Here is a 57671-nt window from a genome sequence, read left to right on the forward strand (position 1 = left end):
AAAACGTTGCACTTGATTTGACAATTCAAGCGCGAAAAAGTGTTTTTTCGTAATAACTTGCGCTCTCTGTGAAAACGCTTCTTGTGGCTTCATGGTGCTTGGTAGACAAAATTTTTAAAAAAAAATAAGATAACAACATATTTATTTTGTCCTTGCTAATTCAGAATAAGGACGTTTTATGGATGTGGCTCGATGAAAGGAATAATTCTTGCTGGCGGAAGTGGAACCCGCTTGTATCCTATTACACGGTCTGTTTCAAAGCAGATTCTGCCCCTTTATGATAAGCCGATGGTTTATTATCCCCTCTCATGTCTCATGCTTGCCGGAATCCGCGAGATTCTTATTATCTCGACTCCCCGCGATATTTCCTTGTTCGAGGAACTTTTCGGCGACGGAGCGTGGCTCGGAATGAAGTTCGAGTACGCGGTGCAGGACAAGCCGAGGGGGCTTGCGGACGCGTTCATCGTCGGCGCTGACTTCATCGGAGACGACGACGTGGCTCTCGTGCTCGGCGACAACATCTTCTACGGGCAGAGCTTCACGCAGACGCTTAAAAATGCAAAAAGACGTATCGAGGAAAAGAAAAGCGATGCCGTCATCTTCGGCTACATGGTGAAAGACCCGACCGCATACGGCGTGGTCGAGTTCGACATGAACGGCAAAGTCCTCGGAATCGAGGAGAAGCCGAAGGAGCCGAAATCGAACTACGCGGTTCCGGGCCTCTATTTCTACAACAACGAAGTCGTGAAAATCGCGAAGGAAGTGAAGCCGTCCGCCCGCGGGGAAATCGAAATCACGGCCGTGAACAACGCTTACCTTAAAAAAGGGAGCCTCTCGGTCGAACTGCTCGGACGCGGAATGGCATGGCTCGACACGGGAACCTACGACGGTCTTCTTGAGGCGAGCAACTTTATCGCAACGATTCAGAAGAGGCAGGGGTTGTACGTCTCCTGCATCGAGGAAATAGCGTTCAAGAACGGATGGCTCTCAAAGGAGCGGCTCCTTGAGCTTGCCTCGGGGTACAAGACCGACTACGGAACCTATTTGAAATACATTGCGGAGAGGGGCTGAAAAATGGCTTTTGAATTCAAGAAATGCGTGTCATCCGACGGAAAGACTTTTGAGGGACTTTACGAGATACAGCCGAAAGTTTTCGGGGATGCGCGCGGATATTTTTTTGAGGTATACAGCGAGAAGGATTTTTTCGAGGCGGGATTGAAGATGAAGTTCGTCCAGGACAACCAATCTTCTTCGTCGAAAGGCGTCCTTCGCGGCCTGCATTTCCAGACGAGGCATCCGCAGGGAAAACTCGTCCGCGCGGTTTCCGGCAGAGTCTTTGACGTGGCGGTCGATTTGAGAAACGGTTCAGATACATTCGGGAAATACTACGGCGTGATTTTGGACGGCGAAAAGCAGAACCAGTTCTACATCCCTGAAGGGTTCGCCCACGGATTCTACGTTCTTTCAGAGTCGGCGGTGTTCGCCTACAAGTGCACGGATTTTTACGACCCGAAAGGCGAAGGCGGACTCATGTGGAACGACCCGACAATCGGAATCGACTGGAAGGGCGTCGCCCCTGAGATAGAGCCTCTTTTGAGCGAAAAGGACGGAAAACACCCTGCGTTCGACCTGGACGGAAAATATTTTGATTTGAATGGAAAATGGATTGGAGCGCAATGATGTCTAGAAAACTGAAAAACATACTCGTTACCGGCGGAGCGGGGTTCATCGGCTCCAATTTCATCAACTATCTCTTCGGGCTGAGCGCGACCGGCTCGAAGGAATTCATGGACTCTGGCTTCGAGGGCAGAATCGTCAACGTCGACTGTCTCACCTACGCCGGAAACCTTGAGAACCTTGCCATGGTCGAGGAGAAATTCGGAAAAGGCGTGCTAGAGGGGGAGCGGAGATATTTCTTCGAAAAAGTGGACATCTGCGACCGTGCGGAAATCGAGCGGATTTTCAGGCAGTACGACATCGACACCGTAATCCACTTCGCGGCCGAGAGCCATGTCGACCGCTCTATTCTGGGGCCGGAGGCTTTCATCAGGACGAACGTCATGGGAACCTTCACGCTCCTTGACGTCGCCCGCAATTACTGGGGCTGCTCGCTCGGCAATCAGCGCGACGACGTCCTCTTCCACCACATCTCGACCGACGAGGTTTACGGCTCCCTGGGCGAGACAGGCTACTTCACGGAGACGACACCCTACGACCCGCGCTCGCCTTACTCATCAAGCAAGGCAAGCTCAGACCACATCGTGATGGCGTACTACCACACTTATGGTCTTCCAATTACTCTCTCAAACTGCACGAACAACTACGGGCCTTATCAGTTCCCGGAAAAACTTTTGCCTCTCATGATTTCTAACATCCGTGACGGAAAGAATCTTCCTGTTTACGGCGAGGGAAAGAACATCCGCGACTGGATTTACGTGGAGGACCACAACCGCGCAGTCTGGCAGATTGTGAACTCAGGCAGAGCCGGCGAGAAGTACAACATCGGCGGCGAGAACGAATGGCAGAACATAAAACTTCTCCACAAGGTAATCGAGCTTGCTTCGCCGAAAGTCGGGAGAACTGCGGATGAAGTTGAGAAGACAATCGTCCACGTAAAGGACCGTCCCGGCCACGATGCGCGCTACGCAATCGACTGCTCAAAAATAAAAAAGGAACTCGGCTGGGAGCGCAGGATGACCTTCGAGCAGGGCTTACAGCTCACTGTCAATTGGTATTTGGAGCACCAGGAATGGGTGGACCACATCCTCTCCGGCGAATACAAGAACTGGATCAGCGCGAATTACGGTGACAGAAAATAATGGTTTGGATTATCGGAAACAAGGGAATGCTCGGCACGCAGGTCTGCCGCACCCTTTCAGAGAACAAAATTGACTTTCTTGGCACCGACAGCGACGTGTCTATCCTCGATTATACGGCACTTGAAGGATTTGCCGCTGGCAAGAAAATCTCTTTCATCGTGAACTGCGCGGCCTACACAGCAGTGGACAAGGCCGAAAGCGAAACTGAAAAGGCGCGCGCCCTGAATGCGGACGGTCCTCGGAACATCGCGCGTCTTGCAAAGAAACTCGGCGTTCCGTTCATTCATATCTCGACTGACTATGTTTTTGACGGCACGGCATCTTCCCCGATCAGCGAGGACGCCCCGATTAAGCCGATTGGCGTTTACGGCGAGACAAAGGCCGAGGGCGAGAAGGCAATCTCCGAGGAAACGGACGACTTCTACATCCTCCGCACTGCATGGCTCTACGGTTGGAGCGGAAAGAACTTCGTCTATACGATGATTCGGGCGATGAACAGTCACGATTCTGTAAAAGTCGTGAACGACCAGAAGGGCACCCCGACTAACTGCGTCACGCTCGCAAATGTGATTCTGAGAATCATCGGAAAGAGGGCAGAGGGCGAGAGCGTTCAGAACGGAATCTACCATGTGACCGACTTGGGCGAAATCACCTGGTTCGACTTTGCCAAGGAGATTTTCGCTCAAGGCGTGGAACGCGGGCTTGTCACGAACAGGGGCTGCGCCGTGAATCCATGCGCGACGGAAGAATACCCAACACCGGCAAAACGGCCGGCGTATTCCGTGCTGGACAAGACGAAGGTTCAGCGGACGCTGGGGATTACTCTTCCTGACTGGAAGGATTCGCTCGCTGAGTTTTTGCGTTCTGAATCCTTCGACAATGAGCGCATACGGTAACATTGCTTTGTTTCGAGGCAATGCTTCGCCAAAAAATCTGTGATGAAAGCAGTGCGAGAATTTTCTGTCAGGAAAATTCCGTAATTAATATGCGGGTTTTGCGTTGCAAAACTTGTTGAATAAAGACGTAGCAGCGTCTTTGTTCAGGTTCTTTGACATTTCTATCTATAAGTTTGAGTAAAGTAAAAGCGACAAGCTTTGAATTTTATATACTCTAGAGTATAATACTTTGGAGTATATAATTTTGGAGGCGGCTATGTTTTTAGGTCGTAAAGAAGAACTTTCAATAATGGAAGATTTATATAAATCAGCCAGGTTCGAATTCCTCGTGTTGTACGGGCGTAGGAGAATCGGAAAGACTTCGTTGTTGCAAGAATTTTCCCGCAGCCACAAAACATTGATGTATTCGGCTCAGGAAAAAAACGACGCGCTGAATCTTCTTGATTTTTCAAAATCAGTGCAGAACTATTTTGACGGAAGTTTCTTCGGTGAATTCCCTGATTGGGAAGTTGCGTTCGACTACATAACGAAAAAGACATCGGAAAACGAAAAACTTGTGCTGATTGTGGACGAGTTCCCGTTCATCGCACAGGAAAATCCTTCAATAAAAAGCATAATACAGCACACAATCGACAGAAACTGGAAAAACAAAAACATATTCCTGATTCTCTGCGGTTCTAGCGTAAGCTTTATGGAAGACGAAGTGCTTGCCCACAAAAGCCCGCTTTTCGGGCGTTCGACGGCGCACATTGAGCTGAAATCTTTTGATTATCTTGAAAGCGCGGGATTTTTTCCAAAATATTCTGATGCTGACAAGCTGATTTCCTACAGCATTTTGGGCGGCATTCCTTGCTACCTGGAAGCATTTGACCCGGAAAAATCCGTAAAGGAAAATGTCGCGACTCGTATTTTAAAGGAAGGAAGTTTTCTGAAAGACGAGCCGAGTTTTCTGTTGCGGCAAGAACTCCGGGAGACCGCCGTTTACAACAGCATTCTGGAAGCAATTGCAGGCGGAGCGACAAGGATAAATGACATTGCGTCAAAAATCCATGAAGAAAGCCAAAAATGCTCTAAATATTTAAAGACGCTGCAAACAATCCGACTCGTAAAAAAATCGGTTCCGTGCGGAGACGAGGAAAACTCTCGGAAAACAATTTACAGAATCTCGGACAACTATTTTCTGTTCTGGTATCACTTTCTTTTTGAACGAAAAAGCTATTACGAGATTCTTGGCGCAAAAAACGCCGCCGAGGAAATTTTCATGCCGGAAAACCTGAACCAGCATTTGGGTCGTATTTTTGAAGGAATATGCCTTGAATACATGCTCAGGCTCGCAAAGAAAATGAGGCTTCCGTTTATTCCTGAAAATTACGGAAAATGGTGGGGCAACAATCCCGAACGAAAAATGCAGGATGATATTGATGTTCTCATGATGGACAGAAGACACGAGCAAATCATAATCGGCGAATGCAAATTCAAGAACGAGGAATTCGACAAGGCCGATTTTGAGACGATGCTTTCAAGAAAATCAATTTTTCCGCATGCGGCCATCACCTTTTTCTATGCGTTCAGCAAGAGCGGCTTTACAAAATGGGTGCAGGAAAATGCGGACGCAAACAATGTGAAGCTCGTGACAATCGGCGATATGTTTTTGAAATAAATATAAGCAACCGACAGAACAAAACGACATGCAAAAACTCCTTGAACTTATGGACAGAGATGTCAGAAAAAATGCACTGCATTTTTTCTAGGTTTGAGGAGTTTTTTTTTATCTTGATTTATGCAGTGCAGGAGAGCTGAATGAAAGTGTTGCTTATAATTCCGTCATACAATGAAGAAAAGAACGTAAGGCATGTGTATGAATCCATATGTTCTTTCAATATGACATCAGGACAAAAATATTCGTATGTGTTCATAAATGATGGCTCGAAAGATAATACGGAGTGTGAACTGAAAATCTATGCGGCAAATCATATAACGCTTGTGCAAAATCTTGGCATTGGAGGGGCTGTGCAGACTGGATATAAATACGCATATGAGAATGGATATGATATTGCAATTCAGATGGATGGCGACGGCCAGCACGATATAAATTGCGTGAAAAATATCATTGAACCGATTGTGAACAATCAGGCGGATTTGGTAATAGGCTCTAGATTTGTTGAAAAAGCGTCGAGTGAATTTCAGTCATCGTTTTTGCGCAGGCTTGGCATAAAAATGATTTCATTGGCGATAAAGTTGAAGACGGGAAAGCGAATTTACGATACAACGTCTGGATTTCGCGCGGTCAATAGAAAATTGATAGAGGAATTTGCAACCGACTATCCTACGGAATATCCAGAACCGATTTCGTCAACTTTTGCATTGCTGAGCGGATATAAGATATGCGAAGTTCCTGTCGCTATGCATGAACGAGTGTCAGGCGTGTCCTCAATTCGAGCGTGGAAAAATGTGTATTACATGATCAATGTAGTTCTTTCGATATTACTTTTGCGTGGAAAAAAGAGGATGCCACATGATTAGTATCAATCTTAGAATATTGCTCATAATAGTTTCTGTAATCATTTCGGTTATTTCGCTTAAATTGATTCGAAAAGGAAGTTTGTCGGTAAAATATGCGCTTTTTTGGCTTTCAGCCGCGCTCATATTGTTGCTGGTTGGGCTGATTCCAAATCAAATAGGTCTGCTTACGAAATTTGTGGGTTTTGAAGCGACATCCAACTTTGTTACAGGTGTTTTGCTACTCATTCTGCTTGCTATTTGTCTCATGCTCACGTTGGTTGTTTCCAAACTGCGAAAATCGATAACCCTGCTGGTGCAGGAACTTTCGATGCTCAAGAAGGTTGTGGATGATGAAAAAAAATGAAGAACGCATCGCCAACGGATTTGTATGGAACATCTTGGGCTTGACATTCAACAACTTCAATTCTCTTTTTTTTCTGGTGATTGTAAAGCGAATAAACGGCATTGAAGTTGCTGGCGTTTTTGCCTACGGCTATGCTGTCGCATGTTTTTTGTATGTTTTCTCACTGTTCTATAATCGTGCCTTTCAGATTTCAAACGAGCACATTTCGGACAAGGCTTATGTTTTTTCCAGACTTGTTTTTTGCGGATTGTCTTTTGTGCTGAGTTGTTTTGTTGCCCTGTTTTCATCACAAACGCTTTTTAAATTTTTGACCATAGTCGGTTTGTGCCTTTTTAGAAATCTTGAAGCGGCCAGCGATGTTTTTCAAGGAATTGCCCATAAGAACAACCGCCTTGACTACGCCGGAAAGTCTTTATTCGTGAAGTCGTTTTTGGGGCTTGTCATTTTTTGGCTGGTGGACTATCTGACAAAACGTGCAGAACTTGCAGTCTGCGCACTTGCCACTTTAAATTTCTTCGGTCTTATCTTTGATTGGTTGTATGTAAAAACGCATTTTGTTTTAAATCAGGGGAGTAAGAAAGATATAGCACTTATACTAAAATCTGCAACTCCCATTTTGATTTTTTCCGCCCTCGGCATGCTTCTTTTGAATATGCAAAAATATCTCATTGGATTGTTTCATGAGGATAGTTTTGGAACCATTTTCAATATACTTGTGATGCCTGCAACTATAATGAGTCTTTGTAGTCAGTATCTCATAAATCCTTTCATGAATATCATGGCAAAGGCTTTGAATGAATGTAATCATCGGGCGTTTTTTAAGATTGTCATGAATCTTTCTATCGCCCTCATTTTGATTGGTCTTTTTGTCTGCTTTGCTGCAAAGATTTTTGGAATAAGGCTCATGGAAATTGTTTATGACATGAGCCTTGTTGGTTATGCATATCTTATTTTGCTGGTGATTTTTTCTTCAAGTTTCTATGCGCTTGTGCAGTTGTTCTCTTCTGCGCTTACTGTAATGGGAAAGAATTTCATGCAGCCGTTTTTGTATGCGGTTTCTGCGGTTGCAGGCGGAGCGTTGTCCGTGCTTTTCATGAAAAGAGACGTTGTTGCTGGGGCTTTATACGGATATGCAATAAGCATGCTTGTGCTTTTTGTGCTGTATATGTTCGTTTTTTTTGTTCAGGTTCGTAGAATTCAGGGGGAAAAAAGTGAAATCAAAACTTTCCACAACTTGTGACTTCTTGTTCAGATACAGATTCGTCATCGCTTTTTTCATTTTTGTGCTGTGCGTTCTTTTTGAAATTTCAGGCTCATCAATCGGAATGTGGTGCTCTTATTTTGGAGAAGAAGACAAGGATATTCTGTTTGGCGTTTCTCGTCCTATCAGAAGTGACGAATGGGCTGTTTTTACGCCAATGGGAATGAGCCAATATTACAATTACTCTGGAAGCTTCCCTTATTTCAGCGATACTGTCAGAGCTTGTCCGACAGATGTCTTTCTCGAATATGGCCAAGCTGTAAAAAATCCACTCGTTGTTTTTCGACCGTTCTATTGGGGCTATTTGTTTCTGCCTGTCGCAAAAGGAATGTCTTTTTTTTGGTGCGGCAGATTGCTTGCGCTCTTGCTGGTATCTTTTGAATTTGGACTTTTGATTACCAATAAAAGAAAACTTCTTTCGCTTACAATGGCGATAATGATAGCATTCGCGCCACCTGTTCAATGGTGGTTCGCAAACACCGGCCTGGTTGAAATGCTCATCTACATGCAGCTTTCCGTTTTGATGCTGCAAAAATACATGACAGACTCAAGATTTGCTTTCAGGTTGCTGTATCTTTTTGTCATTGTCATTTGTGCTGGCGGATATGTCCTTACATTTTATCCGTCATGGATGATTCCGTTCGCGTACATTTTGCTTGCTTTGGCCTTGTGGGTGTTCATCGAGAATCTAAAAAATTGCAAAATGCGCATTTCTGATTGGCTGAGCATCGGCGTCTCTGTGCTGATTTTCGCAGTTTCAATGATTTATTTTTACCACATGTCCAAGGAAACAATTCGTTCTCTTATGGCTACGGTGTATCCGGGAAGCCGTTTTGAGACTGGCGGGGGAATGCTTAATTTGTTGTTCCTGTATATTACTAATATATGGCATGCAGTCCTTGGAGATGGTGCATTGGTAAATGTATGCGAAAGCAGCTATTTCATTGATTTTTTCCCTGTGTGTTGGATTCTGCCTGTTTTGGCATTGCTTAGAAGTCAAAAAAAGGACATGTTGCTTCAATTTTTGCTCTTCGTCAGCGCCATTCTCGGCATATACTGCGTATTTGGCTTCCCAAAGACACTTTCAAAAATTTCTTTGTTGAGCAATTGTCAGGCCACCCGGGTTTTGGTTGCTTTAGGGTTTTGCAATGTCCTTCTTTTGATACGGACCCTTTCTCAGCCTTGCTCTGTTTGCTCTTCTTCTGTTTTGAAGTCTGTCGCTGGTTCCTTTGTGACAGTTTTCATTGCCGTTCAAGCATGCAAGACATTGAATACAGGCTTTCTTTATAAAAACAAAGTAATATTATTTGGAACAATACTTACATTTTTTGTTTTGTATTTCTGCCTTTTGTCATTCAAGTCAAAAAGGCGTTTTGTATGGATTTCTGGAACGATTGCCGTGACTTTGTTCTCAAGTCTCCTTGCAAATCCCGTTCGCCATGGAATTAAATCAGTTGAGAATATTTCTGTCCTCAAGACATGGAGGGAGACACATCTCCAGAAGCCTGATGCAAAATGGCTGATTGAGAATTGCGACTATCCTATTACTAATTCAGGCTTGTTGATTGGTATTCCAGCAATCAATTCAACAAATGTTTATCCAAACCTTGACAGATGGCACTTGATTGACCCTGAAAGAAAATATGAAACCGTATACAACAGGTATGCCCATATATCAATGAAACTAGAAGAGGTTCCTGCCGCGTCTTTTGACTTGTTGAATCCAGATTGGTTTTCATGCACATTGTCTATTTCTGACGCAAAAAAACTTGGCGTTTCATTTGTCATGAGCAACAGAAAATTGTTCTCTTACATTTATAGCGGTGATATGACTTTGCTTGCAGAAGCGAACGGTTTCTATTTTTACAAGATAAATGAAGTCGCAGTTCCAATGGAAATTTTGGGCGATGAACTTCCATCTTTCGAGCCAACAGAAACTTCCTTCCCTTATTTCATAGACTCAGAGAACATATCATCACGCGCGATTTCACTCGCTGGCTGGGCATACCACGAAAACGATGATTGCGATGTTTACATTGGCATCGAAGATAAAACATTCAAGGCACAGAAGGTTCATCGACCTGACGTAAAGGAAGCGTTCTGTTTAGAAAATGATACTCAAGGTTTTTCTGCGACGATACCGCTTGAATCTGATTTGCAGAGCTACACTTTGTATCTCGTGAACAACAGCAAGAAGGAAATCTACAGGAAGACGATTTCAATTTCCAAATCAGACGACTTGGATGAACTTTTTTCAAATGCGGTGGATGTTGAATAACGGTATTTCAATCTATGCTGACAGTTTTTTTTGATAAAAGACTTATGAAATTTCTCATCGTCGGTGTGGCAAACACCCTTGTCGGGGCGGGGCTTATGTTCCTGCTTTACAATGTGTTCGGCTGCTCATACTGGATTTCTTCTGCCTGCAATTACATTGCGGGAGGAATCCTGAGTTTTTTCCTAAACAAATTTTTTACATTCAAGAACAAACAGAAAAGCGCAAGACAAATTTTTTTCTTTATCGCGCTGCTTGTCGTCTGCTACCTTGTGGCTTATGTCGGGGCAAAACAGGCGGTGTTCTGCATTTTTGGAAATCTTGGCGAAAAGACAAAAGGAAACATAGCGATGTGTGCGGGAATTTTTATTTATACAGCACTCAATTATCTGGGACAAAGATTTTTAGTGTTCAAGGAGGATAAGAATGACTAGTCGGAATTATTTAGGGGGGGGGAAATGTATAGTATATCTTATAATCCCATGCTACAACGAAGAAGCAGTCCTTCCAGAAACAAGCGGTATATTTCTCGAAAAAATACTGACACTGGTAAAAAATGGAAAAATCAGCGACGAAAGCAGAATTCTGTTCGTGAACGACGGCTCAAAAGACAAGACATGGGAAATAATCAAGAATCTCTCTTCTTCTGACAGGCATTTCATCGGAATCTCACAGAGCAGAAACCGCGGTCATCAGAACGCAGTCCTTGCAGGTCTCATGGAGGCGAAGGACAAATGCGATGTCGCGATTTCGGTGGATTGCGACGGTCAGGACGACATAAATGCCGTTGACGAGATGATTGAGAAATATACTGCTGGGGCAGAAATCGTATACGGAGTGCGGAGTGCAAGGAAAACGGACACATTCTTCAAACGAACAACAGCCGAAGGCTTCTACAAGGTTCTCCGTTGGATGGGGGCTGAGACTGTTTACAATCACGCAGATTACAGGCTTGTTTCGAGCCGAGTCCTAAAAGAATTCGCAAACTTCAAGGAAGTGAATCTGTTTCTTCGCGGGCTTTTCCCTCTCGTCGGATTCAAAAGCGCCATTGTTTATTATGAACGACACGAACGCATCGCTGGAGAAAGCCATTATCCGCTCAACAAGATGCTCGGTCTTGCATGGAATGGAATCACTTCTTTGAGCGTAAAGCCTTTGCACCTGATTATCGGACTCGGCTTATTAGTTTCCGCACTGAGTTTTGTCGCGGTTATCTGGTCCGTCGTCATGCAGCTGCTCGGAAAAACCGTTGCAGGATGGGCAAGCACGACGAGCATAATCGCCTTTTTGGGTGGAGTCCAGCTTCTTTCAATCGGCGTGATTGGAGAATATGTGGGAAAGATTTACATGGAAGTAAAACATCGCCCGCGGTATATCATAAGTGAGAGAGCGGGAGATTTTTAATAAATGAGGAAGTTTACGATGATAACAGAAAATGCAGGCAAAATAAGGGAATGTATTTGCAGTGTACTATTGGTATTCGTTTGTTTTATTTTTTATTTCGTATGGTCTCTGCATTTGCCTATGAATTTGTCACCTGATGAATATCTTCGTTATCAAATACCCGTTTGGATATTTGAGCATGGCAGACTTCCTGTTGGAAATGAACCTGAACTTATAAACAATGTTTGGGGCTTTTCTTATGGATTTGTGCCTTATACGCCATCCTTAGTTAGTATATTTTTTATGTTTCTAGTATCGTTTTTTACAAATTCTTCAGAAGCGTTTTTTCACGCAGCTCGTATGCCAAATGTCTTATTTGGAGCAGGAACTGTTCTTTTGTGCTTGTTGATTGGTAAAGAGTTTTTCAGGCGAAAAGAAACAAAATATCTTTTTGCAGCTTTGGTTGGTTTTTTACCGCAGTTTGCCTTTTTAAGCAGTTATTTGAATAATGACAATTTTTCTGTTTTTTGCAGTGCAATTATACTTCTTGCATGGATAAGAGGTATAAAATACACATGGTCCATTAAAAACTGCGTTTTGCTTTCCATAGGAATTGGACTCACAGCTATCTCGTATTACAATGCGTTTGGTTGGATTTTATGTAGTATTTTTCTTGTTTTCTTTTCGATTTTTTGTAATAAAACTCTTGAAAAAAAGACAGTTATCTTTTTAAGAATTTTTTTTATTGTTTTTTGTATCTCATTCGCAATTGCAGGTTGGTTTTTTGTAAGAAATTTTATAATTCATGAAGGCGACATATTTGGTTTGAGAAGTTGCGATTTGTGTGGTGAACAGAATGCCCGATTTGATTTGAAACCTTCAAACAGATCAACTCCTAAAAATCAAGGGCTGGCTTTTGATTCTATTCTCTTTAGTACTGCATGGCATAAGCTCACTATACGTTCTTTTTTTTGCGTGCTTGGCTATATGAATATATTTGCTGATGACTATGTTTATGCAATTTACTATATGTTTGTTATTATGGGTATCATTGGTTTTGTTTTGAATGCAAGAATATATCTTCCCATCCTGTCAAAAGGATTGTTACCCATGCTAATAGCTTGCATAGTCATACCATATGCGTTGTCGATGTACCGTTCCTATTCAACTGACTATCAGCCACAAGGTCGTTATGTCATGCCAGCTTTATTGCCACTGCAATTATTCGTCGCATCAGGATATGAAACATTGTCTGAAAAGACTAAAAAAATCATACCACTTTCGGCTGCAGCTTGTGTTCTCGTTTCATATTTGATTCTTTTTTCCATAGTATTCTTTACTGTAATTTACCCAATCTGCTGGGGAATTTACGGTGTATCAAAAGTAACTACATTACCGTCCAATCCTGTCATAGCTCGTGATTTTTCTTATTGTATTGACGCAGAAGATTTTTCTCAGCCAAATGAGACAAAAATATCTGGCTGGGCCTTTTTTGAGAATGACAATTGCGATGCATATATATATGCCAATGAAAAATATTATACGACAAGAAAAGTTTTGCGGTCCGATGTTAAAGATGCGTTTAGGTTAAAATCCTCTAGAAAGGGATTTGAAGCTATTATTCCAGAAAAATTTCTATATTACAAATTAATTCTTGTGAATAAATCTAGAAAGGAAAACTATTGCAAAATTATTCATGAAGAGCTTGCTTCAAGTGACAATCTGCTGAATCTTCTTCATTATAAGTTTGCAAACGATAATTCCTTCCCGTTTTTCATTGACTCAGAGGATTTGTCAGACGACACGCTCTCTCTTAGTGGCTGGGCTTACAACGAAAACGACGATTGCGATGTGTACATTGGCATCAAAGATAAAACATTCAAGACTGAGATGGTTCATCGACCTGACGTAAAGGAAGCTTTCGGTCTCGAATCTGATACTCAAGGTTTTTCTGCGGCGATACCTTTTGAATCAGATTTACAGAGCTACACTTTGTATCTCGTGAACAACAGCAAGAAGGAAATCTACAAGAAGACGATTTCAATTTCCAAATCAGACGACTTGGATGAACTCTTTTCAAATGCGGCGGATGTTGAATGACGGATTCCGGCATAAAAAATAAATAGGAGTTTTGTTTTATGACAGAAAATGAATTGCAGTCACAGATTCAGGAGCTGAAATCGCAGCTTGAGACAAGAGACTCTCAACTGAATGCTTTGATTTCAGAGATAAATTCTCTTCACAATTCCCGGAGCTGGAAAATCTCAAAGCCTGTGCGTGTTGCGGGAAAGATTGCGAGAAAAATACTTCCTCGGAAAGTGAAGACCGTGATTCGGATATTCAGGCAGAGCGGAATGAAGGGTGTGTGCGCAAAAATCTCCCAAAAACTCCGACACGACGTCGCGATGCAGAAGAATATAAGCGATGAAATGCGCGCGTCTTGGAATCGTCGTCACGATTTTGTCCTTGAGCCGCTCGCTTTTGGAGTGGGTGCTGATGTTTACAAGAGGCAAAAGAAATACAAATTTTCCAGGAAAATCAAATTCAGCATCCTTGTGCCCCTCTACAATACTCCAAAGGATTTTTTGCAGGAGATGATAGGTTCGTGCTTGTTCCAGACTTATGAAAACTGGGAGCTTTGCCTTGCCGACGGAAGCGATGCGGAACATGGCTATGTCCAGGCACTTTGCGAAGAAATTGCACAAAAAGACAGCCGCATAAAATACAAAAAGCTTGAAAAAAATGGAGGAATCTCGGAGAACACGAACGAGTGCGTCAAGATGGCGACGGGCGACTACATCAGTCTGTTCGACCACGATGATTTGCTGCATCCTTCGGCACTGTTCGAGACGATGAGGGCAATCTGCGAAAAGGACGCGGAGTTCGTGTATACGGACGAGGCGGTCTTTAAAAGCCCTGATTTGCATAAAATAACCTTCATGAACTTCAAGCCTGACTTTGCGCCCGATTATCTAAACGGTAATAATTACATCACCCACTTTTGCAGTTTCGCAAAAGGATTACAGGAATCAATAGGGCTGTTCAATTCTGAATGTGATGGCGCGCAGGATTATGATTTTATTCTACGCTTATCGGAAAATACAAAACGAATATCTCATGTACCAAAGTGTTTGTATTATTGGCGTGCGTCACCAACTTCAACAGCAAGCGGAGCGCAAGCAAAATCATATACGACAGACGCCGGAAAAACCGCACTTGAACAGCATATTGCCCGGTGTGGTATTGATGCAACGGTGGCATACGGAAAACTTCCCAATACTTATAAAATCAATTACGCCATAAAAGGTTCACCGCTTGTTTCCATCTTGATTCCGAGCTATGAGCACTGGCAGACGCTCAAAAAGTGCGTTGACTCAATCAAAAAACTTTCCACCTATAAGAATTATGAAATCATCGTCATCGAGAACAACAGCAAAGAACAGGTGACTTTTGATTACTACGACTCATTGAAAGCTGATGAGAAAATAAAAATTATCACATGGGAAGGCAAATTTAATTATTCCGCCATAAATAATTTCGGCTTCAAGCATGCGAAAGGCGACTATATCCTTTTGCTTAACAACGACACCGAGGTAATTTCCCCAAACTGGATTGAAGAAATGCTGATGTTCGCGCAGCGCGCTGATGTTGGCGCAGTGGGGGCGATGCTCTATTATCCTGATGATAAGATACAGCATGCTGGTGTTATTGTTGGACTTGGTGGTTATGCTGCTCATTCACATCGTATGTGGAGTCGTGGTTCCTTCGGTTATGTAGGGAGGCTTTCAATAGTTCAGAATTATTCTGCTGTTACGGCGGCTTGTGTAATGATTCCTCGAACGGTATATGAAAAAGTAAACGGTTTGGACGAAACATTTGAGGTCGCATACAATGATGTAGATTTGTGCCTACGAATACGCAAAGCAGGCTATCTTATTGTATGGACCCCTTATGCAGAATTGTATCATTATGAATCAAAAAGCAGAGGTTATGAGGATACTCCTGAAAAGTTGAAACGTTTTGCGGAAGAAAAAAAGAAATTGAGTTTGCGGTGGCAACAGACTCTATCTTCTGACCCTTACTACAATCCAAACCTCACATTAGACCACGAGGATTTCTCGGTTGTTGGGAAAGTTTTTCCTGAAGAATGAACGCTAAGTAGTAAAAGCTATTGCTGGAGAGCAAAATGAAAAATAATCAGACTGCAAATCTTTCTCTCGACCTCACCTACTATCCCGGAAAGGACCTCTACACCGACGGTGCCATCGAGGACGAAATCCTCGCGTTCGTGCGGGACAATCCGCCGTCGGCTTATGAGGACTATATCGCAAAAAGAAAAAACTGGGCGGTTCTTTATCATCTCTCGTACATTAGGCAGAACATTCTCGCCGGAGTCGGAATTTCGAATGACGACACAGTTCTTGAAATAGGCTCCGGCATGGGGGCGATTACGGGAAAACTCTGCGAAAAGGCAATGAGCGTCACCTGCGTGGAACTTTCAAAAAAACGGAGCGAGATAAACGCGTTCAGAAACCGGGATATGGACAACTTGAAAATCTATGTAGGCAACTTCGAAACCGTCGAGCCTCATCTTGGCGAATTCGATGTGGTGACTCTCATCGGCGTATTCGAGTACGGGCGCAGCTACATTCACTCAGAAGAGCCTTACAAGGACTTCCTCAAGATTGCCCTTCGCCACCTCAAGCCAGGAGGCCGCCTCTACATAGCAATCGAAAACCGCTTGGGGCTCAAATACTTCGCTGGCTGCAAGGAAGACCATGTGGGAAAAAATTTCGAGGGCATTGAAGGCTACACGACCACTAACGGAGCAGTCACTTTCAGCCGAGGGGAGTTTGAGCATCTTTTTTCAGACTGCGGTATAAGCAGTTACCGCTTCATGTATCCGTACCCGGATTACAAATTTCCAATGCAGATTTTTTCGGACGAACGACTGCCAAAAACTGGCGAGCTCACGATGAATCTTATGAACATGGACCAAAGCCGCTACATGCTCTTTGATGAGGCAAAGGCCTACGACAGCATGGCAGGAACGGATTACTTCAAGACATTTTCGAACTCGTTTTTGATTGAAGTGACAAAGGAATAGACAGAAATGGAAAACAAAGCAATAGCACAAAATAAAAATTTAAACATAGAAATTATTCGCTCCTTGTCATTACTGATGATTTTACTGTTTCATTTTGGTGGGCTTGTCCATGGAAATGATAGAACGCACCATGAACTCTTCAATTTTATCTTGAATTTAGGTGGAGAAGTTGGAGTCACATTGTTTTTTATCATATCAGGTTATGGTATTTTCCATTCACTCAATCATACCTTTGAAAAAGGCGGTTTTTCCTACAGAAACTTTATTTTAAGAAGATTGCAGAGACTTGCACCTAGTTATTATCTTGGGCTTATTTTTATGCTATGCATTGGTGATGGTGCTTGGTATCTTGGAAAAGAACATATTCTAAACATAATCATGCATTTTCTCTTTTTGCATGGCTTTGTTCCATCATATTCTGGTGCAATTATAGGAAGTGCTTGGTATTTAAGCACTCAGTTTATTTTATATTTAATCGCACCTCTTTGTTTTCTATTTTATTGGAAACATGAGGCAAAACATGGCGTTAATGTATTTGTTTCACTGTTTGTATCTATAATTTTGACCGTGGCGTCGAAATTTTTTATGTTTCACTATGTTGTTTCCTTGCTTGGATTTAACAACAGTTATAATTTTTGGGCAGGCAGAACAATTTTTATATGCGTATTGGATAATTTTGTAATGGGAATGACTATCGCTTTCATAGAAAAAAACTGCAAGCCACTTGTACGAAACAATTGCATCAGAATGGTCCTTGCCATACTTTCTGCGTGTATGATTTATGTAGTATCCGTCTATCTTGGCAGAAAAGGAATTCATACAGATAATCTATATGGGTATACATTTCATTCTGTACTCGCATTTTCATGCAGTTTATTTATTTATTTTGCAAGCTCAATACGTTTATCGGATAAGACCAAGCAACACAATTTATTTATAAAAGTTCTACTTTGGCTTTCAAAGTATAGCTATGCTATTTTTTTGCTGCATCTAGAAATCGCTCGAAATATTATGACAAAATCCCCAATCTTTATTATGCTGAAGGACAAACATAAAATTCTTGCCTATCTTCTACTGTATTTGATAACAATATCTTTTGGTTATATCCTTCATAATATATCCGAAAAAATGAATCTTTTCCAGATAACAACGGCACAGAATAATAAGAACAAGGAGAATATAAAATGAGAAACGGAATCGATATTATCATACCGATTTATAATGCTTACGAGGACCTTTGTAAATGCCTTGAAAGCATAGAACTGCATACGGATTTGACATTGGACAGACTCATACTCATAAATGACAAAAGCCCTGACGAGAGAATATTGCCGCTTCTCAAAGAAAAAGAACGAGAAAATGTAATCGTAATTGACAATGAGAACAATCTAGGATTTTCCGGCAATGTAAATAAAGGAATGTGTTTTTCAGACGATAGGGACGTGATTCTTTTGAATTCCGACACGATTGTGACAAAAAATTGGGTCGACAGAATATATGAATGTGCATATTCAAAAAAAGAAATTGGCACCGTGACACCTCTTTCAAATGCCGCCACACTTTGTTCTATTCCAGTGATGTGCAAGGACAACAAACTTCCAGAAGGTTTGACCGCAGATGATATGGCGGAAATCGTGGAACAGTGTTCAATAAAAGCATATCCTCGCATAAGTGTCGCAGTCGGTTTTTGCATGTTTATAAAGCGAGAGGTCATAAAAGTTACTGGGCTTTTTGATGCAAAAACATTTGAGAAAGGCTACGGAGAGGAGAATGATTTTTGCAACAGGGCTGAACAGCTTGGCTACATTCATGTCATGTGTGACAGTGCTTTTGTATATCACAAAGGAACCGCATCTTTCAAAAATGAAGAAAAGGCAAAGCTTTGTGCTGACCATGAAAAACTGCTGAACAGCTGGTATCCGATGCAGATGAGGTTTAACCATCTGTATTGCGTGAATAACCCAGAGCAGTACATCCGTGACAATATCGAACCGTTTATAGACTTGCATAATGGCAAGAAAAATGTACTCTATCTTGTTCATCTTGATTTCAGAAGCGATTCATACGGAAATGTCGGAGGCACACAATTTCATGTGCGTGATCTTACGGAAAATCTAAAGACGGATTTCAATGTTTTTGTTGTTTCCAGGGACAGGGAGTATATTAGGCTTTCAATATATATTGGGGAGAAAATTCATTCCTATAAATTTTATGTAGGAAGTCCATCACTGTTTTTTATTCCTCGTAATGAACAGCTTTACAAACTTTTTTCTTCAATTCTTGATGAGTTCAAAATATCCCTTGTTCATGTTCACCATGTAGACACTCTTTCACTTGATATCTACTATGCGGCTCATGAAAGGAATCTTCCTCTTGTACATACTGTTCATGACTTTTATCCGATTTCACCTGGCTACAAATTGTTGGATGATGAGGGCAACTGGCTTGCAGATGAAAAACCCGACTCTGAAAAGTGGCTTTTGGGTGCAAAAAAACAGTCTGGCTATAGACCTATCGGAAACATAATCAAAGTTTGGCGGAATAATTTTGAAGAGGCACTCTCATTGTGCGATAAAATTTTCTTGCCGTCTGAGTTTGCAAAAGAAACTTTATGCGCTTATTTTCCAACGTTGGCTCAAAAAAGTGAGGTTATTTATCATGGAAAAACGATAAGCAAAAATGAACCCATTCGAATTCATGAAAATGAAATAAGTTTTACTGATAAGATTCATTTTTCGATTGACTCCGTTGAGATGAAATCTTCAATAGCTGTTGTGAACGGTTGGATTTTTCTTGAGGGGGCAGATTCTAGAGAAACAGAAATATTTATAGAGACAGTATCTGATTCCGGGGCAAAACTTTTTACATCTGTTCCGGCTGTTTCTAGGGTAGATGTTGCACAAGCTTTTCAGAATGAGGCTTATGCTAGCTGTGGTTTTTGCGCTAAAGTTTTTTTGCCAAAAACTGCTTGCTTGAATTCTACGCATCGAATAGCAATTCGATATAACGGCAAGGTTTATTCAGAAACTTCATGTTGCGTAAATTTGACATGGAATAGACTAAAAAAAACAAGGAAGAGGATTTCGTTCATTGGCGGTATGGTGCCAGAAAAAGGAAGCCAGCTTATTTATGATATTATAAAAAGTGGAAAGGGAGATAACTATGACTGGTATTTGATCGGGGCTTGTGGAGATGAGACTCTCTCTAGGCTTGTGGCTCCAAATTTCCATAAGGTCGGATATTATACTGAATCGGAATTGCCATCAATATTCAAGAGTGCCCAAATTGACATTGTATGCATACTGTCAATTTGGGGTGAAACTTTTTGCTATACACTTTCGGAAGCCGTGATGTGCGGGCTTCCTGTACTTGGAATCGACATTGGCGCAGTTGGTGAGCGGATTAAGCAAAATGGATACGGCTGGGTTGTTCCATATCCCGCTTCTTCAAAAGACATAGTTGAAAAATTGGATGAAATTTTCTCCGATAACTCTTCATATAATTTCGTAGCAGAAAAAGCGAACAAATGGCATGAAAAATCATCATTCGAAATGTCTCAGGAATATGCTTTCTTGTACAACTCTTTGACAAAAGCTTTCGCTCCCAAATATCAGGCATACGACAGCAGGCTCATTCTTTCGGGGCTTGTTAAGAACAGCATTTTTGCTTATAGCGAAAATGTTCCGTCATGGTTTGATTTTGATAAGTATGTTGATGTCATTAGACTAAAAGATGAACATAAAAAGATGCTGCCAGAAACTGAAGTTCAAAGCGAAAATTCTTTCGAGGAGCAGAAGTCAATTTGTACAGAAACTAATCAAATTTCGGTAATCGATAGTTATCCTAAACATTTGTCAAGGTGTGTGGGGCTTCAAAAACTTAAAAATGCAGTTTCTCTCTACCGTGCAGGTGGCATAAAGGCTGTTATCGTAAAAATTTTGCATAAAAAATAGCGGGGTATCTGAATATGGCTGTAAAAAAAAATCTTGTGCAAAGTGAGAAACAGGCTCTTTCTGAATGCAATCCGCTCTTGTTTAACGGAAATTGTCAGAAATTGAGAATTTTTTGCAAAACAATCTTGATGGATATATTCAGATTGTTCGTGAAAATTTAGTTCAAGATTCTAAATTTGATGAATCATACTTGGACTAAAAGAATTCCAACGATACCATCAAACAGGAGACATGACATTATGCAAAACATTCTTTTTTCCATAGATTCGCCGCTTCCAACTTCAACGCCGACAAATCCGTATATTGAATTCCGCGGTTGGGCTTTCTCAAAAACTTCGGAAATAAAGCAAATACGAATTACTTATAATGAAAGGAGCGTTGAAGCAAATCTTTTTATGCCCCGCCATGATGTCGCAGTCGCTTTTCCCGACTTTGCTGGCAAGGCTGAAAATTCAGGCTTTTTCAAGCTGATTCCACTTTCAAAAGAAGAATTGCTTGCAGGTGTCGTTTTTACTATTGAGATTACGGCAGTTGATGAGGAAGTTTGTACGCAGCAGATTGCGATTTCGCCTGTTACCGAGCAACAATATGAAAACATGAAAGCTGATGATTCCGTCTGCACATGCAGTTTTTGCGGAGAGACTTCTCACTTTGGGAATTCTGGATTTGACTACCCAATTTTTCATAAATACAAAATAATTGGTGCTGGAATCAGACCAAAAACAGCCTGCCAGTTTTGCGGTTCAAATGACAGAATTCGATATTTGGATTATGTACTTTCCAATTATACGAACATTTACCGTTCTAAAAATAGAATTCTCCACATTGCTCCGGAGAAATTGATTGAGAAAAAAATTCGTTCCAACAAGAAGTGTGATTATATAACAGGAGACATACAGGAAGGAGTTGCAGATTGCAAAGTTGATGTTACCAGAATGCAGTTTTCTGAGAAACACTTTGATTTTATCATGCTCAACCATGTTTTTGAGCATATCCCGGATGAGGCCGCCGCTGTTTCAGAAATAAAACGCTGTCTGAAAAAAAACGGAAAGTTAATTTTCTCTGTGCCAATTTGCCTTGAACGAAACACTTTTGAAGATTCCTCATATACGACAGCAGAAGAGCGTATAAAGTTTTACGGGCAAGCAGACCATGTTCGGCTTTATGGAGCAAATGATATTGTAGTACGTTTTGAACGCTATGGATTAAAAGTAACGGAATACATAGCTGAAAAAGTCCTGTCGGCAGAACAAATCGCAAAAATGCGGGTAACAGCTCAAGATAGAATTTTCATTGCGAAAAAAAATCACAAATCTGTGTTTTGGCACAGTCAACAGAATGTCTGGAATGAAGTTCGTGAATTGAAAATCGAACTTGAAAAAACAAAAAATATGTGCAAAAACTTAACTGATAGTATCAACGAGGCTAATTGGGCGCATATTTTCCATGATACGATTAGCACAAGTCCGTGGTTGCAAGACAAATCATTTTCACCGGGAAGAATGGCACTAGGCTATAACGGATTATATTCTCTCTATCGAATTCTTAATGAATTTAAGCCAAAAAGAATTCTTGAAATCGGATTGGGACAATCAACTCATATGATAAGTCAGTTTGTAAAATATGCGAACGCAGAGCATATAGTCGTTGAGGCGAATAAGGATTGGATATATTTTTATAAGAACGCACATTCTCTTCCTGAAGGCACACAAATCATGCATTTAGACTATGAAATTTTGCCTTACAAAGACGAGAATGTTCGCGTATTCAAGAACTTTAAGGAATCGCTGACTGGCAAAAAATTTGACTTTATTCTGGTGGATGCTCCCTTCGGTGCGGATATGATTGAGTATTCTAGAATCGATATTCTCCAATTGATTCCAGATTCATTGGCAAAAGATTTTGTAATTTTCATTGATGATACACAAAGATACGGGGAATCGCATACATCTGATTCCATTGTCGCAAAATTAGCAGAAAATGGAATCGCAGCTTGCAAGGGTAGATATTCTGGAGTCGCATCAAACGATGTGATTTGCTCAGAAAATTTAAGATTTTTGACTACATTATAATTTTGGAGTTTTTATGAGCGATAGAGATGAAATAAAGTTTTCCGTGGTAATGCCCACATATAATCGTGAGTTTTGCATTTGCAACGCAATCGCTTCTGTGGTTGCCCAAACTTATCAAAATTTTGAGCTTATTATTGTAGATGACGGCTCCACAGACAATACAGAAACTCTGATCCAAGATAGATACAAAGAATTCTTTAAGTCCAAGAAATTCGTTTATATAAAGCAAAAAAATAGCGGTGTGTGTGCAGCTCGAAACACAGGTCTTTCACTCGCAAAAAATGACTGGATTGCTTATCTGGATTCAGACAATACGCTTCCCCCTTTTTTTCTTGAAACTTTCAAGACCGAGATTGAAAAGAATCCTGACTATTCAATTTTTTATTCACAGATGAAAAGGAATACTGGAGCCGTTATTGGTCAGGAATTAGATTACGGACATCTGATAAAAGGCAACCTAATCGATTTGGGGACATTCGTTCATAAAAGAGCTTTGTGCGAAAAATATGGTTTGTTTGATACGAAACTGAAGCGTCTTGTTGATTGGGATTTTATTCTTCGATATACAAGATATGAAAAATCATACTTCATCAGTAAAGTCCTGTTAAATTATGTTGATGGCGATTTTACAAGGATTACAAACTCTGAAAATTTCGTATTGGCAGAACAAGGCATAAAAAAGAAACTTAGTCATTTGTTCTATCCATTTTATAACAAAATTTGTGGAAATGATTTTATACAAGTTTTTTTTGACACAGGCAATGGTTTTTCAGAGTTTGAGACTGCGATATTCTCGACATTTCCCATTGAACTGAAATCACGTGAGAATCTAGAATCTCTTCGCATCGACCCGTCCGCACGACACTGCATCGTAAAAGACATTTCTATAAAATCCGAAAACACAGACCTTTCATTTACAACCAACGCATACATGCAGAAAAACAACGCTTATTTCTTCAACACCACAGACCCGCAAATTTATGTGGACATAAGCGGACATGAAAAATCAAATTTCTTTTTTAACATGAAGGTTTTCGCTCTTGATGAAACTTGTTCTGCGGCCATCGCGGAGCAGAACGCAACCATCGCGGAGCAGAACGCAACCATCGCGGAGCAGAACGCAACCATCGCGGAGCAGAACGCAACCATCGCGGAGCAGAACGCAACCATCGCGGAGCAGAACGCAACCATCGCGGAGCAGAATTCGACCATCGCAGAGCAGAACGCGACCATCGCGGAGCAGAATTCGACCATCGCAGAGCAGAACGCGACCATCGCGGAGCAAAACTCGACCATCGCGGAGCAAAACTCGACCATCGCGGAGCAGAGCGCGACTATTGCAAATCTGCGAGCTAACGCTACAGATTTGCAATGCCAATTGGAAGAACAGATATGGCAGTCAGACCTTGCCATTCAAGCAAAGCAGCGGGAAATCAATTCTATTTACGCTAGCCACTCATGGAGAATCACGAAACCGCTGAGGTTTGTAACCAGAATTTTGCGAAAAGTGCTAAGAAAATAAAATTTTAGGCAAATAGGAGGATTTATGACCGTTTATGCAGTGATGGTTGCATACAATCCGGATGTCAGTTGGCTAAACGAAAAACCTATAACCATGAACGGATTCTGAAAGAAAAACATCAGAAGACGCCCCACTTACGGAGTGCGAGAAAAAAATGATAAAAGAAAATGCGGAACTCCGCGAGGCGAACAATATCCTCAAGGATGCTTTCCGTTTTTCGTAAACGACCGGAAGCAGTAACGGCAAGAAGCATCCACTGGTTCATCTTTGATAACAGGAAAAAATATCAAAGTTGACTTTTTCAGTTATCTATTGCAGTAGCGTAGATGCTGCCTTTTTTGTTGTTCTCGAGCCGACGGCGTGACAACTATTAAAAATATAATAAAAAACGAACAAAAAAGGCAAGGAGAAGTTGTGGAAAAATCTCAAATTGCACGACCAAAATAGCATTTTCTCAAAAATAAACATGAAATTTGAGAAAAATTAGCAATATTATTGCCTATTTTTTACCGATATATTATATAATGCATATACTTTTTTAGAGGTATTCCTATGTTGATAGAATTTAGCGTTGAGAACTTCCGCTCATTCAAGGAAAAACAAACTTTTTCTCTCCTGGCTTCTAAGGATAAAGATCTCATGGACGAAAATACTTTTCAAACCGGAAAGTATAATCTCTTAAAAACGGCTCTTGTTTATGGCGCAAATTCAAGTGGAAAATCCAATTTATTTATGGCCCTGAATTTCTTTCGAAATTTTTCTATTTTTTCAGGTCCAAAAAGTCAAAGCGGAGAAGCAATTCCTTCATCTCCGTTTATGTTGGATGCTGATACACAAAGCAAGCCAACCACTTTTGAATTATTGTTTATTCTTCCAGATACTGGAGTTCGATATAGATATGGTATTTCATTTACCAGTGAGAAAATCACAGACGAATATCTGTTTGCCGTAAATAAAATAAAAGAGATTTCTCTTTTTGAGCGTACTGGACAAGAGATAACATTTAATAAAACATATTTTTCTGAAGCAACAAATTTTAATCCAAAAATTGTAAGAGAAAATGCGAGCTATCTTTCTGTATGTGCCCAAAATAATGGAGAGATAACTGGGAAAATCATACAATATTTTAGAGGGATTTGGATAACATCAGGAATTAATACTCCTCCTTTTATTACAATGGAACGACTGGATAGCGGAGAAGATTTATCTAGAATTACAAAATTCTTACAATTTGCAGATATTCAAGTCCAGGGCCTTGAAAGAAAGAAAATCCCAGTTAATTTTGATAACACGGATCCGGATTTCGCGAATTTCTTTAAGAAGGAATTTCCCGATGCACAGGAAGATCATATTCTTTATGCACATAATTTGTATAAAAACTCGGAAAAAGTTGGATTGCATTATTTTACAGATGAAGATGAGTCATTAGGAACAAGAAAGCTCTTCGACTATGCAGGAATTATCCTTCCTGTTTTGGACAATGGGGGTGTATTATTTATTGATGAATTTGATTCTTCTCTCCATCCTTTGGTTGTGGAAAGTATTGTTAAGCTCTTCAACAATCCAATTATCAACAAGAATAATGCTCAATTAGTTATTTCATGTCAGTCTGTTTCTCTTATGACAAATAAAATGTTTAGAAGAGATCAAATTTGGTTGTGTGAGAAAAATGATTTTGGAGCTTCTGATTTATACTCTTTGATGGATATTGATGAACCTGTTCGAAAAGATGCTCTTTATAATAAAAATTATCTTGCAGGTAAATATGGGGCAGTCCCTTCAATTGATGTGATTCGTTTGCAAATGGGGTTGTAAATGGCACATGAAAAAAGAAGCGTAACGCTGAAACGTTCTTCAAAAAGAAAAAGACAATTAAGGAAGATACTAATCGTATGTGAGGGGGAAAAAACTGAGCCTGCATATTTTAAATCTTTTCCTGAAAAACCTGATGTTTTTGATTCATTAGATGTTCAAGGTATTGGAAATAATACAGTTTTTGTCGTAAAGAAAGCAATTGAATTACGGGACAAGGCCGTTAAGACAGGTACTCCATATATCGAAGCTTGGGCGGTTTTTGATAAAGATGACTTTTCTCAGAAAGACTTTGAAGAGGCAATTAAAATTGCTGTAGAAAATAAAATTCATGTTGCATACTCCATCGAATGTTTTGAATTGTGGTATTTATTGCATTTCAATTATTACAATACGGCAATGCATAGAAATGATTATTTTGATAAATTATCTGCATTATTAAAACAGAAGTATGAGAAAAATAATGAAAATATGTATTCGTTGTTGAAAACAAGAATTGATACAGCAATAAAAAATGCTTCGAAACTACATGTAAGACAAATGTCGCTTCCGCTATCAGAACAAAATCCAGTGACTTTGGTTTATGAACTAGTTCAAAAATTAAAGTAGTATTTATGAGAAAAACTACGGTAGCCATATCGCTAAGGAGGAGAAGGATAGTGTACAATAAAGCCTGCCTTCGTTATACGAATGGCAGGCTGTCCGAAATTTTACGCTACCGTTATCACAGAATCAATGTTTGCAGTAAAGTAGGTGTTGCCCGGCTTCGTGACGATGCTCACATTGTAGCTTCCAGCCGGAAGTTCACTAGGTACAGGAGAATCGACAACATTCGTGCCACGGCGATTGTACACTGAGAGGCGGGTGACTCCGCTTTCGTTTTCCAAAAAAACGCCCTGATTTTCATCTTTGATGTCGAATGTGAGGTTGCGGCCGTGCAGGCGGAGCGTCTTCCCCTTGCTTACGGAAAGGTTTGCGCTTTCGCTCGCATCATCATTCAGGGTTGTAATGCGGTAGAGTTTTGCTTCTCCTGTAAGGTCGGGTGGAATCTGCCTGTATTCGAGATTTGCCTTTACTTTTGCGATGGTCGCCTCGTTTGCGTTGAACAAAAAGCCCAGCGTGTGGTTTCCGGTTCCGAGTACAAAGCCGTCTTGGATATTCGCACAAGTACCTGTGGCGTTTGCCCTGAGGGTTCCGAACGGAAGCTCCACGCTGTAACCTTTAGCAAGGTATTTTATGACGATGGTTTCCATTACAGAAAGCATACCCAGGTAGTCTGCCTCCGTGAAAGAAGAGTTCCAGTCAGACATTTCGGAAGCGAGCTTTTTCTGGCTGAGAGATTGTGAGCAAGAACTTCTGAAGCAGAAGCCGTCTTTTGATTCGTCTGTTACAAGGACATTTTTGATAGTTTTAATGTTTAGCATGTTTCAGTTCTCCTATGATTTCATGTCACCCCAAAAACTTTCTGGAGTCAAACTTTTTTGACAAGGAGAGCCGATGTGTGATATAATCTTTTTATTCGTTTAGAAAAGAGAATCACATCGTGGCTCTCGACTAATGGAAGCTTGTTTGGTAAGTGTTGGCGCACTTGTTAAAACAGGCTTTTTTTTATGCGTATATCATGGCATCCCCCCCCTGTGTACAAAATCTTTCCATAAGACCAGCCTTGATTCCTTCAAAAAAGGATTCCCCGCCGCTATCTTTTGCAACCAGCTGCCCTATGTGGAACTGCTGTTCCGCTATCATAAGGAACGTTGCTATTGCAGAAAACAGAATGGCTTCTGCCTCTGCGTTAGGGCATTGTTCCGTATGTCCAAAAAGTATGTGGCCGTATTCATGGAAGATTATCTGCATAATCTCTGCCGCAGTCTTACTGTCATTGTAGGCAATCATACGGCAAACCTGCTGAGTTTCGCTGTCTGTGGCAATAAGGCATAAGCCCTCTTTCCACAGGCTCAGCGAAATCTTTTGCATCTCCAGAAGGTTTTCAGACTTAAAGGCGGAATAAGCCTTTAGCAGGATGCCTTTGTTCTGAATTGCCTTCCGATAATCAAACCCGTCTTTGTAGTAACCTTCATCAGTCAAAAAGCGAACAGCAATCAAAATGATTTGGTTCACTCTCCAGCTGGGAAGTACATACGATTCTTCTTCTGCGGTCTCACAGTTGTCTTTCAAAAGTATACCTCCATGTATACATGCACTTTTAATCCTACTGGCTCTGAGCCGTCTTGTACTCGTCCATAAGAATGTCCACTAGCTTTTTTTTCTGGTTCAGGCTAAGGTTATCCTTACTTGAAGCCAAAAGAATCTCTAGCTGATCGTAACTATAATGGGTTTCAAGGCCCATCAAATAGTCACTTGTTGTGTGAAGGGCGTTCGCAAGATTTGCAAGCACATTTGTTCGCGGCAAACTGCCCTGTGTCATATAGCGGCTGAATGATGCCTCCGTAATACCGCAGATTTCGCAGAGTTCTTTCTGTGAAAAGCGGTTTTCCTTCATTAGTTTCTTTACCCTCCCTGCAAAAAGATTTTCCTTTACTTCTGCCATAACAGCCTTCTCCCTATTAATAGGCTAAATTTCAAAACCATTTGTGGTTTCTTCTTTTTGTAAGACGGGAGCATTTCAATCGCCTCACAGTACTAACTATAAGTGAAGTGATAGTCTTTGTCAAGAAAAATTATATATAAGTATAATAAAATATAAACATTTTCCGTGTTCAAAAGAGTATTATACAGCGCTTTGAAAAATGTTCAGCGACATTCTGAATAATCTTTTTGGCCGATGCGGAAAGTGCAGAGCGTTGTGAAAGATTTTTCTGACAGGCTTTTTCCGTGCTTTTCATTGTAACTATTTGAATTTATCTGAAAAGGTGCATTTATTCTGCAGAACCGTAAGGTTTTCATTGGGGGAGAGTTATAAGACATAATTTGACAATAGTAAAAATAATATGCAAAGCGTTTTGGATGGGATGTTTTGGAATATTTAAAAACTGATTGTTTTGATTTGTGCGCTTTTATCGTGATTTTTCGCCAAATATATTTCTTCATATACAAAAAAATCCCCCGAGCTGTTCCGCTCGGGGGAAAATCCGGAAAGAGGGGGATTCGAACCCCCGGTGCCTTTTGGGCACGCACGCCTTCCAAGCGTGTACCTTAAACCACTCGGACATCTTTCCAAAACACGGGGAAGATGATAGCAGAATCCCGCGAATCCTTCAAGTGGAGGCGGGATTCTGCCGTAATCGCGCTATTCGTACATCGAGTTTATCATGCGGTAGGTTCCGTTGACGATTTCCTTCTGCTTCTCGCTGAACGGGATGTCTGCGTCGACGAGGGACTCGAGGCTTGACAGGCTCTCGTTTATCGCCGTCGGGAAGCCGCGGCTGAGCTTGAACCAGAACGTGCCCTTTCCGTCGGAATGGAGCGTTATGAAGCTGTATTCCTGCGCGCTTCCGGCTTTTCCGCCCTTCCGCTTCTTTCCCTCCGTAATCCTGAGCACGAACGGGAGCATCTCGACGAGCTTGTCCTTTCCGCCTTCCTCGTTTATGTCGATATTGACGTTCTTGGGGAATTTGTCGTGGGGGAGCGGGTCGAGGTTCAGCGTGCGGACGACCTTGAAAATCACCTCGGCTTTCTCGCCGCCAAGAAGCTCGAACCTGCCGATTTTGAGCCGTCCGCGGAGTCCTGCAATCTGCGCGAGCTTGTTCTTGTCGTTCTCGCGGCCGAGCGCGACCTTGAGCTGCTCAATCGGCATCGCGAGTATCTTCTTTCCTTTCTCCTTCGCAATCTTGAACGTGATGCCGCCGAACGTGACGGAATTCTCGTCCTTCTTCTTGTCGGGGCTTTCCTTCCCGCCGAAGCGCCCGTCGTCCTTGCCGACTTTCTTCCCGCGGATGTCGTTGAAGCTCGTGCCGTTGAACTCAAGCCCGCCGGTGAGCGATTTTCCCTTCTTCCCGCGCGCCGCGTTGAGCCGTTCCTCAAGGTCGGGCGAGATTTTGTTGATGAGCGCCTTCGTGAGCGGGGAGACGCTTGAGGCGAACGTGCGCGACGTCCTGACGATTTCCCCGGCGACGATGAAAAGCGGGTCGGTCTTGAACATCGAGCTTCCCGGGTGGATTGAGATGTGGTCGGCCGTGAGCGAGCGGTAGTTCTCCTTTCCCTCGCGGATGCAGACGAACTGAATCATTCCCGAGGCGATGCAGCAGAGGTAGTCGTCCATGCTTCCGCCGCCCGTTATCGGGATTCCCATCGCGGCGACTTCCTCCTCGAGCTGCGTCTTTATGTTGAGGATTTCCGCCATCACCTTCTCGTCGAGGTAGTTGTTCTGGCAGAACCTCTGCTGGTTCTTCATCGAGATGTACGTCCTGAAAAGCTTGACGTAGCTGACGAAATCGCCCTGCATGTCGCGGAACGCGTGGTGCGCGCGTCGTGCCTCCATCTCCTCTCCGGGCGGGAGGATGAACGGCGAGTGCGTGCTCATGAACGCAGCCGCGATGAGGACCTCCTCGAGAACCTCGGGGTAGCGCATGATGCTCTCGACGATTATGCGGCTGATGCGCGGCTCGAGCGGGAATTCGACCATCATCTTTCCGATTTTCGAGAGCGTGTTGTCGCTCTCAAGCGCGCCCAAAAGGTTCAGCGTCTCGACGGCGCCCCTGATTCCCTCGTCGCCGGGGCGGGATATGAAGTCGAACGAGGAGAAGTCCGTTATCCCGAGCTCCGACATGCGGAGGACGACCTCGCTCAGGTCGGTTCTGAAAATCTCCTCCGTCGTGAATTCGTCGCGTGACTCGAAATCGTCGCGCGGGTAGAGCCGGTAGCATGTCCCCGGCTGCGTCCTTCCCGCGCGCCCGCGCCTCTGGTTGCAGCTCGCTCGGCTCACGGGCGTCTCGATGAGGCTCGACGTGTACGTCCGCGGGCTGTAGAAATTCAGCTTGGCGAGCCCCGAGTCGATGACCGTCGTGATTCCGTTTATCGTGACGGACGTCTCGGCGATGTTCGTCGAGATGACGACCTTGCGCTTCCCGAGCGGCGGCTTGTCGAACACGCGCTCCTGCTCCTCCTTGGGGAGACGTCCGTAGAGCGGGACGATGTGCAGCTTGTGCCGCACCGACGAGACGGCAAGGCGCTGCGCGCAGTCCTTTATGATTTTCTCGCCTGGGAGGAAGATGAGGATGTCGCCCTTGTCTCCGTTGTCGATGACGCGCTCTATTGTCGTCTCGATTTTCGCGAGGAGAAGCTCGGAGCCTGTCGCCGTCGCCGTCGTCGTCCGCCCTTCCGGCGGGTCGTATATCATCGTGACGGGGAACGTCTGCGTCTCAATCGTGACAATCGGCGCGTCGTCGAAATATTTCGAGAACGCCTCCGCGTTCATCGTGGCGCTTGAGACGACGACCTTGAATTCCGGGCGCGCCTTGAGGACTCGCTTCAGGAGCCCGAGGACGAAATCGATGTTCAGGCTTCTCTCGTGCGCCTCGTCGACCATCATCACGGAATAGCCGGAGAGCCACGGGTCGAGCTTCATCTCCTGCAGGAGGATTCCGTCCGTCATTATCTTGATTCTCGTCGATGCGTCCGTCTTGTCGTCGAACCGCATCTTGTAGCCGACAAGCCCCGGATATGTCGTCCCGAGCTGCTTAGAGATGAATTCCGAGACGCTCAGCGCCGCAATCCTTCTCGGCTGCGTCACGGCAATCATCCCGTTCTTCGAGTACCCCGCCTCGTGGAGGATGACGGGAATCTGCGTCGTCTTTCCCGAGCCGGTGGGGCTCTGCACTATGACGACCTGGTTGTTCCTGAGCGATTCGAGGATTTTGTCCTTCTGCTCGTATACTGGTAGTTTCTGATAATCCATGTTCTTTCCTTGTTTTCGTTTTATTCGTTATCTGCTTTTCTCGCTCATGATGAGCATCTGCAGCCTGTTCTCCGCGCCCGCATATGCGGAATTCGCGCCGGCTTTCTGTATATACCGGGCGGAGATTGCCTCCGCAATTGTATTTCCGCAGGAGCCGCATTCGGCCGTATTGTTGATAGACATGGGTACGATTCTACCACAATTTGAGGATTTGCACGACTGCGGGGAACCTGGCTCCTACCGGCAGTACATGAGCGATATTCCGAAAAGGTATGACGGCTTCGTGCTCCAGATGTTCCGCTCTTCTTTGCGCTCCTGAATCGAGACGGACGCGCAGCTCAGCGGCGAGAATCCGAAGAGCGCGCCGAACGTCAGCCCCGACGCGAGCATGAACGACGCTTGGGCTGAAAATCCCGCGTGCGCCTCGGAAACGGTCGTGTCCGTCTTGTCCGTCCATGTCGTCCCGACCGACGCGCCCGCCGAAAGACCCGCGGTGAGGAAGAGCAGCCGCAGTATTCCGATTCTGAGCACCGGCCCGAAATCCGCTTGGATGCCAATCATGATGGAGTTTTCCCCGCCGTTCGTCTCGTCGCCGTTCTTGTAGAACGCGGATATGCTTCCGTCCGCGTGTATTCCGGCTTTTTTTTCCACGTCGCTGAACCCGTTCCAGTGCACGAACGCGCCCGGAACGAGCTGCGTGAAGTCGTTCGTCTCGTCGTCCGAATTCACCACGGCGGAAAGAAGAAGCCCGCCGCTGAGGTAGCTCTCCGCGGTTGCCGCCGCCGTAATGAGGATGAAGACGAGTGCTGGCAGGATTTTTTTCATTTTGGGTCAAGTGTATAAAAAGTGCGGCGCGCTGTCAATTTTCCGCTCTTCCCCCGAAAAAAATGCCCCGGAAAAATCCGGGGCACGCGGAGCCTGTTTAGGAAACCGTCAGTATTTGAAAGAGCTTCCGCCGATGAATTCCCTGATTATCGACTGTTTCGGGACGTAGTCGGACGAGATTGCGTTGAACTGCGTCAGGAAGCGCAGAAGCCTGCATGCCTCCGTGTACTCGGGCTCGTTCGGCTTTACCGCGCGGAGCGCCGGCTCGACGTAGACCTTGAGTACGGGAAGCTCGTAGTCGAGCGCCGTGTTCAGCACCGCGTCGGCGTTGTTCTGGAACGGGAAGATGTGGAGCCGCTCGCCTTTCTGGACGCTGTCCCACATCGAAATCGTCGCCGCCGCCGATTTGTCCCTGAAATTCGCGTCGCGCACGATTCTCCTGATGAGCCTGTTGTCGCTCGTCGGAATCCTGTTGTGGTCGTCGAGGTTGAGCTGCGTCAGCGCGGAAAGGTAAATCTTGAACTTGAATTCGGGCTTCACCTGCGGGGTGAGCTTCTCGTTCAGGCCGTGGATTCCCTCTAGGATGAGGATGTCGTTCTTGCGCATCGTCATCGTCTCGCCCGTGTAGAACCGCGTTCCCGTGTCGAAGTTGTAGTTCGGCACGTCGATTGTCTTTCCGTCGAACAAATCGACGAGGTTCTTGTTGAGCAGCGGGATGTCGAGCGCCTCGAGGCATTCGTAGTCGTAGTTCCCGTTCTCATCCTTCGGGTTCTTGTCGCGCCCGACGTAGTACGAGTCGAGGCTGAGGACGTGCGGGTTGTATCCGAGCGCCTGAAGGTGCAGCGCGATTTTCTTCGCCGACGTCGTCTTCCCGGATGACGATGGGCCTGCTATGAGGACGACCTTGACGTTGCCCCGTGCGGCAATCTGGTCGGCGACTTTCGCGTAGTTCTGGAGCTGGAACGTCTCGGTGATGTCGATGAAGTCGTTTATCTTTCCCTTGACGATGAGCTCGTTGAGGCTTGCCGCCGACGTGACGCCGACCCGCTTTCCCCATTCCTTGTACGTCTTGTAAATCTCGAATATCTTCGGCTGGTCCTTGAATTCCGTCAGCTTGCCGGGATTCTTGTGCTCGGGGAAGCGCAGGAGGAATCCCTCGCCGTACGCTTTGAGCTCGAAGACTTTGAGTATTCCCGTTGACGCGACGAGCGGCGCGAAGTAGATGTCCGCGAAATCAGAGTCGTCGAGCTTGTTGACGAGGACGCGCGGCTTGCACCGGTATTCGAGCTGCTTCCTCGTCTCGGTCATGCCGAGCTTCTCGAATATCTCGCATGCCTCCTCGTAGAAGAGGTGCTTCGTCATAATCGGGCGGTTCTGCTTTATTATCGCCCTCATCTCCTTCTCGATTTCGTATATCTCGTATGTCGAGATGGGCGTGTCCCCGTCGAGCGTGTAGTAATAGCCGTATCCGAGCGAGTGCCCGACCAGAAGCCTCGAATTCGGGTAGAGTTTGTTCGCGGCGGCGGCGAGGACGAAGCAGAGCGAGCGCCTGTAGATTTCCGCGCCCGCCTTCGTGTCTACGGTGACGATATCGACTTTTGCCGAGACTTTTATCGGGCGTGACAAAGACACGACCTCTCCGTTGACGTTCAGCGCTATGACTTTCGACTGGTCGATGTTCCCGAAATAGCCGAGTATGTCGATTCCGCGCGTGCGCGCAGCTATGTCCCTCGATGTCCCGTCCGGGAAGGTGATTTTGATTGTGTTCATTGTTGTGTCCTCCTGCTGAAAAGCCTTTCCCGCCTTTTTCTGCGGGCTTTTCCTCCGGAGAATCGCGTTCCGGAGGATTCATCCATTCTACAATGGAAAGCGCGAATCTGCACGTTTTTTCGCGTTTTATGAATTGACAGCCGCGCCCGTCGGAACGAGAATAGAGTCCTTTTTAGGGGGATTTCATGGATTGCGATTCACATGTCGATTTTGGGCGCGTGTCCGCCGACGTCGCGGGCATAATAACGCAGATGCTCGACGAGCATCCGCTCAAGGCTGGTTCCGTTTTCGTCATCGGCTGCTCGTCAAGCGAGATTGTCGGCGGGACGATAGGACACGACTCGAGCGAGGAGGCGGGGCGGCGTGTTTTTGAGGCTGCCCGCGACGTCCTTTCCGCCAGGGGGATTTTCCTTGCCTGCCAGTGCTGCGAGCACCTGAACAGATGCCTCGTCGTCGAGGAGAAGTGCGCGGAGAAATACGGCCTCGACGAGGTTTCCGTCGTTCCATGGGCGCACGGGGGCGGCTCCCTCGCGACTGCCGCCTGGAACGGCTTCGAAAATCCGGTCGTCGTCGAGCATATCCGGGCGTCCGCCGGAATCGATATCGGCGGAACACTCATCGGGATGCACCTCAAGGAAGTCGCGGTGCCGTTCCGCCCGAAGATTTCCGCGGTGGGAAAGGCGAGCGTCTCCGCGGCGTACACCCGTCCCAAGCTCGTGGGCGGGGTGCGCGCCCGGTACAAGTAGCGGCGCCGCTGTCTTTTTGATGCCTGCGTCCGCAGAAAACGCCGGCTGCAGGCTTTCGATGCGGGCAGCCGGCAGCTTTCTCATTCCTCGTCCAAGTCGGGAATCTTCCGCTTGAGCTTCTCCATGAAGTCCTTGCCCGAGACGCCCTTTTTGAGGCACGCGAATATGCAGTTCTCACCGGCTATCGTCCCGAGAATCTCGTCGAAGTTGAACGCGTCGAGCGCGTTCGAGACAGCGTCCGCATGTCCGCCGAACGTCTTTATGACGACAATCGGCTCGTTCCAGTCGATTGAGACGTAGCCGCGCAGGAAATCCTGCACGAATATGTCGTCGTTCTCAAGCCGCTCGTCGTCGCCCGGCAGCGTGTACACGTACCCGTCGTTCCCGTCCGAGATTTTGCCGACCTTGAGAAGCTTTAGGTCGCGCGAGAGCGTTGCCTGCGTCACGTCGAACCCGTCCTTTATCAGGTGCGACAGAAGCTCGTCCTGGCTTTCTATCCTGTTGTTCCGTATGACTTTGCGTATCGTCTTCAATCGTTCCGAGCGGTCTTTCATCGTTTGTTTGCCCCTGAATTGCATTTTTATGCAAAATTATGAATAAAAATGCAATCCGTGTCAAATTCGCCCTCACATCATCTCGACATACGTCTTTCCGAACCCGCCGTCCTCCGCCTTCGCGTAGCTGAAGCTCTTCACGCCGGGGTAGTGCGACAGGAAGTCGTGGACGGCCTGCCGCAGGACGCCCGTGCCGTTTCCGTGTATGACGCTGAAATTCTTGAAATCCTTGAGCGTGCACAGGTCGAGCTGCCGCTGGAGCGCCTTTATCGCGTCCTCCGCCCTCATCCCTAAAAGCCGCAGCTCGAATTTCGGGGCGTTGTCCTCCTTCACGAAAATCGCGTTCTCGCCCGACTCGCCGGCAAGCTCCACGGAGAAGTCCGCCTTCGCCGTTATGTTCGGCGCGCCGAGCGGGATAAGCTCCTTTTCCTTCGCCTGCATCCTTAGCGTCCCGAACTGCACGAGCCACACGCCCGGTTTCTCCTTCCTGACGAGCGTTCCTCGCATCCTTGACGAGCGGGAGAGAACCTCGGAGCCCTCCTCGAACGTTTTCGGGGGTTCCGCCTTGCCCGCGTTTTTCTTTGGGGCGAGCGCGGCGGCTTCTTCGTCCGTGAACGTCCTTCTCGCGGTGGCGAGCGCCTCCCTGTTCGACGTGCGCTTCTTCGTCTTCTTCGACGCCTGGGATTTCGACTCCGCCTGCTTCATTATCCGGAATCCGTTCTCGGAGATGTCGAACCGCTGCTCCTGCTCGATTCTCCTGTCGAGCTCCGCCTGCGCCTCGTCGATGCGCTGCGATTCCGCCTCGATTTCATCCGCCCCGGACTCGATTTCCTCCGTCAGCTCGTCGATGAACGCGCGCACCTTGAGGTTCTTCTCGCGCGTGATTTCTCCCTCGCGGATTTCCCTGACGAGGTTCTCGAGGCGGCTCCTAGTCTCGCGTATGAACGCCGACTCGTCACGCGACTCCCGCACGCGAATCTCGTTCTCGTGCCGCCTGAGGCTGATTTCCTTCTGCTCTATCCTGAAAATCCGCTCGCGCGTCTCCTTCTCCGCCTGCCTGAGCTCCTTCTCGATTCGCGCGGCCTCCGCGTGCTTTTCCGTGAGCCCGCGGATGAGCGTCGAGACGTCCGCCTGCTGGTTCGTGATGTACGATTTCGCCTTTTTTACGGTGTCGGCAGGAAGCCCCGAGCGCCGCGCGATGTCGAGCGCGTGGCTTTCTCCGGGAACGCCCATGAGGAGCCGGTACGTCGGGGCGAGCGTTCCCGCGTCGAATTCCGCGGACGCGTTTACGCACGACTCGTTCGTGTATCCGTAATTCTTGAGGATTCCGTGGTGCGTGGTGACGAGGACGAACGATTTTTTCTCTATCAGCGCGTCGAGCGTCGCCATCGCGATTGCGCCGCCTTCCTGAGGGTCCGTTCCGCTTCCGAGCTCGTCGAGGAGCACGAGGGAGCGGCTGTCCGCGTGCTTCACCGCCGCGGCGATGTTCCTCATGTGCGCGCTGAACGTGGAGAGCGACTCGTCAATCGACTGCTCGTCCCCGATGTCCGCGAAAATCGAGTCGAACACGGGAAGCCGCGTCCCATCCGCCGCCGGGACGGGGAACGCCGACTGGTTCATCATCGAAAGAAGCGCGAACGTCTTTATCGTGACGGTTTTTCCGCCCGTGTTCGGCCCGGTGACGATGAGGACGCTTTTTCCCTTGAGGAACGTTATGTCGATGGGAACCGCCTTCTCCCCCAGAAGCGGGTGCCGCGCCTGCACCAACGCCGCCGCCTCGTCCTCCGAGACGTCCTGAGCGAAGACGCAGCCGTGCTCGGCTCCCCATTTTGCCGCCGCCTGCGCCGTGTCCATCTCCGAAAGAAGCTTGAGCGCCCATGAAAGCTGCTCGCAATGTGGGCGGAGCGTCGCGGTGAGCTCCGCGAGAATCCGTCTCGTCTCCTCGGCAAGGTGGAATTCCTCCTGCATGAGCTCGTTGTTCTTCCTGACGACTTCCTCCGGCTCTATGTACATCGTCTGCCCCGAGCCCGATACCTCGTGCACGATTCCCGGAACCTTCAGGCGCTGGCTCGATTTCACGGCGAGGACCTGCCTGTCCGCGCGGAATGCCGGCACGTTCGATTCGAGGACCGTGTTCATCGCGGGGTCGGACGTGTAGCGTTTGAGCGCGGACTGTATCTCCGCCGTTATGGACGCGATTTTGTTCCTGATTTCCCTTATCGACGGGAGGTCCTTTATGTTGCCGTCCCTGTCGATTATCCTCGATATTTCCGCCGTCGTCGCCGAAAGCTCCGAGTAGGGGAGCTTCTCCGCCATATCGGAAAGCTCCTTCATGGCGATTTCCTTCGACGCGGTTTTTATGGAGCCGTATGCGTGCAGCGCCGCGTCGGCGAATTCCCTGAGCGAGCGCATCTGCCCGAGGCTGAGCACGGAGCCTTCCGCCTTGAGCATCTTCATGAAGGGCGCGATTTCCCCCCATCCCGGAAGGACGGCCGGGCTTTTCGAGCGCAGCGAGCGCTGCCATTGCATCCCGAGCTTCTTCAGCCCGTCGAGCTTGTCCTTCCTCGCCGACGTGAACGGCTCCCGCCTGTCGATGAGTCCCTTTCCCTCCGCGCTCACGCATTTCGACGCAATCTCGTCCCGTATCCGGTAGAACGCGAGGTCTTCCAGTGTCTTCCTGTGCATTTTCCTTCCCTAAAAAAACTGAGGTGTGCGGACAGTCAAAATCTCCCGTCAGTCGTCCCAGGAGCCTGTCTCTATCTCTTCCTTTATGGTGCGCCAGCTTTCGAATCGCTCGCCGCTTATCGTCCCGCTCTCGACCGCGTCCTGAATCGCGCAGCCCGGCTCGTTCTCGTGCGAGCAGCTCATCCCGAAGCGGCATTTTCCGAGAAAATTCCTGAATTCGCGGAAGTAGAGCGCGAGGTCGGCCGCCGCAATCGAGTCGAGGCAGAACCGCCTGACGCCCGGCGTGTCGATTATCGACGCGTACACGTTCGGAAGCCCGTTCACGAGCGATTCGTTGAGGTGGATGTGCATGAGGCTTCCCTTCGTCGTCGTGTGCGTTCCCTTGCCGTACTTCTGCGAGAGGCTCCCCGTCTTGAGGACGCACGTGCTGTCGAGGACGTTGACGAGCGACGACTTTCCGATTCCCGACTGGCCGACCAGCGCGCTGAGCTTTCCCGTCACGAGCTCGGCAAGCTCCGGAATCCCCTCTCCGCTTTTCGCGCTGACCCTGAGAACTTTGTATCCTATGTCCTCCCAAATCTGCAGCCGCCTCTGGAATTCCGGGTTCTGAGATTCGGGAAGGTCGTATTTGTTGACGAGTATTATCGGGGTGAGGTTCTGGTGCTCCGCCTGCGCGAGTTCCCTGTCTATGAATTTCGGGCGGAACGGAGGCTCTTCCGGCGTCGTCACGAGTATGACGTAATCGAGGTTCGCCGCAAGAAGCTGCGGCGCGCGCCCTTTCACGTTCCATCTGACGAACTCGTTCCTTCTCGGCACGAGGGCTGTTATCAGTCCTTTGCGGCTTTCGCTGTCTTCTATCTCAATCTCGACCCTGTCGCCCGGTGCGAGCGGATTGTAGTATTTCGTGTCGAGCTTGAGCCTCTTGCTTTTGAACGAGCAGGGGCGTATCAGCGGGTTGCCGTCGCCGTCATCGCATTCTATCTCGAACGTGTTGTTGCTGCCGTTCAGAACGGTTCCTTGTAGTTGAATCATATCCGACCATTTTACAGTTAAAGGCTCGAAGTTGTCATCAATCGCGGGGAAAATCCGCTCGCCGACGGATGCTTTTCAGCCGGAAACTTTCGTTCCCGCGGCGATTGCCTTCCTTCCTGCTTCCTTTATCGTGTTGTTGTCGCCGAGAAGGACGACGTTCGGGAGCCATTTGTCCGCCTCGCTTTCCTCGATGTGCGTGAACGTGACGATGATTATCCTGTCGCCGACCTGCGCCATCCGCGCCGCCGCCCCGTTCAGGCAGATTTCGCCCTTGCGCCCGGGGATTATGTACGTCGAGAACCGCGCCCCGTTGTTGATGTTGTATATGTCCACCTTCTGGTAGGCGTGCATCTCCGCCGCCGCGAGCAGCTCCGTGTCTATCGATATTGAGCCCTCGTAGTCGAGCATCGCCGCCGTGACTGTCGCCCTGTGCAGCTTCGATTTCAGTACTTCAATCTGCATTCTGTTTTCCTCCGAAAAAAAATCTCGTTTTGTTCCGCGCTATCTGTTCATCTCGAGCGCCGTCTTCACGCCGGAGAGCACGAGCTCGGGGACGATTTCGTCGAAAAGCCCGTAGTCGTCGAACGTCCGCGCGAAACCTCCCGTCCCGACGATGAACGGCTTCTCGCCGCCGAAAATCTGCCGCTCGTAATGGCCGCAGATTTCCCGCACGGCGCCGGCGTTCCCGTAGAATATTCCCGACTGTATCGCCTCGATTGTCGACTGCCCGCAAATGCGCGCTGGCCGGACAATCTCGACGGACGGGAGCTTCGCCGTTCCCGACGCGAGCGCCTGCACCGATATTTTCAGCCCGGGGAGAATCGCCCCGCCTAGGTACTCCTTGTTGCCGGTCACGACGTCGATTGTCGTCGCCGTCCCCATGTCGATGACGATGAGGTTCCTTCCCGGATGGCGCGTGACGGCCCCTATCGCGGCGGCAATCCTGTCCGCGCCGATTTCCTTCGGGTTCGCGTAGCGGATTTTCAGCCCGGTCTTTATTCCCGACTGTATGAACAGCGGCTCGAGCGCGAAATATTTCTTGACCGCGCTCGAAAGCGAGTAGTTTATCGGCGGGACGACGGAGCAGCAGCACGCGTCCTTTATTTTTCCCGCGTCGATTCCGTTATCCCGCAGCACCGTGCGCAGGAATATTCCGATTTCGTCGGATGTCGAATTCTTGTTCGTCGTCTGCCTGAACTGCAGCACGAGCCTGTCCCCGTCGAAAACGCCTCCCGTCACGGTGGAATTTCCGACGTCGAGTGTCAGTATCATCGTCCCTCCGTCCCGCGAATCAAAGCGGGATGTTGTCTATAAGGCGCACGCCCTCGAGGAACGCGGCGACGAAAAGCCTTCCGCGCCTTTCCTCAAGGTAGTCGACGGTGAAGCCCGCTTCCGAAAGCGACTTCTTCTTCTCCTCTATCGTCCCGCTTCCCGCGAGAATCTCGTGGAGGCGCGGCGCAATCCTGATTCCGTCGGCGCTGAGCTTCCTGTTCCGCGACGATATGGCAAGCCCGTTTTCCTCGCGCACGATGGGGCAGGGGACAATCTCCACGTCCATGAAGAACGCGCTGACCATTCCCTTGAGGAGCTGGAGCTGCTGGAAATCCTTCTCGCCGAAATACGCGCGCGTCGGGCGCACGATGTTGAGGAGCTTCATCACGACGGTGAGCACGCCGTCGAAATGTCCGGGGCGTGTCGCGCCGCAAAGGACGTGCGAGAAATCCGTCTCGGTGAGCTTGTATGTGTATCCGTCCGGGTACATCACGTCGTACGTCGGCGCGAAGAGGTAGTCGATTCCGACGCTTTCGAGAAGCTTCACGTCGTCGTCGAAATTCGCCGGGTACGTCTCGAGGTCCTTCTTGTCGTTGAACTGCGTCGGGTTGAGGTATACGCTCGCGATCGCGATGTCGTTCTCCGCGCGGTTGCGTTCCATGAGCGAGCGGTGGCCGGCATGGAGCCCGCCCATCGTCGGCACGAATCCGACCGTCTTCCCCTCGTTCTCCGCACGTATCTTTTTCAGCTCCTGTGCTGTCCGTATGATTTTCATGTTTGTGCCCTCCTGAAAAATTGGTTCCGTTATTTCGATATGAATTCCGCGCTCGGGAAGTTCCCGCAGGCGACTTCCGCGGCGTAGCTGTTGAGCGCGCCCCGCATGAGCGACAGCCCGTCCATGTACTGCTTGACGAATTTCGGCTTGAATCCGCTCATGCCGAGCATGTCCTGCAGGACGAGGACCTGCCCGTCGCATCCGCATCCCGCGCCGATGCCGATTGTGGCGACCGAGAGCGACGATGTTATGTCGGAGGCGACTGCCTGCGGTATGCATTCCATGAGGACTGAGAAGCAGCCGATTTCCTGCGCGAGAAGGGCCTCCTCCTTGATTTTCGCCGCGGCCTCCTCCGTCTTGCCCTGCATCTTGTGCCCGCCGAACGCCTGGTAGAACTGCGGCGTCAGCCCGAGGTGCGCCATTACGGGGATTCCCGACATGACGAGATGGCGGAGGACGTCCTCCTGCCCGAACACGCCCTCAATCTTCACGGCGTTCGCGCCCGCCTGGAGGAGCTTTCCCGCGCATTCCGTCGCGTGTTCGATGCCGCGCCTCGTCGAGAGGAACGGCATGTCGGCGAGGATGAATTTCCCCGTGCCGTTCCTGACGGAGCGCGTGTGCTCCGCCATCCATTCTATCGTCGCGGGAATCGTCGTCTGCTCCCCGTGCATGACCATGGAGCAGCTGTCCCCGATGAGTATCGTGTCGATGTCCGTTCCGTCGATGATTTTTGCGAACGTGCTGTCGTAGCACGTCACCATTGAGATTTTGCGCCCTTCCTTTTTGCGTGCGCCGAAATCGAGGATTGTCATAGTACCTGTCCTTCCTGAATCAAGTCTTTTTTTCCGCCCGTTTTCCCTCGGACGCCTTTCCCGGAATCAAAGCCCCGACGGGGTCTCTGTTCCTCTTTTCCTGAAGGCGTCGTCTGTGCGGGATTTTCCGGAGCGGGGCTGTATTGTACAACTTTTGCAAATGATTGAAAACAATTGAACGCTCCGCATCCGCTGACGGGAAAAAATCGGTTTCTTCCTTTTTTTCGATTCCGCGCCGTTGCCACAAAAGCCGAGATGTCGTAGTGTATCGGGAAACTTTTTTTGGAGAATCGAAATGACAAAGAATGAGATTGCAGGAATCATCGACCACACGAACCTTTCAGCGTGCGCCGTCGAGTCCGACATCGAGAAGCTCTGCGCGGAGGCTGCCGAGCACAAATTCTGCTCCGTATGCGTGAACCCGTCGTTCGTCCAGTTCGCGGCTGAGAAGCTCGCGGGAACTGGCGTCAAGGTCTGCACCGTAATCGGGTTCCCGCTCGGCGCGGACACCGTGGACAACAAGGCGGCGTCCGCGGCCGTCGCCGTCGATGAGGGCGCGGACGAAATCGACATGGTGCAGAACCTCGCGCTCGTCAAGCAGGGAAAGTGGGACGAGCTTGAGGACGAGATTCGCGCGGTCGTCGATGCGTCGAAGTCCGTCGAGAACCGCGAGCCGGCCCTCGTCAAGGTAATCCTTGAGACGTGCTACCTTTCCGACGAGGAGATTGTCCGCTCGTGCGAGTGCGCCGAGAAGGCCGGCGCCGATTTCGTCAAGACTTCCACCGGCTTCGCGATTCTGAAGGGCGCTGACGGGAAGCTTCTCCCGAACGGAGCCACGGTCCACGCGGTCTCCCTCATGGCGAAGACCGTCGGGAAGCGGCTCGGCGTGAAGGCGAGCGGCGGCGTCCACAACTACGAGGAGGCCTGCGCGATGGTCGAGGCCGGAGCCACGAGGATTGGAGCCTCTGCCGGAATCGCAATCGTAAGCTGATTGTTTTTCCTTCTTTTGTTTTTGCGGATGTCCATTCGGGGATGTCCGCTTTTTTTTGTCCCCGAGCGGAAGCCCGGCCGTCATCCGTTCTGGCGCGTCCTTTTCCAGAACATCCTGTTCTCCCTGATTTCGTAATCGGCTCTTCCCTCGTCGCGGAGGGCGGAAAGGTACGAGCGGATTGTGCTTCCGATGAGGACGAACTGCGCCGCCTTGAGCGTTATGCCGTTCCTGTCGGCGACTTCCTTCAGTATCTCCTCCGCGGTTTTCGGCGTCCTTATTATGTCGAGGATGAGGTTCTCCGTCTCGAGGACGGCGATGAGGTTCAGCTCGGAAAGCCCCTCTATGTCGTTCACGAGCTGGCCGTGCGACGGGACGTAGAAATCGGCGTCGATTGACGGGAGCCGGGAGAGCGTCTCCTTCGTCCCCGCCTCGTCGAGAAGGTATTGAATCCAGTATTTCCTGATGACGTTCCTCCCCGAAATAGCGTCGCCCATGAAGAGCGTTTTCTTTCCGTCGGTGTCCGTCACGAGGAACCCGAGCTGCCGTATGTAGTGCCCCCCGAGCGGAATAGGCTCGACTGCGATGAATTTCCCGTTTCCGGCATGTATCAGCTCCGCCTTTCCCTCCTCGAGGATTTTCGACGCGCGGCTTTTCCTCGCGATGAAGTACCTTGTCTGAAGCTCCTTTACGGCCGTTCCTCCCCAGATGATGTTCATCTCGATGTCGGGGTTCTCGAGGAGGGCGTCCGTTCCCTTTCCCGCCCAAATTTCGCATCCGGTCTCCTCCATGAGCCGTGCGTTCCCGCCGCAGTGGTCGGCGTGCGCGTGCGTGTTGAGCGCGGCGGCAATCCTGAATCCGGGAAAGCGCTCCTTGAGGAAGTCGATTATCCGCTGCACCGACTCGTCGTCGTTCGCGGTGTCGATGAGATAGAGGCGTTTTTCCTCCTCCGCCGAGATTATTCCTATGTTCGTCGGGTATTTTATATAGAAGACGTGCTTTGAGAGCTGCACAAGCGATTCGTTCGATAGCGTCATGGCGACAGTTTATAATCGAAAACTGAAAATTGAAAGTGAAAGCGCGCGTATTAGGTGGTATAATGGATTTGCCCGCTTTTTCGCGGGGTATCCTTTTTTGGAGGAATCGCTGCGCGTCCTCTTTGCGCGGCATGTTTTTTTCGGAATCTATGAGTGGAACATTTTACGCTGTCAGTACCGGTCCTGCCGGTGCCGATTTCATTACGCTGGGCGCGGTCCGCGTCCTCGGGAGGTGCCCGACCATATTCTATCCCGTAACCGGCTCCGGCGAGGGAAAGCACATCGCGTTCGACTGCGTATGCGAGGCGGTCGACGTGTCCGGGAAGGAGTGCGTCGGCGTCAGGTTCTCCATGTCGGGCGACAAGGCGAGGACTGATGCCGAATACGGGGCGTTCGCTTCCCGTGCCGCAGAATACCTTGAGAAAGGTGATGTCGCGTTCGTGTCGATAGGCGACGTCTCGATTTATTCCACTGCCGCAAGAATCGCAAAAATTGTCGGGCAGATGGGGTTCCGCGTCGAATTCGTCGCGGGCGTGCCGTCTTTTTGCGCGGCGGCATGCTCGTGCGCGCTCGACATGGCTCCGGGGCTCGGCGACGAAATCAGGATAATTCCCGGGGACGCGTGCTACCGCTCGGGCGCGCTCGGCGACGTGCTTTCGTCACCGGGGACGAAGATTTTCATGAAATCCCCGCGCCATCTTGGGGAAATCGTCTCCGAGGTGGTTTCCCGCGGACTTTCAGGCTCGGCCCATCTCGTGCAGGGTGCCGGCGGGGCGGACGAGCGGATATTGACCGGAGACGCGCTCGCTGAGGCCGGCGCGGATGTTTTCGGGAACGCGTACATGAGCGTGCTTGTCGTCGGCGTCTGACGGCGGACGTTTTTAGGGGAATAAGGCGGGGGTCGTATGAAGCAATGTTTTTTGGTCGGCGTCGGCATGGGTGCGTTTTCGTGCATGACGCTTGAGGCGGTGAAGCGGATAGAGAACGCTTCCGTTGTCGCGGGCGCGGAGCGTGTCCTTGAGGTCGTCGGCGAGGATTTGGTGAACGGCGAGTGGTTCTGCTCCTACAATTCCGAGGAAATCGCGGAGAAATTCGAGTCGTTCATTTCGCTTCCGGAAAACGCGGGGCGGACGTGCTGCGCGGTTTTCTCCGGCGACAGCGGCTTCTATTCCGGCGCGGGGCGTCTCCGGGAAATTCTCGTCGGGAAGGGCTGGAACGTGGAGCTCGTTCCTGGGCTGACGTCCGCTCAGGTCCTCGCGTCAAGGCTCGGGCGCGACTGGCACGAGTGGGAGCTCGTGTCGGCTCACGGCGTCGACTGCGAGATTCCCGCCGTCCTCCATCCCGTTTCCCGCGGCAAGCCGGTCTTCCTCCTTACGGGCGGCCGCGTCACCGCGAAATCCGTGGTTGATTACCTTCTCGACAGGGAGCTCCTCGCCGTCGTCACGGTCGCGGACAGGCTGAGCTATTGCGACGAGCGGATTGTCACGTTCGACATGAGGAGCGTGGAAAGCGACGCTTTCGTTCGCGATTACGAGTCGCTCTCGTCGATGGGGCTTTCCGTCGTCCTCGTGGAGGGAATCCCTGCCGGTGATTTCGAGGTTCCGCGCGGCTCGGGGGCGCTTCCCGACGATGCGTTCGTCCGCTCGCAGTCGAAAAGCGCGGGGAAGGGCGTCCCCATGTCGAAGCGCGCGGTGCGCTCCCTTGCGCTTTCCCTCCTTTCCGTGCGCGACGGCGATGTCGTCTGGGATGTCGGGGCGGGGACTGGCGCGGTCAGCATCGATTTGGCGCGCTGTGCCGGATGCTCGGTCTATTCCGTGGAGAAGAAGGAAAACGCCGTTGCGCTCCTCCGCGAGAACAGGGCAAAATTCTGCGCGCTGAACATGGAAATCGTCGAGGGTAAGGCTCCCGCCGCGCTTGAGCAGCTTCCGCTCCCCGATGCCGTTTTCGTTGGCGGAAGCGACGGGAACCTCGTCGAGATTGCCGAGGCTGTGTTCGGGAAGAATCCGCTTGCGCGCGTAGTCGTGGCGTGCGCGACCCCGGAGACGCTTTCCGAGTGCGTCACGTATGCCGGCAGGTACAAGCGCGAATTCGAGGTCGTGCAGGTTTCCGTGGCGGAATCCGCGCGCGCGGGGAAAGTCCACCTGATGAAGGCCGAGAATCCCGTCTGCCTCGTCACTCTGATGGGGAGGTGATTCAGCCCTTATGAGCAGTTCCGGACGGTTCGGTGGCAAAATTCTCATCATGGCGCTTCTCTCGCTGCTGACGTTTGGGCTGATGTCGTGCAGGTTCGGCTCTTCGACGCGGATTTACCTTAACGACAGAATAAGCTGGGCACGGACGGACGCGCACAGCAACGTCTATTCCGCGGCGTTCGCGGAATTCAAGGAGTTGCGTAAGGCGCGGGAGAGCCACAAGCGCTGCTTCGAGCCGCTTGTCGGGCGTGACGGCGCGTTCATTTGGCTGAAGATGGAATTCACTGTCCCGGAGATGCTCCGCTACAAAAGCCTCGGGCTCGTGATTCCATACCTGCATTTCTCCGACAAGGTTTGGCTCAACAACGTGTACGTCGGCGGCTACGGCGAGTTCCCCCCGAATGAGAAGAGCTCGCTTTTCCAGTCGCACCTCTATTATTTCCCGAACTCGATGATACGGCAGGAGGGCGTGAACACGATTCTCGTCAAGGTCTGGGTGCACGGGCGCGGGGACATCTCCGATTTCGTTTTCGTCGACGAGTACGACAGCGCGTCCCGCACGTCCGACATGATAACGTTCTGGAACGTCAGGATGTACATCATGTTTTCCGGGGGCATGCTCTGCGCGTTCATCCTGTATCTCCTTATGTACATCGGGCGGCGCAACGAGAAGGACAACCTGTCGTTCAGCCTCCTGAACCTTTCGACGGTCTGCTTCCTGCTTCCGTTCTGCGCCTCCGACGTGCCGATTTACGACATGGAATTCGTCTCGTATTTCCTTTTCACAAAGCTCGCGCTCTGCATAAGCTTCTTCTTCGTCGTCACGTTCGCCTCCCTTTTCATGATGCAGTACCTGCGCGTGAGGATTTCCCCGCTGGTGCGGTTCGCAATGCCCGTCCTGCTGCTGACCGCCTCGGGCGCCTGCCTTTTTGCCCCGGACTACAATTTCCTCATGCGACTTACGATTCCGTGCCTCGTGATGATGGCGTTCCAGCTCGGGTTCGGGATTCGCGAGGTCGTGCGGGCGTTTTTCGGGGCGGACGCGCAGGCGCGCACCTCGGCGCGTATCCTCGCCGTCGGCTTCCTCCCGACCATATGCACGATTCTCGCCGACTTCATACTCCGCGACATACTTATGTTCACCGCGCAGCCCTACATATCGATATTCGGCTGGCAGGTCTCGCTCTTCGTCTTCATCATGATACTCACCGTGCGCTACAACAGGGTCTACCGGCGCAACGAGATTCTCTCCTTCAACCTCGACACGGAGGTCAGGGCGAAGACGAAGCGGCTCTCCGAGGCGAACGAGCGGCTTGAGCTTGAGATGAGGCGGAGCAACGTCGACCTTGAGATGGCGTCGATAGTGCAGAAGAAATTCTTTCCCCTTCCTGAGGTCTCGTTCCTCGGCTGGGACGTGGCGATTGCGTACGAGGCGGCTGCGAAAGTCTCGGGCGACCTTTTCGATTATTACCACGAGGGGAGGACTCTTCGGGGAATGTCGCTTTTCGACGTCTCCGGGCACGGAATCGCGGCGAGCCTCATAACGATGCTCTCGAAGCACATCGTCTACGAGTCGTTCCGGGACAGCAACGAAAAGGCGCGCTCCATCTCCACGGCGCTCTACCGCGTGAACGAGCAGATAATCGAGGCGAAGGGCGACATCGAGAACTACCTGACGGGGCTTCTGATACGCTTCACCGGGCCTGACGAGAACGGGACGTGCGGTGTCGAGATGGCGAACGCGGGCCATCCTCATCCGATTCTGTTCCGGGCCGCCACGTCCTCCGTCTGCGAGATTGTCCACGACGAGGGACAGTTCCAGTACGGCGCTATCGGAATCCGCGACATCGACGTCTCCTTTCCCGAAATCCGATTTCAGATGGAGGAGGGCGACGTCTTCGTCTGCTTCACGGACGGGCTGACGGAGGCGATGAACGAATTCCGCGACCAGTTCGGCAAGGAGCGCGTGATGGAGATTCTGCGCGCATCAGGCGGGAAGGACGCCAAGGCGATTCTCGACGACCTCGTCTCCTCGCTTTTCGGCTTCATCGGAGAGGTTCCGCGCGACGACGACATGACGATAATCGTCCTCAGACGGACGGGGATTCAGGACGACGGCGCCGAGGAGCTTCTTGAGGAGCTTTGACGGGGCGGAATCAGCCTTTATGTTCGCTTCGATTTTCGGCATACTCTTTCGCATATGGTTCCACGAATACTGATTTCTTCTCCATCAAGTTCCGGCGGAAAGACGACCGTCGTGTGCGCCCTGTCTATGGTCGTCCGCCAGCGCTTTCCAGGCGCGCGCGTCGCCGTCATAAAGGCGGGTCCCGATTTCATTGACCCGATGTTCCATTCGCTTTCCGCGCACGTTACGGGAAACATAGACATTTTTTTCAGCGGCGCTGACGGCGCGCGCACCGTGTTCGAGTCCGACACGAGGGGGTGCTCGCTTGCGATTGTCGAGGGCTCCATGGGGTATTTCGACGGCGTTTCCGGCGGAATCGGCGCGAGCGCGTTCGAGGTTGCCGCCGCGCTCGATTCTCCCGTGATACTTGTTTTCGACGTTAAGGGGCGCTCGTTGTCGCTCTGCGCGGAAATTCTCGGCTTCATGAAATTCCGCCCGTCCGCTCGCATCGCGGGCATAATCCTGAACAGATGCTCCCGGAGCCGGTACGCGCTCCTTTCCGAAATGATACGGAAGGAATGCGGCGTCGGCTGCCTTGGCTTTCTGGAGGAGGATGAGGGCTTTTCAGTCGGCTCCCGCCATCTCGGGCTTATGACGCCGGAGACCGTTCCCGGAATAGGCGGGAAAATGGAGCTGCTAGCCGCGCGCGCTTCGGAGACGCTCGACATCGACGGGATTCTTCGCGCGGCGTCGTTTTCCGGGGCGCCGGTGGAATGCGCTCCCATGCGTGCGGAGCCGGGGCGGGAAAAAGTGCGCATCGCCGTCGCGCGCGACGACGCTTTCTGCTTCTACTACCGGGAGAACCTTGACATGCTGCGCGCCGCCGGTGCCGGGATATCGTTCTTCTCCCCGCTTGCCGACGAGGAGGTTCCCGAAGGATGCTCCGCCCTGTACATCGGCGGCGGCTATCCGGAGCTTTTCTTCTCGCGCCTTGCCGACAATTCGCGCTCGTCGTCTTCGGTACGGAGGTTCTGCGGGAGCGGCGCGCCTGTTTTCGCGGAATGCGGCGGCTTCCTCTACCTCCAGATGCTCGGAATCCTCGGCGGGAGTTTCAGGAACGAGGGAAAGCCCGTCCGGTTCGGCTACATAGAGCTTGAGGCGCTGGAGGACTCCTTCCTGATGGAAAAAGGCGGGCGGATAAAGGCGCACGAATTCCATTATTTCGACACGAGCGAGAACGGAAGCTCGTTCCGCGCGGTCAAGGGCGACGGGCGCTCGTGGATGTGCGTCCAGGTCTCGTCCCCGTCGAACGCGCCGCGCTGCCGCGGAGGCGAGCGGAACATCGTCGCGGGGTTCCCCCATCTGTATTTCCCGTCGAATCCTGCCGTCGCTGAGCGGTTCGTCGATGCCGCGCTCGTGTTCGAGTCGATGAGGGGGCTTTCCTGCGCGGGGTGCTCGTCGTGTGCAGGATGCTCGTCGTGTGCAGGATGCTCGTCGTGCAGAAAAGGAGGTTGCCCGCATGAAAAGTGAATGTTCCCCAATCGAGGCGCGGTTTCGTGAGCTTGTGTCGTCGGCGTCTCCATGCGACGGCGGTGCGTTCTCCCGCGCGCGTGAGCGGTGGATGAGCATAGCAAAACCGCTCGGCGGGCTTGGCGTGCTCGAGGACGACGTGTGCCGCGTCGCCTCCGCGCTCGGGACGGAGAACCCGTCGATTTCCCGCCGCGCGCTTGCCGTTTTCTGCTCCGACAACGGGGTCGTCTCCGAGGGGGTGACGCAGGCGGGGCAGGAAGTCACGCGCATCGTCTACGAGAATATGATTCGCGGGGAAAGCTCCGTCTGCAAGATGGCGAAGACTGCGCGCGTCTCGGTCTTCCCGCTCGATGTCGGGATTGCCCCGAACGGCACGCGGAATTTCATCGAGCGCGACGCCATGACGCGCGGGGAATGCTTTTCCGCGATTGTCCGCGGCGTGGAGGAGGCGGGGCGGCTTGCGTCGCTCGGCTTCGATATCCTGTGCACCGGGGAGATGGGAATCGGGAACACGACGACGTCGGCGGCCGTGGCGTCCGTCCTTTTGGGGCTGCCTCCTTCCGAGACGGTGGGGCGCGGCGCCGGGCTTTCCGACGAGGGGCTTTCGAGGAAGCGCGCCGTTGTCGCCCGCGGAATCAGCCTGCGCGCCCCCGACGCCTCCGATGCCTCCGATGTCCTTTCCAAGCTCGGCGGGTTCGACATCGCGGCGATGTGCGGGTTCTTCATCGGCGGCGCCGTGTTCCGCCGTCCCGTCGTGGTTGACGGGTTCATCTCGGCCGTCGCCGCCCTCTGCGCGTCGAATCTCGTCCCGGAATCGGCCGGATACATGATTGCCAGCCACGTCTCGTCGGAGGGCGCGGGGCGTGCCGTGCTTTCCGCGCTCGGGCTGAGGGCGGCGGTCGATGCGGGGTTCCACCTCGGGGAGGGGACGGGGTGCATGGCGTTCCTCCCGATGCTGGATATGGCGCTCGACGTTTACAAGACGATGCCGACGTTCGGGCAGATACGGATAGAGGCGTACAAACCGTTTTGAATGCGCTTGTTTTTGGGGGAAGCGCTTCCGGAAAGTCGGCGTTCGCGGAGGATTTCGCTTCGGGAATTGTCCGGGCGGGGGGAGGAAGGCTTGTGTACCTCGCGGCTATGGACCCGCTTTCGGGCGGCGATGCCCCGTCGAGGATTGCGCGGCATCGCGCGCTGCGGGCGGGGAAGGGGTTTTCCACCGTGGAGATTCCGCGCGGCGCTTTTTCCGGTTTGGCGCGCTTTTCGGATGCTCCCGTTTTTTCCGGGGCGACCGTCCTCGTCGAGGATGCGGGCAACCTCGTCTCCCGGGCGCTTTTCCGAGGCGGGGAAATCGACCCGGACGCGCGCCAGTCCGTCTCCGCTTTCCTTTCCGCCCTGTCCGTCCGCGCCCGCGATGTCGTCCTCGTCTCTCCCGACATATTCCTCGAGCGCCTTCCCGCCATGGACGCGGGGATGGGGGAATATTTTTCGGCGCTTTCCGGCGTCATGTCGTCCTTTGCGCGCTCATGCTCCCGCGTCGTCCGCGTCGTCGCGGGAATTCCCGTCGATGTCGCGTGATTTCACCCATCTCTCGGAGAGGATTTCCCATTCGCATCCGTCGCGGTCCTCGCTGAACGACACGCGCGCGACCCTGAAGACGGGAAGCCGCACCGATGCCGGCGTTCCCTCCGCGCGCCCGGGAAATTCCGCGTCTTTCGCAATCTGTATCGCCCCCCGGATTTTCCCTCTGCCCGTACTCGCACTCGCCCTGATGAATATCGATTTTCCTTCGGCCGAGATTCCTTCCGCCGAGCACGATTCTATATCCCCGATGTCTTCCGCGCCCGCGCCGAATCGCACGAAAAGCGGGAACGTGGGGACCGCGCCCGTTTTCCTGCACAGCTCGTCCTGAATCTTCCGTATCGTTTTTGCCTCGTTCCCGTGCGGGATGACGGCTGTCTCCGTCGTCGTTTTCCTGTCCATGAAAACATTCTACACGATGTGGTATCATCTTTGCATGTCGTTTCAGGAATATGAATTTTTTGCATTGCCGATTCCGGAAGGATGGCGCCGATGATTATGGTTATAGGAGGCGCTTTTTCCGGAAGGAGGAAGCATGCCATGTCGATCGCGTCGTCGCTTTCCGGCACGCCCTCTTCGCTCGTCCATGTCGTCTCCGATGATGACGTTTCCGCGTTCGCCTCCGAGGAGGATACGCCTTTTCCCGCCCTTTCCCGTACGGTGGAGCGGATTTCATCCTTTCCCGTCGTCGTCGCGACCGAAATCGGCTGCGGTGTCGTTCCCCTGTCGGCGGAGGAGCGCGCGTTCCGCGAGAAGAACGGAAGGCTGAACCAGGCGCTCGCGCATGTCGCCGATTCCGTCGTCCTTATGTGCGCGGGGATTCCTCAGGTCATAAAGGGCGCGCCCGGGACGGGGGAGCTTCCAAAATACGCCGCGGTTTTCCGGCACGGGGAGACCGGCGCGAACAGGGAGCGCCGTTTTGCCGGCGGGCTTTCCGACGTGCCGCTTTCCTCCGCCGGGATGAAGGGCGTCGCAGATGCCGCGTCTTCCCTTCCGGCTGCGCTTTCCGGGTTCCGAGGGGACGTCGCGAAGGCGGTTTCGGAGCCGCCCGTTGTTTTTTCGTCCCCGATGGTGCGCGCCGTCTCGAGCGCGCGGGTTCTCTTCCCGCATTCCGAGATTCGCGTCGTCGAGGATTTCCGGGAGATGCGGCTGGGGCTTCTTGAGAACATGACGCACGGGGAACTTTCCGAAGGGCGTTTTGCCGACGGAAGCCGCTCCTCAAAAAACGCGCTCCTCTACGAAGAATGGCTCTCGTCGAACGGAAACGGCGCGTGCCCGTCGTCGGCTGATTTTCCCGGCGAGTCGATTCCCGTTTTCACGTCGCGGGTGTCCGCCGCGTTCTCTGCCGCGATGCGCTCCGTTCCGCCGGGAGGCGTCGCGGTGATAGTCGCGCACGGGGGCGTGCAGATGGCATTGTGCAGCTCGTTCTTCAGGGGGGCTGGGGGCGTCCCGTATTTTTCATGGCAGAGCGGGAACGCGTCATTCCGTTTCGGGGAGGTTTCGCTTTGATTTTGTCGTCAGTGCGCCTCCTTTTCGCGCTTCATCTTTCCACCATCGCGTTCCGGCTTCCCGCGGTCTTCCTTCTCGACTCCCTTTTTGGGGAGATTCCCGCCATTTCGTCGTTCCATCCCGTCGTCCTCATGGGGAGGCTTGTCCGGGCGCTTGAGGGCGCGCTTCGGCGCGTGTTCCGCTGCCCGCCGTGCTCGTCGAGAATCGTCAGGGAGCGCGTTTCCGGGGCAGTTCTCGCCGTTTCCGTGTCTGCGGTCTCGTTTATCGTGCCGGCGGCCGTCCTCCTTTCCGCCTTCATCGTCGGAACTAGGGCCGGCTCCTTCCCGCTTCTCGTGATTCTCCTCCTGCTCGATGTTTTCTGGGGATATCAGTCCGTCGCCGCGCGGTGCCTTCGCGACGAGGCTGAGAACGTTCGGAGGGCGGTGTCGTCTTCCGTCGGGGAGGGGCGCTCGGCCGTTTCCCGCATAGTCGGGCGCGATACTGCCTGCCTTGACAAAAGCGGCGTCGTCAGGGCGTGCGTCGAGACGGTCGCGGAGAACACGACGGACGGCGTTTTCGCGCCGCTTCTTTTCTATGCTTTGGGAGGCGCGCCGCTGGCGCTTTTCTACAAGGCGGTGAACACGATGGATTCGATGATTGCGTACAAGAACGAGCGGTACGCTTTTTTCGGGACGTTCGCGGCGCGGATGGATGACGCGGCGAATTTCGTTCCCGCGCGCATTGCTGCTTTGTTCATGATTGTTTCGAGCGTGCCGTTCCGCTTTTTCGGGACTGCGCGCGCCGTCAGGATTTTTTTCCGCGACCGGTACCGCCACGCTTCCCCGAATTCGGCTCAGACAGAGAGCGTAATCGCGGGGCTGCTCGGGGTCAGGCTCGCGGGCGACGCCTCGTACGAGGGGAAGGTGGAGCGGAAGCCGTTTATCGGGGACGACGTGCGCGCCGTCGTTCCCCATGATATAACGCTGGCCGTCGTTTCGATGTATGCCTCGTCGTCGCTTTTCTGTGCCGCATTGTCGGCTTTGTCGTTTTTTTTGGAGTTCAGAAGATGAATGAGAATGATGAGAGAACAAACCTTCACGGAGGCCCGCGCGTTTTTGTCGATGCCGATTTTTCCGCGAGCGTAAGCCCGCTCGGAATCCATCCTGCGGCGGCTGAGGCGCTCCATTCCGCCGCGCTCCATCCCGGTTCGTGCTGCCCGTATCCCGACCCGGACTGCTCCGCTCTCCGCGCCCTTCTTGCCGGGAGGTGGGGATGCGGTGCGTCCGATTTCGTGTGCGGCGCGGGTGCCGCCGACGTGATTCTCCTTTCCGCGCTCGTCGCGTCCTCGCGGAGCGCCTGTGCCGTCGTGATGGAGCCGGCGTTCTCCGAGTACGGGCGGGCCGCTTCGTGCGCGTCTCTCCGCGTCGTCCATGCGCGCGATGCTGAGGAAATCCGGGGAAGCGGCGCCGGCGTCGTCTACCTTGCAAGCCCGTCGAACCCGCTCGGGGAGGTCGCTCCGTTTGATGAGATTCGGCGGATTTCCGGCATCTGCGAGGAGGAGGGCGCGATGCTTGTCCTCGACTCCTGCTTTTCGATGTTCTCAGAGGAGGCTGAGTCGGTGCTGAGGAGGATTGTCCGTTCCCGCGGAGAATTCCCGTCCGTCGTCATCGTCGACGCGTTCACGAAATTTTACGGGATGGCGGGGCTCCGGTTCGGCTACGCGCTGTGCCTTTCGGAAAGGAACGCGGAGGCTTTCAGGGCGTTTTCCCGGCCGTGGGCCGTCGGCTCCGTAACGCAGTCGTGTGCGGGGGCTGTCCTTCGCGCGGAGAGCCGCGGCTCCTCGTGGGTTTCCCGTATGCGCTCCCTCGTTTCCTCCGAGCGCGCGCGGATTTGCCGTGCGCTTGATTCGCTCGGCTTGTGGCGGTCAGAAAGCCGCGCGAATTTCGTCGTTTTCAGGAGCCGCCGCCTTTCCGAGCTGTGCGCCGCCGACGGTGCGGTCGAATTCGTCGAATTCCGCGGGAAGAAGATTTCCATCCGCTCCTGCTCGACGTTCCGCTCACTCGGCCCCGATTTCCACCGCGTATCCGTCCGCTCGCCCGAAGAGAATTCCCTCCTTATCGACGCGCTGACTTCGCTCCTCTCTCCCGTCCCGCTCCCGCAGCCCGCGGAGAAGCCTTTCGGAAAGCGGGCAAAAGTCCTGATGGTTCAGGGGACGATGTCCGACGCGGGAAAGTCGCTCGTCGTGGCGGCTCTGTGCAGGATATTCGCGAAGGACGGCTTCCGCGTCGCTCCGTTCAAGTCTCAGAACATGGCGCTGAACTCGGGCGTGACGGCGGACGGGAAGGAGATGGGGCGCGCGCAGATTCTCCAGGCGGAGGCGTGCGCCGCGCTTCCCGACGTGAGGATGAACCCGATTCTCCTCAAGCCGACGTCGGATTCGAAAAGCCAGGTCATCGTGTGCGGCGAGGCTGTCGGGGACATGCGGGCAGCCGATTATTTTTCGTTCAGGAAGACGCTCGTCCCTAAAATCATGGAGGCGTTCGAGTCTCTCGCTTCGGAGAACGACATAATCGTCATCGAGGGCGCGGGAAGCCCCGCCGAGATAAACTTGCGCGAGGGCGACATCGTGAACATGGGGCTTGCCGAACTTGTCGACGCGCCCGTTCTCCTTGTCGGCGACATCGACCGGGGTGGCGTTTTCGCGTCGCTGTACGGGACGTACGCCCTCGTCGGAGAGAAGGAGAGAGGCCGCATAAAGGGGTTCGTCGTGAACAAATTCCGTGGCGACATCTCGCTTTTGTCGGGCGCACTTTCGCAGCTTGAGAACCTGACGGGCGTGCGGACGCTCGGCGTCGTTCCCTTCATGAAGGGGCTTTCGCTCGATGCCGAGGATTCCCTCTCGTTCGGCAGCATTTTCGTCAGGAGGAGCGCGCCTTTGATACGGATAATCGTAATCGCGCTTCCGTTCGTCTCGAATTTTACCGACATAGCCGCCTTCACGTCGGTTCCGTTCGTTTCCGTCGAGAAGGCGGAGTCGCCGTCGGAGGTCGATTTCGGCGCGGACATGATTGTGGTTCCGGGGACGAAGAACACCGTGCGCGCGATGGAATTCATGGAGGAAAGCGGGCTTGGCGGGGCTGTGCGCCGCTTCGCGGAGAAGAAGCCCGTCGCGGGAATATGCGGCGGCTACCAGATTCTCGGGCGGGTCCTCGACGATTCCGCGGCGTCTGAGGGCGGGCGCCCATCCGTCCGGAACGGGCTTGGGCTCCTTCCCGTCGATACGGTGTTCGGCACGAAAAAAACGCTTTCCCGCGGCGAGTGGATTGTCCCGCCGTTGGACGGTTTTTTCTCGTTCCTTTCGTCTCTCCGCGCGACGGGGTACGAGGTGCATCAGGGCGCGAGCGTCTTTTCGCGCGGGGGCGGGAACGCCGTTTTCTGTGCGGAGGGGAACGCGTTCGGAACGTACGTCCATGGTTTTTTCGACGAGCCTGCCGTTCTCCGCGCCGTTCTCGGCTCGCTCGCGTCTGCAAAAGGATGCGCACTTCCTCCGTTCGAGGAGCCGGCGTCCGTCCGCGAGAAGAATTTCCGCCTTCTTGAGGAATCTGTCCGCGCGTCGCTCGACATCGGCGCGATATATGAAATCATGGGCATCAGCAGGGAGGAAAAATCGTGATACATTTGTATTTCGGGGAGGGGAAGGGGAAGACGACAGCCGCGCTCGGGCTTTCCGCTCGCGCCTTGGGCTCGTCCGTTCCCGTCGTTTTCGTCCAGTTCCTGAAGTCGCGCCATGCGGGCGAGGTCGATTCGCTCGAAAAACTCGGCGCTGTCGTCCTCCGCGGAAAAGGCTGCGGGAAATTCGTCTCCGCCATGGATGAAGACGAGCGGAGGGAAACGCGCCGTATTTCCGACGCGAACCTTTCGCGCGCGTTGTCCATCGTCTCGGAATGCGGCGCTCCCGCGCTGCTTGTCCTTGACGAGGTGTGTGCCGCATGGAATTCGTCGCTTGTCGACAGGGGCGCCGTCGAGTCGCTCGTCATGTCGCCGCCACCGCTTCTCGAGCTCGTCCTTACGGGAAGGAACCCGCCGGCTGTTTTCCTCGAACGCGCCGACTACATTACGGAGATGGTGAAAGTCCGCCATCCGTTCGATTCCGGCGTCGCTGCGAGGCGGGGCGTCGAATTCTGACGGCCGATTGTTTTTATGGGAGTTTTTTTTATGGAAGATTTTTTGTTCGGAGACCTTGGTTCGTTCGATTCGGTGCGGGCTTTCCTTCCCGAGGAGATTGAGGCGGAAAGCATGAGGATTATCCGCGGGGAGCTTTCCCGCATGGGAATTTCCGTGCCCGCGGAAAACGAGAAGGTCGTCCTCCGCTGCATCCACGCGACGGCGGATTTCGACTTCGCCTCAAACCTCGTCTTTTCAAAGGATGCCGTCAGCAA

The 57671-nt window shown here is 50.5% G+C and carries 49 protein-coding genes and 1 tRNA gene (1 of these 50 running past the window's edge); 33 read left to right on the forward strand and 17 right to left on the reverse strand.

What is annotated here, in order from left to right; all coding sequences use genetic code 11:
- The first annotated feature begins 192 nt into the window (after nt 1–192).
- The 20 genes from rfbA (at nt 193) to TRESADRAFT_RS02405 (ending at nt 26575) form a co-directional block, all read left to right on the forward strand.
- Nucleotides 193–1071 carry a glucose-1-phosphate thymidylyltransferase RfbA gene (rfbA, locus tag TRESADRAFT_RS02310; protein ID WP_002702461.1) on the forward strand — a complete coding sequence of 293 codons (879 nt, stop codon included), beginning with the start codon at nt 193–195 and terminating at the stop codon, nt 1069–1071.
- A 3-nt stretch (nt 1072–1074) separates the two neighbouring features.
- A complete protein-coding gene (gene rfbC / locus TRESADRAFT_RS02315; protein WP_002702462.1) occupies nt 1075–1680 on the forward strand; it encodes a dTDP-4-dehydrorhamnose 3,5-epimerase in 606 nt (201 codons plus the stop codon).
- Nucleotides 1680–2819, forward strand: coding sequence for a dTDP-glucose 4,6-dehydratase (gene rfbB, locus TRESADRAFT_RS02320; RefSeq protein ID WP_002702465.1), 1140 nt, complete (start codon nt 1680–1682; stop codon nt 2817–2819). The genes rfbC and rfbB overlap by 1 nt, the downstream gene beginning before the upstream one ends.
- Complete coding sequence (rfbD, locus tag TRESADRAFT_RS02325) at nt 2819–3715, forward strand: dTDP-4-dehydrorhamnose reductase (RefSeq protein WP_002702466.1); 897 nt, start codon at nt 2819–2821, stop codon at nt 3713–3715. The genes rfbB and rfbD overlap by 1 nt, the downstream gene beginning before the upstream one ends.
- A gap of 256 nt (nt 3716–3971) precedes the next feature.
- Nucleotides 3972–5375 (forward strand): ATP-binding protein, encoded by a 1404-nt coding sequence (locus tag TRESADRAFT_RS02330; protein WP_002702468.1) that lies wholly within the window; start codon nt 3972–3974, stop codon nt 5373–5375.
- Between the two features lie 140 nt (nt 5376–5515).
- The gene (locus TRESADRAFT_RS02335; RefSeq protein ID WP_002702470.1) at nt 5516–6238 is read left to right on the forward strand and encodes a glycosyltransferase family 2 protein; all 723 of its coding nucleotides are present in this window, start codon (nt 5516–5518) and stop codon (nt 6236–6238) included.
- Nucleotides 6231–6581, forward strand: a complete 351-nt coding sequence (locus tag TRESADRAFT_RS02340; protein WP_002702472.1) for a DUF2304 domain-containing protein — start codon at nt 6231–6233, stop codon at nt 6579–6581. Before TRESADRAFT_RS02335 ends, TRESADRAFT_RS02340 begins: the two co-directional genes overlap by 8 nt.
- Nucleotides 6568–7821, forward strand: a complete 1254-nt coding sequence (locus tag TRESADRAFT_RS02345) for a lipopolysaccharide biosynthesis protein (protein ID WP_002702474.1) — start codon at nt 6568–6570, stop codon at nt 7819–7821. Before TRESADRAFT_RS02340 ends, TRESADRAFT_RS02345 begins: the two co-directional genes overlap by 14 nt.
- Nucleotides 7793–10120, forward strand: a complete 2328-nt coding sequence (locus TRESADRAFT_RS02350) for a DUF7657 domain-containing protein (protein ID WP_040842161.1) — start codon at nt 7793–7795, stop codon at nt 10118–10120. The genes TRESADRAFT_RS02345 and TRESADRAFT_RS02350 overlap by 29 nt, the downstream gene beginning before the upstream one ends.
- A gap of 44 nt (nt 10121–10164) precedes the next feature.
- Nucleotides 10165–10551: a GtrA family protein gene (locus TRESADRAFT_RS02355; protein ID WP_002702478.1), complete on the forward strand. Its 387-nt coding sequence runs from the start codon at nt 10165–10167 to the stop codon at nt 10549–10551.
- Nucleotides 10544–11521, forward strand: a complete 978-nt coding sequence (locus TRESADRAFT_RS02360; RefSeq protein WP_002702480.1) for a glycosyltransferase family 2 protein — start codon at nt 10544–10546, stop codon at nt 11519–11521. Before TRESADRAFT_RS02355 ends, TRESADRAFT_RS02360 begins: the two co-directional genes overlap by 8 nt.
- Before the next feature lie 18 nt (nt 11522–11539).
- Nucleotides 11540–13600: a hypothetical protein gene (locus tag TRESADRAFT_RS02365; protein WP_002702482.1), complete on the forward strand. Its 2061-nt coding sequence runs from the start codon at nt 11540–11542 to the stop codon at nt 13598–13600.
- 38 nt (nt 13601–13638) lie between these two features.
- Nucleotides 13639–15651, forward strand: a complete 2013-nt coding sequence (locus TRESADRAFT_RS02370) for a glycosyltransferase family 2 protein (RefSeq protein WP_002702485.1) — start codon at nt 13639–13641, stop codon at nt 15649–15651.
- A 35-nt stretch (nt 15652–15686) separates the two neighbouring features.
- Nucleotides 15687–16607, forward strand: a complete 921-nt coding sequence (locus TRESADRAFT_RS02375; RefSeq protein ID WP_002702487.1) for a methyltransferase domain-containing protein — start codon at nt 15687–15689, stop codon at nt 16605–16607.
- Between the two features lie 6 nt (nt 16608–16613).
- Nucleotides 16614–17795: an acyltransferase family protein gene (locus TRESADRAFT_RS02380; RefSeq protein WP_002702489.1), complete on the forward strand. Its 1182-nt coding sequence runs from the start codon at nt 16614–16616 to the stop codon at nt 17793–17795.
- Nucleotides 17792–20560 carry a glycosyltransferase gene (locus TRESADRAFT_RS14855; protein WP_002702491.1) on the forward strand — a complete coding sequence of 923 codons (2769 nt, stop codon included), beginning with the start codon at nt 17792–17794 and terminating at the stop codon, nt 20558–20560. Before TRESADRAFT_RS02380 ends, TRESADRAFT_RS14855 begins: the two co-directional genes overlap by 4 nt.
- Before the next feature lie 239 nt (nt 20561–20799).
- Entirely contained in the window at nt 20800–22632 is a 1833-nt protein-coding gene (locus TRESADRAFT_RS14860) for a class I SAM-dependent methyltransferase (RefSeq protein WP_002702493.1), read from the forward strand.
- Between the two features lie 13 nt (nt 22633–22645).
- Entirely contained in the window at nt 22646–24154 is a 1509-nt protein-coding gene (locus tag TRESADRAFT_RS14865; RefSeq protein ID WP_002702495.1) for a glycosyltransferase family A protein, read from the forward strand.
- A gap of 552 nt (nt 24155–24706) precedes the next feature.
- Nucleotides 24707–25969 carry an AAA family ATPase gene (locus tag TRESADRAFT_RS02400; RefSeq protein ID WP_002702497.1) on the forward strand — a complete coding sequence of 421 codons (1263 nt, stop codon included), beginning with the start codon at nt 24707–24709 and terminating at the stop codon, nt 25967–25969.
- Nucleotides 25970–26575 (forward strand): RloB family protein, encoded by a 606-nt coding sequence (locus TRESADRAFT_RS02405; RefSeq protein ID WP_002702499.1) that lies wholly within the window; start codon nt 25970–25972, stop codon nt 26573–26575.
- Nucleotides 26576–26676: 101 nt separating this feature from the next.
- Here the strand turns inward: TRESADRAFT_RS02405 and TRESADRAFT_RS02410 are convergent, their stop codons facing one another.
- The 8 genes from TRESADRAFT_RS02410 to TRESADRAFT_RS02440 all read right to left on the reverse strand — a co-directional run bounded on the left by TRESADRAFT_RS02410 (nt 26677) and on the right by TRESADRAFT_RS02440 (nt 34415).
- Nucleotides 26677–27390, reverse strand: coding sequence for a DUF4469 domain-containing protein (locus TRESADRAFT_RS02410; RefSeq protein ID WP_002702500.1), 714 nt, complete (start codon nt 27388–27390; stop codon nt 26677–26679).
- 184 nt (nt 27391–27574) lie between these two features.
- Entirely contained in the window at nt 27575–28141 is a 567-nt protein-coding gene (locus tag TRESADRAFT_RS02415; RefSeq protein ID WP_002702501.1) for a hypothetical protein, read from the reverse strand.
- 34 nt (nt 28142–28175) lie between these two features.
- Nucleotides 28176–28514, reverse strand: coding sequence for a helix-turn-helix domain-containing protein (locus TRESADRAFT_RS02420; RefSeq protein ID WP_002702502.1), 339 nt, complete (start codon nt 28512–28514; stop codon nt 28176–28178).
- 542 nt (nt 28515–29056) lie between these two features.
- A tRNA-Ser gene (locus tag TRESADRAFT_RS02425) sits at nt 29057–29142 on the reverse strand.
- A gap of 71 nt (nt 29143–29213) precedes the next feature.
- A complete protein-coding gene (locus TRESADRAFT_RS02430; protein ID WP_002702503.1) occupies nt 29214–31820 on the reverse strand; it encodes a helicase-related protein in 2607 nt (868 codons plus the stop codon).
- A gap of 27 nt (nt 31821–31847) precedes the next feature.
- A complete protein-coding gene (locus tag TRESADRAFT_RS16175; protein ID WP_159100019.1) occupies nt 31848–32003 on the reverse strand; it encodes a hypothetical protein in 156 nt (51 codons plus the stop codon).
- Nucleotides 32004–32057: 54 nt separating this feature from the next.
- Complete coding sequence (locus TRESADRAFT_RS02435; protein ID WP_002702505.1) at nt 32058–32645, reverse strand: hypothetical protein; 588 nt, start codon at nt 32643–32645, stop codon at nt 32058–32060.
- A 108-nt stretch (nt 32646–32753) separates the two neighbouring features.
- Nucleotides 32754–34415, reverse strand: a complete 1662-nt coding sequence (locus TRESADRAFT_RS02440; RefSeq protein ID WP_002702506.1) for a nucleoside kinase — start codon at nt 34413–34415, stop codon at nt 32754–32756.
- A gap of 185 nt (nt 34416–34600) precedes the next feature.
- Here TRESADRAFT_RS02440 and TRESADRAFT_RS02445 point away from each other — a divergent pair, with 185 nt between their 5' ends.
- Nucleotides 34601–35161: a TIGR01440 family protein gene (locus TRESADRAFT_RS02445; RefSeq protein WP_002702507.1), complete on the forward strand. Its 561-nt coding sequence runs from the start codon at nt 34601–34603 to the stop codon at nt 35159–35161.
- A gap of 80 nt (nt 35162–35241) precedes the next feature.
- On the opposite strand, the gene TRESADRAFT_RS02450 is transcribed toward TRESADRAFT_RS02445, so the two are convergent.
- The 7 genes from TRESADRAFT_RS02450 to panB all read right to left on the reverse strand — a co-directional run bounded on the left by TRESADRAFT_RS02450 (nt 35242) and on the right by panB (nt 42291).
- On the reverse strand, nt 35242–35715 hold the full coding sequence (locus TRESADRAFT_RS02450; RefSeq protein WP_040842164.1) for an arginine repressor: 474 nt from the start codon (nt 35713–35715) through the stop codon (nt 35242–35244).
- 72 nt (nt 35716–35787) lie between these two features.
- Entirely contained in the window at nt 35788–38400 is a 2613-nt protein-coding gene (locus TRESADRAFT_RS02455; protein ID WP_002702509.1) for an endonuclease MutS2, read from the reverse strand.
- 48 nt (nt 38401–38448) lie between these two features.
- Nucleotides 38449–39432: a ribosome small subunit-dependent GTPase A gene (gene rsgA / locus TRESADRAFT_RS02460; protein WP_002702510.1), complete on the reverse strand. Its 984-nt coding sequence runs from the start codon at nt 39430–39432 to the stop codon at nt 38449–38451.
- A 75-nt stretch (nt 39433–39507) separates the two neighbouring features.
- Nucleotides 39508–39894 carry an aspartate 1-decarboxylase gene (panD, locus tag TRESADRAFT_RS02465; RefSeq protein WP_002702512.1) on the reverse strand — a complete coding sequence of 129 codons (387 nt, stop codon included), beginning with the start codon at nt 39892–39894 and terminating at the stop codon, nt 39508–39510.
- 39 nt (nt 39895–39933) lie between these two features.
- Complete coding sequence (locus TRESADRAFT_RS02470) at nt 39934–40704, reverse strand: type III pantothenate kinase (protein ID WP_002702514.1); 771 nt, start codon at nt 40702–40704, stop codon at nt 39934–39936.
- Nucleotides 40705–40723: 19 nt separating this feature from the next.
- Nucleotides 40724–41479 (reverse strand): pantoate--beta-alanine ligase, encoded by a 756-nt coding sequence (gene panC, locus TRESADRAFT_RS02475; protein ID WP_002702516.1) that lies wholly within the window; start codon nt 41477–41479, stop codon nt 40724–40726.
- 29 nt (nt 41480–41508) lie between these two features.
- On the reverse strand, nt 41509–42291 hold the full coding sequence (gene panB / locus TRESADRAFT_RS02480) for a 3-methyl-2-oxobutanoate hydroxymethyltransferase (RefSeq protein WP_002702517.1): 783 nt from the start codon (nt 42289–42291) through the stop codon (nt 41509–41511).
- Between the two features lie 295 nt (nt 42292–42586).
- Between panB and deoC the strand changes: the two genes are divergently transcribed.
- Nucleotides 42587–43282, forward strand: coding sequence for a deoxyribose-phosphate aldolase (deoC, locus tag TRESADRAFT_RS02490; protein WP_002702518.1), 696 nt, complete (start codon nt 42587–42589; stop codon nt 43280–43282).
- An 80-nt stretch (nt 43283–43362) separates the two neighbouring features.
- Here deoC and TRESADRAFT_RS02495 read toward each other — a convergent pair whose 3' ends face one another.
- Nucleotides 43363–44316, reverse strand: coding sequence for an MBL fold metallo-hydrolase (locus tag TRESADRAFT_RS02495; protein WP_002702519.1), 954 nt, complete (start codon nt 44314–44316; stop codon nt 43363–43365).
- A gap of 149 nt (nt 44317–44465) precedes the next feature.
- Here TRESADRAFT_RS02495 and TRESADRAFT_RS14870 point away from each other — a divergent pair, with 149 nt between their 5' ends.
- Genes TRESADRAFT_RS14870 through TRESADRAFT_RS14875 form a run of 6 tightly spaced genes read left to right on the forward strand, consistent with a single transcriptional unit; the run spans nt 44466 to nt 51741 of the window.
- Nucleotides 44466–45185, forward strand: coding sequence for a precorrin-2 C(20)-methyltransferase (locus TRESADRAFT_RS14870; RefSeq protein WP_159100020.1), 720 nt, complete (start codon nt 44466–44468; stop codon nt 45183–45185).
- Nucleotides 45186–45221: 36 nt separating this feature from the next.
- Nucleotides 45222–46508: a bifunctional cobalt-precorrin-7 (C(5))-methyltransferase/cobalt-precorrin-6B (C(15))-methyltransferase gene (locus TRESADRAFT_RS02505; RefSeq protein ID WP_002702521.1), complete on the forward strand. Its 1287-nt coding sequence runs from the start codon at nt 45222–45224 to the stop codon at nt 46506–46508.
- A 10-nt stretch (nt 46509–46518) separates the two neighbouring features.
- A complete protein-coding gene (locus tag TRESADRAFT_RS02510; protein ID WP_002702522.1) occupies nt 46519–48654 on the forward strand; it encodes a PP2C family protein-serine/threonine phosphatase in 2136 nt (711 codons plus the stop codon).
- A gap of 54 nt (nt 48655–48708) precedes the next feature.
- Nucleotides 48709–50163, forward strand: coding sequence for a cobyrinic acid a,c-diamide synthase CobB (locus TRESADRAFT_RS02515; RefSeq protein ID WP_002702523.1), 1455 nt, complete (start codon nt 48709–48711; stop codon nt 50161–50163).
- Nucleotides 50153–51196, forward strand: coding sequence for a nicotinate-nucleotide--dimethylbenzimidazole phosphoribosyltransferase (locus TRESADRAFT_RS02520; RefSeq protein WP_002702530.1), 1044 nt, complete (start codon nt 50153–50155; stop codon nt 51194–51196). The genes TRESADRAFT_RS02515 and TRESADRAFT_RS02520 overlap by 11 nt, the downstream gene beginning before the upstream one ends.
- The gene (locus TRESADRAFT_RS14875) at nt 51193–51741 is read left to right on the forward strand and encodes a bifunctional adenosylcobinamide kinase/adenosylcobinamide-phosphate guanylyltransferase (protein ID WP_002702532.1); all 549 of its coding nucleotides are present in this window, start codon (nt 51193–51195) and stop codon (nt 51739–51741) included. Before TRESADRAFT_RS02520 ends, TRESADRAFT_RS14875 begins: the two co-directional genes overlap by 4 nt.
- Here the strand turns inward: TRESADRAFT_RS14875 and TRESADRAFT_RS02530 are convergent.
- A complete protein-coding gene (locus tag TRESADRAFT_RS02530) occupies nt 51688–52146 on the reverse strand; it encodes a hypothetical protein (RefSeq protein WP_002702534.1) in 459 nt (152 codons plus the stop codon). The two genes, TRESADRAFT_RS14875 and TRESADRAFT_RS02530, sit on opposite strands and share 54 nt — an antisense overlap.
- A 138-nt stretch (nt 52147–52284) precedes the next feature.
- Here TRESADRAFT_RS02530 and TRESADRAFT_RS02535 point away from each other — a divergent pair, with 138 nt between their 5' ends.
- The 5 genes in view from TRESADRAFT_RS02535 to TRESADRAFT_RS02555 are tightly spaced (at most 30 nt apart) and all read left to right on the forward strand, a layout consistent with a single transcriptional unit that may run on beyond the window.
- Nucleotides 52285–53253, forward strand: coding sequence for a bifunctional adenosylcobinamide kinase/adenosylcobinamide-phosphate guanylyltransferase (locus tag TRESADRAFT_RS02535; RefSeq protein WP_002702536.1), 969 nt, complete (start codon nt 52285–52287; stop codon nt 53251–53253).
- On the forward strand, nt 53250–54302 hold the full coding sequence (gene cbiB / locus TRESADRAFT_RS02540) for an adenosylcobinamide-phosphate synthase CbiB (RefSeq protein ID WP_002702538.1): 1053 nt from the start codon (nt 53250–53252) through the stop codon (nt 54300–54302). Before TRESADRAFT_RS02535 ends, cbiB begins: the two co-directional genes overlap by 4 nt.
- Nucleotides 54299–56905 (forward strand): cobyric acid synthase, encoded by a 2607-nt coding sequence (locus TRESADRAFT_RS15570; RefSeq protein ID WP_002702540.1) that lies wholly within the window; start codon nt 54299–54301, stop codon nt 56903–56905. Before cbiB ends, TRESADRAFT_RS15570 begins: the two co-directional genes overlap by 4 nt.
- The gene (locus tag TRESADRAFT_RS02550; protein WP_002702542.1) at nt 56902–57417 is read left to right on the forward strand and encodes a cob(I)yrinic acid a,c-diamide adenosyltransferase; all 516 of its coding nucleotides are present in this window, start codon (nt 56902–56904) and stop codon (nt 57415–57417) included. The genes TRESADRAFT_RS15570 and TRESADRAFT_RS02550 overlap by 4 nt, the downstream gene beginning before the upstream one ends.
- A gap of 30 nt (nt 57418–57447) precedes the next feature.
- A protein-coding gene (locus TRESADRAFT_RS02555; protein WP_002702545.1) for a precorrin-8X methylmutase crosses the window boundary here: on the forward strand, nt 57448–57671 show its beginning. The gene runs 445 nt beyond the window's last position; only the first 224 of its 669 coding nucleotides appear in the window; its start codon is at nt 57448–57450; the stop codon falls past the right edge of the window.

This window comes from Treponema saccharophilum DSM 2985 (genome assembly GCF_000255555.1).
In the GTDB taxonomy this organism is placed as follows: Bacteria; Spirochaetota; Spirochaetia; order Treponematales; family Treponemataceae; genus Treponema_D; species Treponema_D saccharophilum.

What these genes read in the sequence shown, in the direction of transcription:
- TRESADRAFT_RS02445 (WP_002702507.1), top strand. Translation starts at nt 34,601, where the DNA reads ATGGATTGCGATTCACATGTCGATTTTGGGCGCGTGTCCGCCGACGTC.
- TRESADRAFT_RS02420 (WP_002702502.1), bottom strand. Translation starts at nt 28,514, where the DNA reads ATGGCAGAAGTAAAGGAAAATCTTTTTGCAGGGAGGGTAAAGAAACTA.
- panD (WP_002702512.1), bottom strand. Translation starts at nt 39,894, where the DNA reads ATGCAGATTGAAGTACTGAAATCGAAGCTGCACAGGGCGACAGTCACG.
- rfbA (WP_002702461.1), top strand. Translation starts at nt 193, where the DNA reads ATGAAAGGAATAATTCTTGCTGGCGGAAGTGGAACCCGCTTGTATCCT.
- TRESADRAFT_RS02410 (WP_002702500.1), bottom strand. Translation starts at nt 27,390, where the DNA reads ATGCTAAACATTAAAACTATCAAAAATGTCCTTGTAACAGACGAATCA.
- TRESADRAFT_RS14855 (WP_002702491.1), top strand. Translation starts at nt 17,792, where the DNA reads ATGAGAAACGGAATCGATATTATCATACCGATTTATAATGCTTACGAG.
- TRESADRAFT_RS02375 (WP_002702487.1), top strand. Translation starts at nt 15,687, where the DNA reads ATGAAAAATAATCAGACTGCAAATCTTTCTCTCGACCTCACCTACTAT.
- TRESADRAFT_RS02505 (WP_002702521.1), top strand. Translation starts at nt 45,222, where the DNA reads ATGAAGCAATGTTTTTTGGTCGGCGTCGGCATGGGTGCGTTTTCGTGC.
- TRESADRAFT_RS02335 (WP_002702470.1), top strand. Translation starts at nt 5,516, where the DNA reads ATGAAAGTGTTGCTTATAATTCCGTCATACAATGAAGAAAAGAACGTA.
- TRESADRAFT_RS02355 (WP_002702478.1), top strand. Translation starts at nt 10,165, where the DNA reads ATGAAATTTCTCATCGTCGGTGTGGCAAACACCCTTGTCGGGGCGGGG.
- TRESADRAFT_RS02495 (WP_002702519.1), bottom strand. Translation starts at nt 44,316, where the DNA reads ATGACGCTATCGAACGAATCGCTTGTGCAGCTCTCAAAGCACGTCTTC.
- TRESADRAFT_RS02440 (WP_002702506.1), bottom strand. Translation starts at nt 34,415, where the DNA reads ATGAACACAATCAAAATCACCTTCCCGGACGGGACATCGAGGGACATA.
- TRESADRAFT_RS02535 (WP_002702536.1), top strand. Translation starts at nt 52,285, where the DNA reads ATGTCGATCGCGTCGTCGCTTTCCGGCACGCCCTCTTCGCTCGTCCAT.
- TRESADRAFT_RS02455 (WP_002702509.1), bottom strand. Translation starts at nt 38,400, where the DNA reads ATGCACAGGAAGACACTGGAAGACCTCGCGTTCTACCGGATACGGGAC.
- TRESADRAFT_RS02435 (WP_002702505.1), bottom strand. Translation starts at nt 32,645, where the DNA reads ATGAAAAAAATCCTGCCAGCACTCGTCTTCATCCTCATTACGGCGGCG.
- deoC (WP_002702518.1), top strand. Translation starts at nt 42,587, where the DNA reads ATGACAAAGAATGAGATTGCAGGAATCATCGACCACACGAACCTTTCA.
- TRESADRAFT_RS14865 (WP_002702495.1), top strand. Translation starts at nt 22,646, where the DNA reads ATGAGCGATAGAGATGAAATAAAGTTTTCCGTGGTAATGCCCACATAT.
- rfbB (WP_002702465.1), top strand. Translation starts at nt 1,680, where the DNA reads ATGTCTAGAAAACTGAAAAACATACTCGTTACCGGCGGAGCGGGGTTC.
- TRESADRAFT_RS02365 (WP_002702482.1), top strand. Translation starts at nt 11,540, where the DNA reads ATGATAACAGAAAATGCAGGCAAAATAAGGGAATGTATTTGCAGTGTA.
- rsgA (WP_002702510.1), bottom strand. Translation starts at nt 39,432, where the DNA reads ATGATTCAACTACAAGGAACCGTTCTGAACGGCAGCAACAACACGTTC.
- panB (WP_002702517.1), bottom strand. Translation starts at nt 42,291, where the DNA reads ATGACAATCCTCGATTTCGGCGCACGCAAAAAGGAAGGGCGCAAAATC.
- TRESADRAFT_RS15570 (WP_002702540.1), top strand. Translation starts at nt 54,299, where the DNA reads ATGAATGAGAATGATGAGAGAACAAACCTTCACGGAGGCCCGCGCGTT.
- TRESADRAFT_RS02515 (WP_002702523.1), top strand. Translation starts at nt 48,709, where the DNA reads ATGGTTCCACGAATACTGATTTCTTCTCCATCAAGTTCCGGCGGAAAG.
- TRESADRAFT_RS02330 (WP_002702468.1), top strand. Translation starts at nt 3,972, where the DNA reads ATGTTTTTAGGTCGTAAAGAAGAACTTTCAATAATGGAAGATTTATAT.
- rfbD (WP_002702466.1), top strand. Translation starts at nt 2,819, where the DNA reads ATGGTTTGGATTATCGGAAACAAGGGAATGCTCGGCACGCAGGTCTGC.
- TRESADRAFT_RS02450 (WP_040842164.1), bottom strand. Translation starts at nt 35,715, where the DNA reads ATGAAAGACCGCTCGGAACGATTGAAGACGATACGCAAAGTCATACGG.
- TRESADRAFT_RS02380 (WP_002702489.1), top strand. Translation starts at nt 16,614, where the DNA reads ATGGAAAACAAAGCAATAGCACAAAATAAAAATTTAAACATAGAAATT.
- TRESADRAFT_RS02510 (WP_002702522.1), top strand. Translation starts at nt 46,519, where the DNA reads ATGAGCAGTTCCGGACGGTTCGGTGGCAAAATTCTCATCATGGCGCTT.
- TRESADRAFT_RS02470 (WP_002702514.1), bottom strand. Translation starts at nt 40,704, where the DNA reads ATGATACTGACACTCGACGTCGGAAATTCCACCGTGACGGGAGGCGTT.
- TRESADRAFT_RS02360 (WP_002702480.1), top strand. Translation starts at nt 10,544, where the DNA reads ATGACTAGTCGGAATTATTTAGGGGGGGGGAAATGTATAGTATATCTT.
- TRESADRAFT_RS02405 (WP_002702499.1), top strand. Translation starts at nt 25,970, where the DNA reads ATGGCACATGAAAAAAGAAGCGTAACGCTGAAACGTTCTTCAAAAAGA.
- TRESADRAFT_RS14860 (WP_002702493.1), top strand. Translation starts at nt 20,800, where the DNA reads ATGCAAAACATTCTTTTTTCCATAGATTCGCCGCTTCCAACTTCAACG.
- TRESADRAFT_RS02345 (WP_002702474.1), top strand. Translation starts at nt 6,568, where the DNA reads ATGAAAAAAAATGAAGAACGCATCGCCAACGGATTTGTATGGAACATC.
- panC (WP_002702516.1), bottom strand. Translation starts at nt 41,479, where the DNA reads ATGAAAATCATACGGACAGCACAGGAGCTGAAAAAGATACGTGCGGAG.
- TRESADRAFT_RS14870 (WP_159100020.1), top strand. Translation starts at nt 44,466, where the DNA reads ATGAGTGGAACATTTTACGCTGTCAGTACCGGTCCTGCCGGTGCCGAT.
- TRESADRAFT_RS02520 (WP_002702530.1), top strand. Translation starts at nt 50,153, where the DNA reads ATGAAAAGTGAATGTTCCCCAATCGAGGCGCGGTTTCGTGAGCTTGTG.
- TRESADRAFT_RS16175 (WP_159100019.1), bottom strand. Translation starts at nt 32,003, where the DNA reads ATGTCTATCAACAATACGGCCGAATGCGGCTCCTGCGGAAATACAATT.
- TRESADRAFT_RS02370 (WP_002702485.1), top strand. Translation starts at nt 13,639, where the DNA reads ATGACAGAAAATGAATTGCAGTCACAGATTCAGGAGCTGAAATCGCAG.
- TRESADRAFT_RS02430 (WP_002702503.1), bottom strand. Translation starts at nt 31,820, where the DNA reads ATGGATTATCAGAAACTACCAGTATACGAGCAGAAGGACAAAATCCTC.
- TRESADRAFT_RS02530 (WP_002702534.1), bottom strand. Translation starts at nt 52,146, where the DNA reads ATGGACAGGAAAACGACGACGGAGACAGCCGTCATCCCGCACGGGAAC.
- TRESADRAFT_RS02400 (WP_002702497.1), top strand. Translation starts at nt 24,707, where the DNA reads ATGTTGATAGAATTTAGCGTTGAGAACTTCCGCTCATTCAAGGAAAAA.
- TRESADRAFT_RS02340 (WP_002702472.1), top strand. Translation starts at nt 6,231, where the DNA reads ATGATTAGTATCAATCTTAGAATATTGCTCATAATAGTTTCTGTAATC.
- rfbC (WP_002702462.1), top strand. Translation starts at nt 1,075, where the DNA reads ATGGCTTTTGAATTCAAGAAATGCGTGTCATCCGACGGAAAGACTTTT.